Source organism: Zobellella sp. An-6, from assembly GCF_052487945.1.
Map to the genome: position 1 here is coordinate 1,474,481 of NZ_CP199259.1, position 57,526 is coordinate 1,532,006.

The 57,526-nt window shown below is 60.9% G+C and carries 45 protein-coding genes and 13 tRNA genes (2 of these 58 cut by a window edge); 51 read left to right on the plus strand and 7 right to left on the minus strand.

From position 1 onward, the window contains the following. From tolA to nadA, 17 genes are all read left to right on the plus strand, one after another. Positions 1-1,140, plus strand: the 3' portion of a protein-coding gene (tolA, locus tag ACT7DK_RS06850) for a cell envelope integrity protein TolA (protein WP_445397614.1). 30 nt of this gene lie to the left of the window's left edge; the window shows 1,140 of its 1,170 coding nt (coding positions 31-1,170); its start codon lies off the left edge, out of view; the stop codon is at positions 1,138-1,140. A gap of 2 nt (positions 1,141-1,142) precedes the next feature. Further along, complete coding sequence (gene tolB / locus ACT7DK_RS06855; protein WP_445397616.1) at positions 1,143-2,441, plus strand: Tol-Pal system beta propeller repeat protein TolB; 1,299 nt, start codon at positions 1,143-1,145, stop codon at positions 2,439-2,441. 26 nt (positions 2,442-2,467) lie between these two features. Continuing rightward, entirely contained in the window at positions 2,468-2,989 is a 522-nt protein-coding gene (pal, locus tag ACT7DK_RS06860) for a peptidoglycan-associated lipoprotein Pal (protein WP_445397618.1), read from the plus strand. A 16-nt stretch (positions 2,990-3,005) separates the two neighbouring features. Beyond that, a complete protein-coding gene (gene ybgF / locus ACT7DK_RS06865) occupies positions 3,006-3,770 on the plus strand; it encodes a tol-pal system protein YbgF (protein ID WP_445397620.1) in 765 nt (254 codons plus the stop codon). A 143-nt stretch (positions 3,771-3,913) separates the two neighbouring features. Then, positions 3,914-3,989, plus strand: a tRNA-Lys gene (locus ACT7DK_RS06870). A gap of 7 nt (positions 3,990-3,996) precedes the next feature. Next, positions 3,997-4,072, plus strand: a tRNA-Val gene (locus ACT7DK_RS06875). A gap of 38 nt (positions 4,073-4,110) precedes the next feature. Beyond that, positions 4,111-4,186: transfer RNA gene (locus ACT7DK_RS06880), tRNA-Val, on the plus strand. Between the two features lie 8 nt (positions 4,187-4,194). Then, positions 4,195-4,270, plus strand: a tRNA-Lys gene (locus ACT7DK_RS06885). Between the two features lie 7 nt (positions 4,271-4,277). After that, positions 4,278-4,353: transfer RNA gene (locus ACT7DK_RS06890), tRNA-Val, on the plus strand. Positions 4,354-4,391: 38 nt separating this feature from the next. Further along, positions 4,392-4,467, plus strand: a tRNA-Val gene (locus ACT7DK_RS06895). An 8-nt stretch (positions 4,468-4,475) separates the two neighbouring features. After that, positions 4,476-4,551 (plus strand) — tRNA-Lys (locus ACT7DK_RS06900). A 7-nt stretch (positions 4,552-4,558) separates the two neighbouring features. Continuing rightward, positions 4,559-4,634: transfer RNA gene (locus tag ACT7DK_RS06905), tRNA-Val, on the plus strand. 38 nt (positions 4,635-4,672) lie between these two features. After that, positions 4,673-4,748, plus strand: a tRNA-Val gene (locus ACT7DK_RS06910). Positions 4,749-4,756: 8 nt separating this feature from the next. Continuing rightward, positions 4,757-4,832 (plus strand) — tRNA-Lys (locus tag ACT7DK_RS06915). A 7-nt stretch (positions 4,833-4,839) separates the two neighbouring features. Beyond that, positions 4,840-4,915, plus strand: a tRNA-Val gene (locus ACT7DK_RS06920). 21 nt (positions 4,916-4,936) lie between these two features. Further along, a tRNA-Lys gene (locus ACT7DK_RS06925) sits at positions 4,937-5,012 on the plus strand. A gap of 120 nt (positions 5,013-5,132) precedes the next feature. After that, on the plus strand, positions 5,133-6,194 hold the full coding sequence (nadA, locus tag ACT7DK_RS06930; RefSeq protein WP_445397622.1) for a quinolinate synthase NadA: 1,062 nt from the start codon (positions 5,133-5,135) through the stop codon (positions 6,192-6,194). A gap of 277 nt (positions 6,195-6,471) precedes the next feature. Here nadA and rdgC read toward each other — a convergent pair whose 3' ends face one another. Next, positions 6,472-7,383: a recombination-associated protein RdgC gene (gene rdgC / locus ACT7DK_RS06935; protein ID WP_445397624.1), complete on the minus strand. Its 912-nt coding sequence runs from the start codon at positions 7,381-7,383 to the stop codon at positions 6,472-6,474. Between the two features lie 173 nt (positions 7,384-7,556). Between rdgC and ACT7DK_RS06940 the strand changes: the two genes are divergently transcribed. From ACT7DK_RS06940 to ACT7DK_RS06980, 9 genes are all read left to right on the plus strand, one after another. After that, positions 7,557-7,988, plus strand: coding sequence for an N-acetyltransferase (locus ACT7DK_RS06940; protein WP_445397626.1), 432 nt, complete (start codon positions 7,557-7,559; stop codon positions 7,986-7,988). A gap of 98 nt (positions 7,989-8,086) precedes the next feature. Continuing rightward, complete coding sequence (gene phoB / locus ACT7DK_RS06945; RefSeq protein ID WP_445397628.1) at positions 8,087-8,776, plus strand: phosphate regulon transcriptional regulator PhoB; 690 nt, start codon at positions 8,087-8,089, stop codon at positions 8,774-8,776. A 7-nt stretch (positions 8,777-8,783) separates the two neighbouring features. Further along, a complete protein-coding gene (gene phoR / locus ACT7DK_RS06950; RefSeq protein ID WP_445397630.1) occupies positions 8,784-10,100 on the plus strand; it encodes a phosphate regulon sensor histidine kinase PhoR in 1,317 nt (438 codons plus the stop codon). Between the two features lie 217 nt (positions 10,101-10,317). After that, complete coding sequence (locus ACT7DK_RS06955; protein ID WP_445397632.1) at positions 10,318-11,289, plus strand: PstS family phosphate ABC transporter substrate-binding protein; 972 nt, start codon at positions 10,318-10,320, stop codon at positions 11,287-11,289. A 122-nt stretch (positions 11,290-11,411) separates the two neighbouring features. Further along, positions 11,412-12,434: an ACR3 family arsenite efflux transporter gene (arsB, locus tag ACT7DK_RS06960; RefSeq protein WP_445397634.1), complete on the plus strand. Its 1,023-nt coding sequence runs from the start codon at positions 11,412-11,414 to the stop codon at positions 12,432-12,434. Between the two features lie 29 nt (positions 12,435-12,463). Next, on the plus strand, positions 12,464-12,964 hold the full coding sequence (locus tag ACT7DK_RS06965; RefSeq protein ID WP_445397637.1) for a phosphatase domain-containing putative toxin: 501 nt from the start codon (positions 12,464-12,466) through the stop codon (positions 12,962-12,964). Positions 12,965-13,257: 293 nt separating this feature from the next. After that, positions 13,258-14,271 carry an ArsJ-associated glyceraldehyde-3-phosphate dehydrogenase gene (locus ACT7DK_RS06970; protein WP_445397639.1) on the plus strand — a complete coding sequence of 338 codons (1,014 nt, stop codon included), beginning with the start codon at positions 13,258-13,260 and terminating at the stop codon, positions 14,269-14,271. Positions 14,272-14,274: 3 nt separating this feature from the next. Continuing rightward, positions 14,275-15,504 (plus strand): organoarsenical effux MFS transporter ArsJ, encoded by a 1,230-nt coding sequence (gene arsJ, locus ACT7DK_RS06975; protein ID WP_445402294.1) that lies wholly within the window; start codon positions 14,275-14,277, stop codon positions 15,502-15,504. A gap of 104 nt (positions 15,505-15,608) precedes the next feature. Then, positions 15,609-16,070: a GNAT family N-acetyltransferase gene (locus ACT7DK_RS06980; protein WP_445397641.1), complete on the plus strand. Its 462-nt coding sequence runs from the start codon at positions 15,609-15,611 to the stop codon at positions 16,068-16,070. Positions 16,071-16,150: 80 nt separating this feature from the next. On the opposite strand, the gene ACT7DK_RS06985 is transcribed toward ACT7DK_RS06980, so the two are convergent. Further along, a tRNA-Pro gene (locus tag ACT7DK_RS06985) sits at positions 16,151-16,227 on the minus strand. Between the two features lie 192 nt (positions 16,228-16,419). On the opposite strand from ACT7DK_RS06985, the gene tadA reads away from it, so the two are divergent. Further along, positions 16,420-16,911 (plus strand): tRNA adenosine(34) deaminase TadA, encoded by a 492-nt coding sequence (gene tadA, locus ACT7DK_RS06990; RefSeq protein WP_445397643.1) that lies wholly within the window; start codon positions 16,420-16,422, stop codon positions 16,909-16,911. Between the two features lies 1 nt (position 16,912). On the opposite strand, the gene ppx is transcribed toward tadA, so the two are convergent. The 3 genes from ppx to ACT7DK_RS07005 form a co-directional block, all read right to left on the minus strand. Continuing rightward, on the minus strand, positions 16,913-18,400 hold the full coding sequence (gene ppx, locus ACT7DK_RS06995) for an exopolyphosphatase (protein ID WP_445397645.1): 1,488 nt from the start codon (positions 18,398-18,400) through the stop codon (positions 16,913-16,915). Between the two features lie 6 nt (positions 18,401-18,406). Continuing rightward, entirely contained in the window at positions 18,407-20,461 is a 2,055-nt protein-coding gene (gene ppk1 / locus ACT7DK_RS07000) for a polyphosphate kinase 1 (RefSeq protein ID WP_445397647.1), read from the minus strand. 76 nt (positions 20,462-20,537) lie between these two features. Beyond that, positions 20,538-21,038, minus strand: a complete 501-nt coding sequence (locus ACT7DK_RS07005; protein ID WP_445397649.1) for a glycine cleavage system protein R — start codon at positions 21,036-21,038, stop codon at positions 20,538-20,540. Positions 21,039-21,190: 152 nt separating this feature from the next. On the opposite strand from ACT7DK_RS07005, the gene ACT7DK_RS07010 reads away from it, so the two are divergent. From ACT7DK_RS07010 to phoU, 4 genes are read left to right on the plus strand one after another with little or no spacing between them, the layout of a single operon-like run. Beyond that, complete coding sequence (locus tag ACT7DK_RS07010) at positions 21,191-23,410, plus strand: ABC transporter permease subunit (protein WP_445397651.1); 2,220 nt, start codon at positions 21,191-21,193, stop codon at positions 23,408-23,410. 15 nt (positions 23,411-23,425) lie between these two features. After that, entirely contained in the window at positions 23,426-25,075 is a 1,650-nt protein-coding gene (gene pstA / locus ACT7DK_RS07015; protein WP_445397653.1) for a phosphate ABC transporter permease PstA, read from the plus strand. 30 nt (positions 25,076-25,105) lie between these two features. After that, complete coding sequence (gene pstB / locus ACT7DK_RS07020) at positions 25,106-25,924, plus strand: phosphate ABC transporter ATP-binding protein PstB (protein WP_445397655.1); 819 nt, start codon at positions 25,106-25,108, stop codon at positions 25,922-25,924. Between the two features lie 12 nt (positions 25,925-25,936). Continuing rightward, positions 25,937-26,644 (plus strand): phosphate signaling complex protein PhoU, encoded by a 708-nt coding sequence (gene phoU / locus ACT7DK_RS07025; protein WP_445397657.1) that lies wholly within the window; start codon positions 25,937-25,939, stop codon positions 26,642-26,644. 34 nt (positions 26,645-26,678) lie between these two features. On the opposite strand, the gene ACT7DK_RS07030 is transcribed toward phoU, so the two are convergent. Then, complete coding sequence (locus ACT7DK_RS07030; protein ID WP_445397659.1) at positions 26,679-27,542, minus strand: MurR/RpiR family transcriptional regulator; 864 nt, start codon at positions 27,540-27,542, stop codon at positions 26,679-26,681. Between the two features lie 734 nt (positions 27,543-28,276). Here ACT7DK_RS07030 and ACT7DK_RS07035 point away from each other — a divergent pair. The 5 genes from ACT7DK_RS07035 to ACT7DK_RS07055 all read left to right on the plus strand — a co-directional run bounded on the left by ACT7DK_RS07035 (position 28,277) and on the right by ACT7DK_RS07055 (position 35,831). Further along, positions 28,277-29,413, plus strand: a complete 1,137-nt coding sequence (locus tag ACT7DK_RS07035) for a Gfo/Idh/MocA family protein (protein ID WP_445397661.1) — start codon at positions 28,277-28,279, stop codon at positions 29,411-29,413. Positions 29,414-29,449: 36 nt separating this feature from the next. Continuing rightward, positions 29,450-31,363: a bifunctional 5-dehydro-2-deoxygluconokinase/5-dehydro-2-deoxyphosphogluconate aldolase gene (locus ACT7DK_RS07040; protein WP_445397663.1), complete on the plus strand. Its 1,914-nt coding sequence runs from the start codon at positions 29,450-29,452 to the stop codon at positions 31,361-31,363. Between the two features lie 2 nt (positions 31,364-31,365). Continuing rightward, positions 31,366-33,219, plus strand: a complete 1,854-nt coding sequence (iolD, locus tag ACT7DK_RS07045) for a 3D-(3,5/4)-trihydroxycyclohexane-1,2-dione acylhydrolase (decyclizing) (RefSeq protein ID WP_445397665.1) — start codon at positions 31,366-31,368, stop codon at positions 33,217-33,219. Between the two features lie 204 nt (positions 33,220-33,423). Continuing rightward, the gene (gene iolE / locus ACT7DK_RS07050; RefSeq protein WP_445397667.1) at positions 33,424-34,314 is read left to right on the plus strand and encodes a myo-inosose-2 dehydratase; all 891 of its coding nucleotides are present in this window, start codon (positions 33,424-33,426) and stop codon (positions 34,312-34,314) included. A 14-nt stretch (positions 34,315-34,328) separates the two neighbouring features. After that, entirely contained in the window at positions 34,329-35,831 is a 1,503-nt protein-coding gene (locus tag ACT7DK_RS07055; RefSeq protein WP_445397669.1) for a CoA-acylating methylmalonate-semialdehyde dehydrogenase, read from the plus strand. Positions 35,832-35,875: 44 nt separating this feature from the next. Here the strand turns inward: ACT7DK_RS07055 and ACT7DK_RS07060 are convergent, their stop codons facing one another. After that, a complete protein-coding gene (locus ACT7DK_RS07060) occupies positions 35,876-38,179 on the minus strand; it encodes a putative bifunctional diguanylate cyclase/phosphodiesterase (RefSeq protein WP_445397671.1) in 2,304 nt (767 codons plus the stop codon). A 330-nt stretch (positions 38,180-38,509) separates the two neighbouring features. Between ACT7DK_RS07060 and ACT7DK_RS07065 the strand changes: the two genes are divergently transcribed. The 15 genes from ACT7DK_RS07065 to ACT7DK_RS07135 form a co-directional block, all read left to right on the plus strand. Then, a complete protein-coding gene (locus ACT7DK_RS07065) occupies positions 38,510-40,681 on the plus strand; it encodes a malate synthase G (RefSeq protein WP_445397673.1) in 2,172 nt (723 codons plus the stop codon). 187 nt (positions 40,682-40,868) lie between these two features. After that, positions 40,869-42,248, plus strand: coding sequence for an MFS transporter (locus ACT7DK_RS07070; protein WP_445397675.1), 1,380 nt, complete (start codon positions 40,869-40,871; stop codon positions 42,246-42,248). A gap of 68 nt (positions 42,249-42,316) precedes the next feature. Next, on the plus strand, positions 42,317-42,475 hold the full coding sequence (locus ACT7DK_RS07075) for a hypothetical protein (protein ID WP_445397677.1): 159 nt from the start codon (positions 42,317-42,319) through the stop codon (positions 42,473-42,475). Positions 42,476-42,711: 236 nt separating this feature from the next. Further along, the gene (gene epd, locus ACT7DK_RS07080) at positions 42,712-43,743 is read left to right on the plus strand and encodes an erythrose-4-phosphate dehydrogenase (protein ID WP_445397679.1); all 1,032 of its coding nucleotides are present in this window, start codon (positions 42,712-42,714) and stop codon (positions 43,741-43,743) included. A 21-nt stretch (positions 43,744-43,764) separates the two neighbouring features. After that, positions 43,765-44,928: a phosphoglycerate kinase gene (gene pgk, locus ACT7DK_RS07085; protein ID WP_445397681.1), complete on the plus strand. Its 1,164-nt coding sequence runs from the start codon at positions 43,765-43,767 to the stop codon at positions 44,926-44,928. Positions 44,929-44,995: 67 nt separating this feature from the next. Further along, complete coding sequence (gene fbaA / locus ACT7DK_RS07090; RefSeq protein ID WP_445397683.1) at positions 44,996-46,075, plus strand: class II fructose-bisphosphate aldolase; 1,080 nt, start codon at positions 44,996-44,998, stop codon at positions 46,073-46,075. 386 nt (positions 46,076-46,461) lie between these two features. Beyond that, on the plus strand, positions 46,462-48,603 hold the full coding sequence (locus ACT7DK_RS07095; protein WP_445397685.1) for a type I secretion system permease/ATPase: 2,142 nt from the start codon (positions 46,462-46,464) through the stop codon (positions 48,601-48,603). Next, positions 48,596-49,981 (plus strand): HlyD family type I secretion periplasmic adaptor subunit, encoded by a 1,386-nt coding sequence (locus ACT7DK_RS07100; RefSeq protein ID WP_445397687.1) that lies wholly within the window; start codon positions 48,596-48,598, stop codon positions 49,979-49,981. The genes ACT7DK_RS07095 and ACT7DK_RS07100 overlap by 8 nt, the downstream gene beginning before the upstream one ends. A gap of 19 nt (positions 49,982-50,000) precedes the next feature. Further along, complete coding sequence (locus ACT7DK_RS07105; protein WP_445397689.1) at positions 50,001-51,314, plus strand: TolC family outer membrane protein; 1,314 nt, start codon at positions 50,001-50,003, stop codon at positions 51,312-51,314. A gap of 13 nt (positions 51,315-51,327) precedes the next feature. After that, positions 51,328-51,924, plus strand: coding sequence for an OmpA family protein (locus ACT7DK_RS07110; protein ID WP_445397691.1), 597 nt, complete (start codon positions 51,328-51,330; stop codon positions 51,922-51,924). Between the two features lie 15 nt (positions 51,925-51,939). Further along, entirely contained in the window at positions 51,940-52,626 is a 687-nt protein-coding gene (locus ACT7DK_RS07115) for a transglutaminase-like cysteine peptidase (protein WP_445397693.1), read from the plus strand. A gap of 2 nt (positions 52,627-52,628) precedes the next feature. Then, positions 52,629-54,539: a LapD/MoxY N-terminal periplasmic domain-containing protein gene (locus ACT7DK_RS07120; RefSeq protein WP_445397695.1), complete on the plus strand. Its 1,911-nt coding sequence runs from the start codon at positions 52,629-52,631 to the stop codon at positions 54,537-54,539. Positions 54,540-55,045: 506 nt separating this feature from the next. Continuing rightward, on the plus strand, positions 55,046-56,344 hold the full coding sequence (locus ACT7DK_RS07125; RefSeq protein ID WP_445397697.1) for a retention module-containing protein: 1,299 nt from the start codon (positions 55,046-55,048) through the stop codon (positions 56,342-56,344). Between the two features lie 45 nt (positions 56,345-56,389). Continuing rightward, on the plus strand, positions 56,390-56,890 hold the full coding sequence (locus ACT7DK_RS07130) for a hypothetical protein (protein ID WP_445397699.1): 501 nt from the start codon (positions 56,390-56,392) through the stop codon (positions 56,888-56,890). A gap of 56 nt (positions 56,891-56,946) precedes the next feature. Continuing rightward, positions 56,947-57,526, plus strand: partial view of an SIMPL domain-containing protein gene (locus ACT7DK_RS07135; protein WP_445397701.1) — the 5' portion only. It continues 131 nt past the right edge of the window; 580 of the gene's 711 nt are visible here — the first part of the coding sequence; its start codon is at positions 56,947-56,949; the stop codon falls past the right edge of the window.

Here is a 57,526-nt window from a genome sequence, read left to right on the forward strand (position 1 = left end):
TTACTGATCTCGTTGGCACTGCATCTGACGATAGGGATCTTTTTCCTGGTGGGCGTCAATTTCAATGCGCCCAAGCGGCCGACCCAGGCGGTATCCATTATCGAGGCCACCATGATCGATGATGGCATGGTGGCGGCCCAGGCCGAGCGGCTGGCCGACATGCAGGCCCAACAGCAGCAGGCCCAGGCGGCCGAGCAGGCCCGGCAGGAAGCCGAGCTGCAGGCGGCCGAAGAGGCCGAGCGTCGGGCCGAGCAACAGAAGGCGGCAGAAGAGGCCGCACGCCAGGCCGAGCAGCAGAAGGCGGTGGCCGAGCAGCAGGCCCGGGCCGAGCGTGAGCGCCAGCAGGTGGTAGAGCAGCAGCGCAAGGCGGAAGAGGCCCGTAAGGCCGAGGAAGCGAAACAGCAGGCGGCTGAGCAGGCGCGCAAGGCGGAAGAGGCCCGCAAGGCCGAGGAAGCGAAACAGAGGGCGGCCGCCGAGCAGGCGCGCAAGGCGGAAGAGGCCCGCAAGGCCGAGGAAGCCAAAAAGCAGGCCGCCGCCGAGCAGGCGCGCAAGGCGGAAGAGGCCCGCAAGGCCGAGGAAGCCAAAAAGCAGGCGGCCGCCGAGCAGGCGCGCAAGGCGGAAGAGGCCCGCAAGGCCGAGGAAGCCAAAAAGCAGGCGGCCGCCGAGCAGGCGCGCAAGGCGGAAGAGGCCCGCAAGGCCGAGGAAGCCAAAAAGCAGGCCGCCGCCGAGCAGGCCCGCAAGGCCGAGGAGGCCAAAAAGCAGGCCGAGGCCGCTCTGAAGCGTGAGCAGGAGCAGGCGCTGAAGGATCTGGAAGCCCTGATGGGGTCGAGCCCGACCGGCTCATCTTCTTCCTCAGCGGCTGCGGCGGGCGAAGTGGATCGCTATACCGGCATGATCATCGCCGCCATCCAGCGCAACTGGCTGGTGGGCCCGACCATGGTCGGCAAGCAGTGCCGGATCAATATCCGGGTGGCGACCGACGGCCTGATCCTGCAGATAGGCCAGGGCCAGGGAGACGGGGAAGTGTGCCGCTCGGCCGAGTTGGCGATCCGCAAGACCGGCACCCTGCCGATGCCGAAGGATCCGGAAGTGAACCGGCAATTGCAAAACCTGAATTTAACGCTGATACCGAGGCTCTAGTGATGACAAAAAGATGGTTGTGGTTATGGCTGCCGCTGCTGCTGCTCGCAGGCCGGGCTCAGGCGGCGCTGGATATCATTATTACCGGCGGCATCGACAGCGCCCGTCCGGTGGCGGTGGTGCCCTTCCAGTGGACCGGGGGAGGGGCCATGCCCCAGGATCTGGCGGAAGTGATCGCCGGCGACCTGCGCAACAGCGGTATGTTCCGTCCGCTGGAGCGTGGCAGTCTGCCGCAGCAGGTGGCCCAGGCCAGCCAGCTCAATCCCACCCTCTGGGGTTCCCGCCAGGTCGAGGCGGTGGTGGTGGGCACCATAGAGCCGGCCGGCGGTGATCAGTACCGTATCAGTTTCGAACTGGCCGACGTGCTGGGCAGCAACGGTGCCCAACTGCTCGAAAGTCGCAGCGCCACCGTGCCGGCAGCCCAGCTGCGTCAGTACGCCCACCGTATCGCCGACATCGTGTTCGAGAAGCTGACCGGCATCAAGGGCGCCTTCCTGACCCGTATCGCCTACGTCAATGTCCAGCACGGCGCCGAGTATCCCTACCAGTTGATGATCGCCGACTACGACGGCTTCAACGAGCAGGTGCTGCTGCGTTCCCGCGAGCCGCTGATGTCTCCGGCCTGGTCGCCTGACGGCCGCCGGCTGGCCTATGTGTCTTTCGAAAACAAGAAGGCTGAGGTGGTGGTGCAGGACATCTACAGCCAGCAGCGCCAGGTGGTCAGCACCCAGCCCGGTATCAACGGTGCGCCCCAGTGGTCGCCGGACGGCAGTCGGCTGGCGTTGGTGCTGTCCCGGGACGGTCAGCCCGAAATTTACGTGCTCAACCTGGCCAGCCGCCAGTTGACCCGGGTGACCAATAACCGCACAATCGACACCGAGCCGACCTGGTCGACTGACGGCAATGCCATCTATTTCGCTTCCGAGCGGGGTGGCCGACCGCAGATCTACCGGGTCGACCTGGGTTCGGGTGACACCCGTCGTGTCACCTTCCAGGGGGATATGAATCTAGGACCCAGCGTGACCAGAGACGGCAAGAGCCTGGTGCTGGTCAGTCGCTCACAGGGACAGTACCGAATTGCCCGTCAGGAGCTGGATAGCGGTCATATGCAGGTGTTAACTGAAACCCAGCTGGATGAATCGCCAAGCCCGGCGCCGAACGGCACAATGATCATCTATAGTACCACCTATCAGGGCCGCCAGGTGCTGTCCCTGGTGTCTATGGATGGTCGCTTCAAGGCCAGGCTGCCCGCACGAAGCGGTGATGTTCGTGCACCGGCATGGTCACCGTTCCTTAACTAATCGATTGCAATTTCTAAGGAAAAATAATGCAAATGAAAAAACTGCTTCAGAGTCTGGCTGTAGCGCTGCCCATGTTGACCCTGGCCGCATGTAGCTCCACCAGTGATTCCGATGCGATGACCGGTACCGCGGGCAGCGGCTATCAGGATGGCGCGCAGACCGGCGGTGCGGGCGGTGCCCTGTCTGCCGAAGAGCAGATGCGCCAGCAGTACGAAGCCCTGCGTCGCGAGAACGTGATCTACTTCGAGTTCGACCGTGACGAAGTAACCGGCCACTACGCCCAGGTACTGGAAGCCCACGCCAGTTTCCTGCGCTCCAACCCCTCCGTCAGTGTGCTGGTGGAAGGCCACGCGGACGAGCGCGGTACTCCCGAGTACAACATCGCCCTGGGCGAGCGTCGTGCCAAGGCCGTGACCAGCTACCTGCAGAGCCTGGGTGTGAATGGCGCCCAACTGGCCATCGTCAGCTACGGTGAAGAGAAGCCGGTAGACACTTCTCGTTCCGAAGACAGTTTTGCCAAGAACCGTCGCGCGGTTCTGGTTTACTAAGGTTTAAGTCGACCCTATGAAGATTAACTTAGCGGCCATTTCGATGGCCGCTGTTTTATCCACCTCCAGCTGGGCCCAGGCGCCGGTGACGAGTGTGGGTGGCAGCGGCTCCGTCAATGATCGCCTGGCTGAGCTGGAGCGCGCCTTCAACGCCCGCAGCCAGGCCCAAATAGACCAACAGCGCCAGCTGAACGCATTGCAGCAGGAAGTCAGCGAATTGCGCGGCCTGCTGGAAGAGCAGAGCTACCGGCTGGAGCAGGTGATCGAGCGTCAGCGAACCATACTGGCGGCCCAGCAGGAGGCGGCTCAACAACCAGCAGCCCCGGCGGCACCTCAGCCCGGCAGTGCCCAGAATGGCGGTCAGGCGCAGGACGACGCCAGTGCTCCCGCCGCGGCGCCGGCCGGCAATGATGAGCAGACGGCCTACGACAACGCGGTGAACCTGGTGCTGCAGGACAAGGATTACGATGCCGCCATTCCCGCCTTCGCCCGTTTCATCACCCAGTATCCCCAGTCCACCTATGTGCCCAATGCCCACTACTGGCTGGGACAGTTGCTGTTCACCCAGAAACGATTCGACCAGGCCAAGGCCCAGTTTGCACGGGTAGTGGAAGCCTATCCCAATTCCAACAAGCGGGCCGACTCCATCCTCAAGCTGGGGTTGATCGCCAAGGAGCAGGGGGATGCCGGCCTGGCCCGCCAGTATTACGAACAGGTACTGCGGGAGTACGGCAACAGCGGCGCGGCGCGCCTGGCCCAGGAAAACCTGAACAGCCTTTAATTCGGGCGGAATGGCGAATTTTTGAGAGAGTCGCCTGTTCCTTAAGCAAACGGTTGGAAATGGTGATTTTCCTGTTGCGTCACCAAATTAAATCCGTAATATAGGCCGCCGTTGGCAGGGCTGCTCCGGTAGCCCAGGTCAGAGGGTCGTTAGCTCAGTTGGTAGAGCAGTTGACTTTTAATCAATTGGTCGCAGGTTCGAATCCTGCACGACCCACCAGATTCCCGGACGCTTAGCTCAGCCGGGAGAGCACCTCCCTTACAAGGAGGGGGTCACTGGTTCGATCCCAGTAGCGTCCACCAGTTTTCGCACTTTTTAGCAAAAGTGCATCCGGTTTCGTGGGTGGTTAGCTCAGCCGGGAGAGCACCTCCCTTACAAGGAGGGGGTCACTGGTTCGATCCCAGTACCACCCACCACGAACATCGGGTCGTTAGCTCAGTTGGTAGAGCAGTTGACTTTTAATCAATTGGTCGCAGGTTCGAATCCTGCACGACCCACCAAATTCCCGGACGCTTAGCTCAGCCGGGAGAGCACCTCCCTTACAAGGAGGGGGTCACTGGTTCGATCCCAGTAGCGTCCACCAGTTTTCGTACTTTTTAGCAAAAGTGCATCCGGTTTCGTGGGTGGTTAGCTCAGCCGGGAGAGCACCTCCCTTACAAGGAGGGGGTCACTGGTTCGATCCCAGTACCACCCACCACGAACATCGGGTCGTTAGCTCAGTTGGTAGAGCAGTTGACTTTTAATCAATTGGTCGCAGGTTCGAATCCTGCACGACCCACCAAATTCCCGGACGCTTAGCTCAGCCGGGAGAGCACCTCCCTTACAAGGAGGGGGTCACTGGTTCGATCCCAGTAGCGTCCACCAGTTTTCGTACTTTTTAGCAAAAGTGCATCCGGTTTCGTGGGTGGTTAGCTCAGCCGGGAGAGCACCTCCCTTACAAGGAGGGGGTCACTGGTTCGATCCCAGTACCACCCACCACGAACATCGGGTCGTTAGCTCAGTTGGTAGAGCAGTTGACTTTTAATCAATTGGTCGCAGGTTCGAATCCTGCACGACCCACCAGATTCCCGGACGCTTAGCTCAGCCGGGAGAGCACCTCCCTTACAAGGAGGGGGTCACTGGTTCGATCCCAGTAGCGTCCACCATCTTCAAAATCCGTCTTATACGGGTCGTTAGCTCAGTTGGTAGAGCAGTTGACTTTTAATCAATTGGTCGCAGGTTCGAATCCTGCACGACCCACCACCTTCCTTCCTTACTCTTTTTCTATGTCGCTTTTATTACCGGGTGTTTGGGTTAAGACCCAAGCGGCGTTATAATGCCTGGCTACTGTAGCTATCTGGATGGAGCAATTGGGATCAGGTCATGACTGAAGCTGTCGATATTATCGAGTTTGACTACCCCTTTCCCGCCAAGCCGGCCCCGCTGAGCGCGGACCAGCGACAGGCGCTGAAAGACGAAATCAAGGCACTGCTGTGCGCCAAAAACGCCGTGCTGGTGGCCCACTACTACACCGATCCCGAGATCCAGGCCCTGGCCGAGGAGACCGGCGGCTGCGTATCCGACTCCCTGGAAATGGCCCGTTTCGGCAAGCACCACCAGGCCGACACCCTGATCGTGGCCGGGGTGCGCTTCATGGGGGAGACCGCCAAGATCCTGAGCCCGGAAAAAACCGTGCTGATGCCCACCCTGGAAGCGGAGTGCTCCCTCGATCTCGGTTGCCCTGAAGACGAATTCACCGCCTTCTGCGACGCCCATCCGGATCACACCGTGGTGGTGTACGCCAATACCTCGGCGGCGGTCAAGGCCCGGGCCGACTGGGTGGTCACCTCCAGCATCGCGCTCGAGATAGTGGAGCACCTCGACAGCGAAGGTCACAAGATCATCTGGGCCCCGGACCGTCACCTGGGCGCCTATATCGAGAAGCAGACCGGTGCAGCCATGCTGCGCTGGCAGGGCGCCTGCATTGTGCACGACGAGTTCCGCGCCAAGGCACTGCAGGAGCTGAAGGCGCAGAATCCGGACGCGGCGGTGCTGGTGCACCCGGAATCCCCCCAGTCGGTGGTGGAGCTGGCGGACGCGGTGGGTTCCACCAGCCAGTTGATCAAGGCGGCCCAGACCCTGCCCCACAAGAAGCTGATCGTGGCCACCGACAAGGGCATTTTCTACAAGATGCAGCAGGCCTGCCCCGACAAGGAAATGGTGGAAGCCCCCACCGGCGGCAACGGCGCCACCTGCCGCAGCTGCGCCCACTGTCCCTGGATGGCGATGAACGGCCTGGTGGCCATTCGTGACGCCCTGCGCGACGGCGGCAAGACCCACGAAATCCAGGTGGACGAAGCCACCCGGGTCAAGGCCATGATACCGCTGGAGCGGATGCTGGACTTCGCCGAGCAGCTCAAGCTGAAGGTGAAAGGCAACGCCTGATTTTAGCTGGAAGCTGGAGGCCGGAGGCTGGAAGACAGTAGCTTGAAGCTTGAAGCTTGAAGCTTGAAGCTGGAAGCGGCCCGAGAAATTTTTTAGCGGTTTCGCTTCTTTTCCTGCTAAGCGTTGGAAACAAAAAGAGGTGTGAAGAGTAAGGTCGCCCTTATGCTTCACACCTCTTTCGTTTATGCGTCTGTACACACATTCAAGCGCGTGACGCCAAAGCCGCAAAGCACTCGGGCTGCTTCAAGCTTCCGGCTTATGGCCTCCAGCTTCGAGTTTACGCCCGGTTTTCTTCCCCGCCCATGGCCGCTATCAGCTCCGGAATAAAGCGGGACAGTTCGCCACTGACCAGGGCGAAGTCGGCGTCGAAGCGGGCGGCGGCGTCTTCGCTCACCACGTCATCGTTTTGCTCGCGCAACTCTTCCGAGAACTTGAGCCGTTTGACGCTCATGTCGTCCGCCAGCACGAAGCTCAGGCTGTCGCTCCAGTTCAGGGCCAGCTTGGTCACCAGCTTGTCCGCGTCCAGGTGGGCCTTCATCTCCTCGCTCAGCAGGTCCTGTTGCTTGGCGCGGATGATGCCGCCGTGCTCCAGGGCGGATCTCAGCTCGGCTTCGTCCTCCAGGGCGAAGCCGGCGGGGGCGGTGCCTTCCTTCAGCCAGTCGGTCAGGGTCAGTTCGGGCGGAGTGGTCATGGCCAGCGGCACCACCGGCAGGCTGCCTATGCTCTTGCGCAGTAGCGCCAGCAGATCCTCGGCACGCTTGGCGGAGCTGGCGTCCACGGCGATAAAGCCGGCCTCGGGGTTGATCCAGGCATAGGTCTGCTGGAAGCGGCTGAAGGCGCGGGGCAAGAGGTTCACGATCACTTCCTCCTTGATTGCTTCCTTTTCCTTTTTCTTCAGCGCCCGGCCCTGCTCGGCCTCCAAGGCTTCCACCTTTTCCGCCACCATGTCGTTGACCACGGCCCCGGGCAGCATTTTTTCTTCCTTCTTGGCACAGATCAGGATCTGGCCGTCGGCGCCGTGGGTGAGGGCCTGGCCCTGCTTGCCCAGGGGGGAGATCCAGCCGAACTTGGCCTGCTCCTGGCTGCCGCAGGGGCTGAAGGGGAAGGCGTCCAGCTGTTTTTCCAGTTCTTCAAGGGTCAGTTCGAAAGGGCGGGTAAAACGGTAAATCTGCAGGTTCTTAAACCACATAGCGTCCTCGGTAACGAGCCGGAAAATCCGCATTGTACTGCAAAGCGGCTTTGTGATCAGGCTGTCATTCCCGCATGACAAAGGCTGATCCGGGTCACAGACAATAATAAAAGCCCGGCCAAAGCGGTAATGGACTCATACACTTAAATCAAACCAAAGCCGGGGAGATAAAAATGATACGACAGGCCAGGCCCGATGACACCGACGCCATACTGGAAGTGTGGCTGCTGGCGTCATTGCAGGCCCATGATTTTGTGCCGGCGGCCTTCTGGTGGCAACAACAGGAGCAGATGCGTGCCCGCTACCTGCCCTCGGCGGAAATCTGGGTGTGCGAACGGGCAGGGGAGATCCAGGGCTTTGTGGCCCTGGTGGATGACTACCTGGCGGCCCTCTTCGTACGCCCCGACTGCCAGCAGAACGGCATCGGCAAGGCCCTGCTGGCGGTGGCCAAGCGGCAGCGGCGGCGGCTATCGCTCAGGGTGTTCAGCGAAAACGACATAGCGGTGCACTTCTACCGCCAGCACGGCTTCGCCATTACCGACGAAGGTATCGATCCGGCGACCGGCCAGCCCGAACTCTGCATGGGCTACCAGGGCCAGTTGTAACCGCTTCGTCGCGATGGTGTCATAATTTCATAAAACTGTCACACTTGCTCTCAATAATGACGTTTATGCACAGAAGACCTGAGAAGGGCAGTTGAAGAATGACACGGAAAATACTGGTAGTTGAAGACGAAGCCGCGATCCGCGAGATGCTGTGCTTTGTACTGGAGCAGAAGGGCTTTGCCACCCAGGAGGCGGAGGATTACGACCAGGCCCTTTTGATGATCAAGGAGCCCTATCCCGAGCTCATCCTGCTCGACTGGATGCTTCCGGGCGGCAGCGGCATCCAGCTGATCAAGCATCTCAAGCAGGATGAGCTGACCCGACAGATCCCGGTGATCATGCTCACCGCCCGGGCCGAGGAAGAAGACAAGATCAAGGGCCTGGACGTGGGGGCCGACGACTACATCACCAAGCCCTTCTCCCCCAAGGAGCTGACTTCCCGCCTCAAGGCGGTGCTGCGCCGGGTGGCCCCCACCTCGGTAGAGGAGGTGATCGAGGTGCAGGGGCTTAAGCTGGATCCGGTCAGCCACCGGGTCAGCGCCAACAACCTGCAGCTGGACATGGGGCCGACCGAATTCAAGCTGTTGCACTTCTTCATGACCCACCCCGAGCGGGTATACAGCCGCGAGCAGTTGCTCAATAATGTATGGGGCACCAACGTCTATGTGGAAGACAGGACGGTGGACGTGCATATCCGGCGGCTGCGCAAGGCGGTGTCGGAGTCGGGTCACGATAAGCTGATCCAGACGGTGCGCGGTGCCGGCTATCGTTTTTCAACACGCCTATGAGGCTCGCATGCAGCAACATGAGTCCGGCCGTGGCCAGTGGGGCCGGTTGTTCCTCTACTATCTGTTCTTTTTCCTGTTCGGTTTGATGCTGGATGATATCGCGTTGGCGTTACTGGCCGGGACCGTGCTGCACCTGTTGTGGCACTACCGCTTCCAGCACAAGCTGGCGGTGTGGCTGTGGCGGGATCGCAGCCTGATCCCGCCGGAAGGAAAAGGCAGCTGGGAAGTCATCTTCAACGGCATCTACCGGCTGCAGCAGCGTCAGCGCGCACGCCGGCGGGAGCTGGCCAACCTGGTGCGCCGTTTTCGGGAGGGGGCCGAGGCCCTGCCCGACGCCGCCGTGGTGATCCGGCGGGACGGCAGCATCATCTGGTGCAACAAGCTGGCCCAGCAACTGCTGGGCTTTCGCTGGCCCGATGATGCCGGCCAGCATATCGGCAACCTTGTTCGCGCACCTGCGTTCATTGCCTATATGAAGCGGGCCGATTTCCGCGAACCGCTGGAGCTGCCGTCACCACTCAACGAAGACAAGCTGCTCGAGTGCCGCATCATGCCCTATACCGAGGATCAGGCCATGCTGGTGGTGCGGGACGTGACCCGCTTGAAGAGCCTGGAGCAGATGCGCAAGTCCTTCGTGGCCAACGTGTCCCACGAACTGCGCACCCCGTTGACGGTGCTCAAGGGTTACCTGGAGATGATAGAGGAGCCGCCGTCCGACGCCATGTGGCGCAAGACCCAGAAGGTGATGCTGGAGCAGACCCTGCGTATGGACGCCCTGGTGAACCAGCTGATGACCCTGACCCGCATCGAGGCCTCGCCCAATATCGATACCAGCAAGATAGTGGACATTCCGGCCATGCTGTCGATGCTGGAGCAGGAGGCCTTGACCCTGAGCGGCGACAAGGCCCAGCGCTTCAGCTTTATTGTGGATCCGGGGCTCAAGGTCCGTGGGGATCAGGAACAACTGCGCAGCGCCATTTCCAACCTGGTATACAACGCCATCCGTCATTCCCCGGCGGGCACCGAGATACGGGTGGAATGGGGGCGGATGGGCCACCAGGGGCGCTTTGCGGTGACCGACAACGGCGAGGGCATTGCGTCCGAGCACATCGCCCGCCTCACCGAACGCTTCTACCGGGTGGACAAAGCCCGCAGCCGCCAGACCGGGGGATCCGGCCTGGGGCTGGCCATCGTCAAGCACGCCCTGAGCCACCACGATACCCACCTCGAGATCCAGAGCCAAATCGGGGAGGGCAGTTGTTTCAGCTTTATCCTGCCCGAGCGGCTGCTGGTGCAGGACGCCCCCAACCGGGAAATCGCCTGACAGGCCCGGGTTTTTTTCGTTCCCATGCCGCCGTGTGGGAGCGAAGCTCCCGCTTCCCGCTTCCCGCTTCCCGCTTCCCGCTTCCCGCTTCCCGCTTCCCGCTTCCTGCTTTCTGTCTGCTTGTCATAAAAGCGTCACTTTCGGTTCATATAGTTGTCATCACCGGCGACAATACTGGCCGCGTCTTGAAAGACCGAACTCAGATTGGAGATTAAGGATGAAATTGAACAAACTGGTAACAGCTCTTGGATTGACCGCGACCCTGGCTTCCACCGCCGCCCTGGCCGCCGTGGACAGCTCCCTGCCCGAGTATGAAAAAGTCAGCGGCATCTCCGGTAACCTGTCTTCCGTGGGTTCGGACACCCTGGCCAACATGGCCACCCTGTGGGCTGAAGAGTTCAAACGCAACTACCCCAACGTCAACGTGCAGATCCAGGCCGCCGGCTCTTCCACCGCTCCCGCCGCCCTGACCGAGGGCACCGCCCAGTTCGGCCCCATGAGCCGTGCCATGAAGAGCAACGAAATCGAAGCCTTCGAAAAGCGCTATGGCTACAAGCCGACCCCGGTTCGCGTCGCTATCGATGCCCTGGCGGTGTTCGTGCATAAAGACAACCCGATCGAAGGCCTGAGCATCGACCAGGTTGACGCCATCTTCTCCAGCACCCTGAGCTGCGGCATGGCCGAGCAGATCACCAAGTGGGGCCAGGTCGGCCTGAACGGCGACTGGACCAGCCGTGACGTGCAGCTGTACGGCCGCAACTCCGTATCCGGCACCTACGGTTACTTCAAGGACGAAGCCCTGTGCAAGGGTGACTTCAAGAACAACGTGAACGAACAGCCCGGCTCCGCCTCCGTGGTGCAGTCCGTTTCTTCATCCCTGAACGCCATCGGCTACTCCGGTCTGGGCTACAGCACCTCCAGCGTGCGCGCCGTACCCCTGGCGGAAGCCGGCTCCACCGACTACATCGAAGCCAACGCCGACAACGCCATCAGCGGCGAGTACCCGCTGTCCCGCTTCCTGTACGTCTACGTGAACAAGCACCCGAACGAGCCGCTGGGTCCGATGGAAGCCGAGTTCGTCAAGCTGATGCTGTCCAAGCAAGGTCAGGAAATCGTGGACAAGGACGGTTACGTACCGGTACCCGCCGCCGTTATCGAAGCCGACCTGAAAAAGCTGGGCCTGATGTAAGCAGCCATTGCCGTCATCACAGCTGAACCCCGGGGAAACCCGGGGTTTTTTTATGGTTTACATATTTGATTTTTCATATATTCTTTTTCCCGTATGTTTTCGGTCTCCATCGAGGTGAAGGAATGGGAGTATTCGAGCGTTACCTGTCGCTGTGGGTCGGCCTGGGCATCCTGGCCGGCGTGACCCTGGGCAGCCTGCTGCCCGAGGGCTTCGCCCTGGTGGCGGGACTGGAATTCGCCCACGTCAACCTGGTGGTGGCCCTGTGCATCTGGGTGATGATCTACCCCATGATGGTGCAGATCGACTTTTCCGCCATCAAGGACGTGGGCAAGAAGCCCCGGGGCCTGCTGCTGACCCTGGCGGTCAATTGGCTGATCAAGCCCTTCACCATGGCGGCCCTGGGCTGGCTGTTTTTCCGGGTGCTGTTCGCCGACTGGGTCGACCCCCAGTCCGCCGGGGAATATATCGCCGGCATGATTTTGCTGGGGGTGGCACCCTGCACCGCCATGGTGTTCGTGTGGAGCCAGATGACCCGCGGCGATCCCAACTATACCCTGGTGCAGGTGTCGGTGAACGATCTCATCATGGTATTCGCCTTCGCCCCCATCGCCGCCTTCCTGCTGGGGGTGAGCGATATCGTCGTGCCCTGGGACACCCTGCTGTGGTCGGTGCTGCTCTATGTGGTGCTGCCGCTCGCGGCCGGCGTTTATACCCGCTGGCGGCTGGAGCGGCGGGGCGATGGCCGCCGGCTGCAACCCTTTATCCAGCACATCAAGCCGCTGTCGGTGGCGGGCCTGCTGGCGACAGTGGTACTGCTGTTCGGTTTCCAGGCGCACACCCTGCTGGCCCAGCCCCAGACCATGGTGCTGATCGCCATCCCGCTGCTGATCCAGACCTACGGTATCTTCGCCATCGCCTACGGCGCCGCCAGGGTGATGAAGCTGCCCCATAATATCGCCGCCCCGGCCTGCATGATAGGAACCTCCAACTTCTTCGAGCTGGCGGTGGCGGTGGCCATCTCCCTGTTTGGGCTGCACTCGGGGGCGGCGCTCGCCACCGTGGTGGGGGTACTGGTGGAAGTGCCGGTGATGTTGTCGCTGGTGGCCATCGCCAACCGCACCCGGCACTGGTTTGCCTATAACTGATGTAATCAACGGAAAATCAAGGAAAGACGATGTCGCAACACCCTTTTGACTACCTGTCCCTCGGCGAAGGCCGGGGCCGGCTGATCCTCACCCCCTGCCCGGGCACCAAGGAAGCGGCGTTGGACGCCTCGCTCGAGCAACTGCGCGCCGCCGGCGCCGCCGCCGTGCTGACCCTGATGCCCCAAGCGGAGATGGAAAAAAACCGGGTCTCCACCATGCCGGCCCTGTGCGAGGCACTGGAGCTGGCCTGGTTCCACCTGTCGGTGGAGGACGACGACGCCCCCGGGGCCGCCTTCGAGCAGGCCTGGCTTGAGGCGCGCGACAAGGTGTTGGCGCTGCTGGCCCAGGGCCGGGATGTCGCCATCCACTGCAAGGGCGGCTCGGGCCGCACCGGCCTGATGGCGGCCATCATTTTGCTGGCCCTGGAGGTGCCGCTGACCGAGGCGGTGCAACGGGTGCAGGCGCTGCGGCCCAAGGCCCTGTGTCTGCCGGCCCACCAGAGCTATATAGAAGCGCTGGCGGCCCGGTAAGGCGTAAGGGGCGGATTTATTCGACCGGATTTGACGTAGGGGTTGGAAAAGTAGGCTAAAGGGCCAACTCCACCTGCTGACAAAGCTTCAGAACTCTGTGGTCACTCCCGCGAAGGCGGGAGTCCAGTGCACCCTGTCATGGATCTCCGCCTTCGCGGAGATGACAACGATTAAGCCGCGGTAATGCAGTAATAAAGGGCAATATCTGGAGAAATAACAGCTAATGGACTTAGTCAGCAAACCGACAGCCCGCGGGCTGGTACAAAATATATTGAAAGAGGGAGACAGACCCAATGACCATCAAGGTAGGAATTAACGGCTTCGGCCGCATGGGACGGTTGGCGCTGCGTGCGGCCTGGGCATGGGACGACGTGGAGTTTGTGCAGATCAACGATCCGGCCGGCGACGCGGCCACCCTGGCGCACCTTGTCACCTTCGACTCGGTGCACGGTCGCTGGACCCGGGAGGCACGGGCCGAAGGGGACCTGATGATCATCGGCAACCGGCGTATCGTCTGCACCCGCAACAAGGCCATAGCCGATACCGACTGGTCCGGCTGCGATGTGGTGATCGAGGCCTCCGGCAAGATGAAGAGCAAGGCCCTGCTGCAGGCCTATCTGGATCAGGGGGTGAAGCGGGTGGTGGTGACGGCGCCGGTGAAGGAGGAGGGCGTGCTCAACGTGGTGATGGGGGTGAACGATCATCTCTACGATCCGGCACTGCACCCCATCGTCACCGCCGCCTCCTGCACCACCAACTGCCTGGCGCCGGTGGTCAAGGTGATCCATGGTCAGTTGGGCATCAAACACGGCGCCATGACCACCATCCACGACATCACCAACACCCAGACCATACTGGACGCGCCCCACAAGGATCTGCGCCGGGCCCGGGCCTGTGGCCAGAGCCTGATTCCCACCACCACCGGTTCGGCCACTGCCATCACCCACATCTTCCCCGAGCTCAAGGGCAAGCTTAACGGCCATGCGGTGCGGGTGCCCCTGGCCAATGCCTCGCTCACCGACTGCGTGTTCGAGGTGGAGCAGGCCACCACCGAGGCGGAGGTGAACGCCCTGCTCAAGGCGGCGGCCGAAGGCGAACTGGCGGGCATCCTCGGTTACGAGGAGCGGCCCCTGGTGTCGGTGGACTACAAGACAGATCCGCGCTCCAGCATCATCGACGCCCTGTCGACCATGGTGGTCAACGGCACCCAGGTCAAGATCTACGCCTGGTACGACAACGAATGGGGCTACGCCAACCGTACCGCCGAGTTGATGCGCAAGGTGGGCCGGCTGGACCGGGCGGGATAACGCCTGATGCTGGCCTCATTGTCTCCCGAGATCCGCCAGTACCTGCTGGTCACCGGCAACTACTGGGCCTTTACCCTCACCGACGGCGCCCTGCGCATGCTGGTGGTGCTGCACTTCCACGGCCTGGGCTACAGCCCGCTGGAGATCGCCCTGCTGTTTCTGTTCTACGAGATCTTCGGGGTGATCACCAACCTGGTGGGCGGTTGGCTGGGGGCCAGCCTTGGCCTCAACAGGACCATGAACGTCGGCCTGGCGCTGCAGGTGGTGGCGCTGTCCATGCTGCTGGTGCCGGTGGCCTGGTTGACGGTACCCTGGGTGATGACGGCCCAGGCGCTGTCGGGCATCGCCAAGGATCTCAACAAGATGAGCGCCAAGAGCGCGATCAAGCTGCTGGTGCCCAGGGAGGCCCAGGGCACCCTCTACCAGTGGGTGGCCATCCTCACCGGCTCCAAGAATGCGCTCAAGGGCGCGGGTTTCTTCCTCGGCGGTGTGCTGCTGGCGGTGTTCGGTTTCGCCGGGGCCGTCGGCGCCATGGCCACGGGGCTGGCCCTGGTCTGGTTGTTCAGCGTCGTGATGCTGAAACAGGATCTGGGTCGGGCCAAGAACAAGCCCAAGTTCACCGACCTTTTTTCCAAGAGCCGGGCCATCAACATACTGTCGGCGGCGCGTCTGTTCCTGTTCGGCGCCCGGGATGTCTGGTTCGTGGTGGCCTTGCCGGTGTTTCTGGCCAGTTCGCTTGGCTGGGACCACTGGTGGGTCGGCGGTTTCCTGGCGCTCTGGGTCATCGGCTACGGCGTGGTGCAATCGTTCGCGCCCTATTTTACCGGCAAGCGCTCGGGCAGGGTGCCCGACGGCCGGGCCGCCTTCGGCTGGGCCCTGGTGCTGACCCTGACCCCGGCGCTGATCGCCCTGGGGCTGGGAGCCGGGTTTCATCCGCAATGGACCCTGCTCGGCGGCCTCTTGCTGTTCGGGGCGCTGTTCGCCATCAACTCCTCGCTGCACAGTTACCTGATCGTCAGCTATGCGGGCGAGGACGGGGTTTCCCTCGACGTGGGCTTCTACTATATGGCCAACGCCATGGGGCGGCTCGTCGGCACCCTGCTGTCGGGCTGGGTCTATCAGCAGTCGGGATTGCAGGCATGCCTGTGGATTTCCGCCGGTTTCCTGCTGCTGGCCGCGTTGCTGTCTCTCAAACTGCCCCGGCACCGGGTAATGGAGCCAAATAGCGGCTGAAATCGGTTTTTTGTGCGATAAAGATGACAAAGCGGCGACAAAGCCGCTTTTTTATTGCGGGCAACTGTGGCTAGATATAGGGCAGTGCATGGGCAGGAGTCATTATGGAAATCAGGAAGATCCGCAGCGGTGAAACCGGCAGTATCTGGCGTTTGTTCCACGATACCGTGCATCGCATCAACCAGGCCGACTACAGCAAGAGCGAGCTGGCGGTGTGGGCTCCTGATGAATATGACGAGCCGCGCTGGGTCAGCCGCTTTATCCGTACCCGGCCCCTGGTGGCGATGGACGGCAAGTCCCTGCTGGGCTTTGCCGAGCTGAGCGATGACGGCCGCATCGATCTCTTCTATGTGCATCATGCCCACCAGGGCGAGGGCATAGGCCGGGCGCTGATGCAGCGGCTCAAGGCGGAAGCCGCCTCCCGCGGCCTGTCCCGGCTCTACTGCGAGGCCAGCATTACCGCCCGGCCGTTCTTCGAGGCCATGGGCTTCGTTGCCCTGGAGCAGCGCCAGCTTGAACGCCGGGGCCAGCCGGTGTCGGTGATACTGATGGAATACCGGGCCTGAAGAGAGGAAGAGGTTTGCGTTGCCGGCCGGCTCGCAGGCAACAAAAAACCCACCGTCAGGTGGGTTTTTTGAGGGTATTTTGGTCGGCGTGAGAGGATTTGAACCTCCGACCCCTGACACCCCATGACAGTGCGCTACCAGGCTGCGCTACACGCCGAAGTGGGGCTAACTATATAGAGGCCCCGGTCCTGCTGCAAGCCCCTTTTTTATGATTTAGGCGCGTTTGGCGCTTTCTTGGGCATTGTTGCGTTTTTTTCATCGTTTTCCTCGCCGGGCCTGCCCGGCGGGCGCAGCCCCGGCTTGCAGCCGGGCCGGCTTTTGCCATAATACGCGGCCTAGGGAGGCGGTGATGAACGAACGAGACGAATACTGGATGACCCAGGCCATGGCGCTGGCGGCGCGGGCGGAGGAGGAAGGCGAGGTACCCGTCGGGGCCCTGGTGGTGCTAAATGACGAATGTGTCGGGGTGGGCTGGAACCGTTCCATCGGCAGCCACGACGCCACCGCCCATGCGGAGATCATGGCGCTGCGCCAGGCCGGCCGGGCCATCGGCAACTACCGGCTGCTGGATTGCACCCTCTACGTGACCCTGGAGCCGTGCATGATGTGCGCCGGCGCCATGGTGCACAGCCGCATCCGGCGGCTGGTGTACGGTGCCTTTGATGCCAAGACCGGGGCGGTGGATTCGGTACTGCAACTGCTGGCCACCCCCGGCCTCAACCATCAGGTGCTGTGGCAGCCAGGGGTGCTGGCCGAGGCCTGTTCCACCCAGCTCAGCCGTTTCTTCCAGCGCCGCCGGGCGGAGAAAAAGGCCGCCAGGAAACAGGCGGCCGAGCGATAGCTTATACCCTCAGCAGTTCCAGCTTCCAGTCCACCTTGGCCTGATAGGCCTGCTCCCGCTCGAGGGTGGTGAGCAGCAGGTGGTTTCTGTCGCACCAGTCGGCGGGCAGGCTCAGGCGCAACTCATCATTGGCCCCGAGGCCGAGCTCGAGGGTGGGCAACACACCATCCTGGCGACGGCGGTTGAGGGCCACCGCCAGCCGCAGCAGCCGCACCAGGCGCCACAGCTGCTGCTCCGGCAGGTAGTTGAGCGGCTCCAGTTCGGACAGCTTGAGTGCCTTGCGGTGAAAGCGCACCAGGGCGGACAGGGCTTTCTGCTCTTCCTGGGTAAAGCCGGGCAGGTCGGCGTTGCTGAGGATATAGGCGGAATGGCGGTGGATGCCGGTAAAGTTGATGTGCAACCCCACCTCGTGCAGCAGGGCGGCGCCCCCCAGCAGGTCGACGAAGCCGTTGTCGAGGCCCCAGGCATCGCGGACCTGGGCGAACAGCGCGAGTGCGGTCTGCCTGACCCGCTCGGCCTGGCGGGTGTCGATGGCGTATTCCCGGCTCAGGGCCTGGACGGTGTTGACCTGGGTGTCGTGATGGGTGGCCCGGCCGAAAAAGGCATAGAGCAGGCCTTCGCGCAGGGCACCGTCGGAAAAGCCCATCGTTTCCAGGTTGAGGCTGCGGAAGAGGCCGAGCAGTATGGACAGGCCGGCGGCGATCAGCGGTTTGCGATCCTCGCTCAGGCCGGCGATGTCCGCCTTGTCGATATGGCCGGCCTTGATCAGCTGGCTCTTGATATGGATCAGGCCGGGCAGATCGATCACCGGCCTTTGGGTGATGCTCGAGCACATTTCGAGCAGCGTCTTGATGGTGCCGGAGCTGCCCAGTACCTGGTCCCAGCCCAGGCTCAGGTAGCGACCCATGACCGGCGCCAGCTGGTACTCGGCCGCTTCGATGGCCTGCTCGAAGCTCTCCTCGGTCAGGCGGCCGTCGGCGAAGTACTTGCGGGTGAAGCTCACGCACCCCATGCTGCGGCTGGACACCTGCTTGCAGTCGAAGTCCCGGCCGATGATAAGTTCGGTGCTGCCGCCGCCGATGTCGATCACCAGCACCTGGCCCTGGGTATTCTGGGTGTGGGCCACGCCCTGGTAGATCAGGCGCGCTTCTTCGTTGCCGCTGACGATGTCGATGGGAAAGCCCAGCACCTGCTGGGCCTGACGCACGAACTCCTTGGCATTGCTGGCTTCGCGCAGGGTGAAGGTACCCGCCACCCGCACCTGGGTGGCGTGAAAGCCACGCAACCGCTCCCCGAACAGCCTGAGGCAGGCCAGGCCGCGTTCCATGGCCTCCTGGTTGAGCAGGTTTGCATCGTCCAGGCCGTCGGCCAATCGAACCCGTTCTTTCAGACGGTCCACGATGCGCAGGCTATCGCCGTGGTAGCGGGCGATCACCATATGGAAGCTGTTTGAGCCGAGATCGATGGTGGCGACGTACTGATCGGTCATGCGCGGTTATCCCTCCAAATCCTTGAGATAGTCATAAATAACGGTCTGGGAGCGGATTTTACGCCGGTTGCCGCGCTCGACATAATGATTCGTTTGCTCGAAGTCCAAAATTCTGGCCTTGGTGGTGTCGTTGAGCTGGATCTCGAGGATATCGATGATCCGCCGGCGCAGCGCCGGGTCCAGGATGGGCGTGGCCACTTCCACCCGAAAGTCGAGGTTGCGGGTCATCCAGTCGGCGGAGGAAATATAGACCTTCGGCTGGCCGTTGTTGTGGAACACCATCACCCGTGGATGCTCCAGGTAGCGATCCACTATGCTGATGGCACGGATATTGTCGCTTACCTCCGGTATCCCGGGCACCAGTGAACACATGCCGCGCACGATAAGATCGATTTTCACCCCGGCCTGGCTGGCGCCGTAGAGCCGGTTGATCAGGCCCTTGTCCACCAGGTTGTTGAGTTTCAGGGTGATGCGGGCGGGCAACCCCTGGCGGGCGTTGGCGATCTCGGTGTCGATCAGGCTGTAAATCCCGCGCCGGGAGTTGATGGGCGATACCAGCAGGTGGTTGAACTTGGCCCGGCGATAGGGCTGGCGGATAAAGTCGAACACCGCCGCCACCTCGTTCGTGATCTCCGGATTGGCGGTGAGCAGCGAGAAATCGGTGTAGATATTGGCGGTTTTTTCGTTAAAGTTGCCGGTGCCCACGTGGGCATACTGCACCAGCCGCTCCCCCTCGCGACGGGTGACCAGGCACAGCTTGGAATGCACCTTGAGGCTGGGCACCCCGAATTCCACCGTAATGCCGGCCTCGGTCAGGATCTTGGCCCACTCGATGTTGGCCGCCTCGTCGAAACGGGCGCGCAGCTCGATCACCACCGTCACCTTCTTGCCGTTGTTGGCCGCGTCCATCAGCGAATACATGATGCGCGACAGGGAGGCCACCCGGTAGACGTTCATCTTGATGCTGAGTACCGCCGGGTCGAAGGAGGCCTGGCGCACGAATTCGGTGACGTGGCTGAAGCTGTGGTAGGGGAAATACAGCAGTATGTCGCGCCGGCGGATGGCGTCGAAGGAGGAGGGACTGTCCTGAAACTCCCGGCACTTGAGCGCAGGCTGTGGCTTGTTCACCAGGTGCTTGCGGCCGACGTTGGGAAAGCCGATGAAATCCTTGAAGTTGTGGTAACGTCCACCGGACATCACCGCGTCATGGCCCTGGATCCTGAGCTTGCGTACCAGGGTCTGCACCATCTCCGGCGGCATTTCCCGGTCGTGCACGAAGCGCACCGGCAGGGCGGTGAGCCGCTGCTTGAGGCCGTCGCTCATCTTCTCGAGCAGGCTCTGGTCGAGCTGGTCGGACAGATCGTATTCCGCGTCCCGGGTCATCTTGAAGGAGTAGGCGTGGATGTCGTCGTATTCGAAGAAGCCGGCAAAGAGATCGTTCAGACACAGCCGGATCACGTTGTCCATGATGAGGATGCTCTTCTTGCGCCGGCTCTTGCCCGGGGGCAGTACCACGAAACGGGGCAGCACGTCGGTAGGGATCTCCACCAGGGCGTAGTGGCGTTCCTCGCCCTTGATCATGCCCACGCACAGGTAGGTGTATTCGTCCTTGAGAAAGCGCACCGGATCGATTTCGGCGCGCAATATGATGGGGGACAGGTAGGCCCGCACCTCGTTTTCGAAGTAGCGCTTGACCCAGGTTTCCTGCTCCGGGGAGAGCTGGTTCTCGTTGAGCAGGAAGATGTTCTGCCGGGCCAGGGTGACGATCAGCTCCTTATAGACCTCGTCGAAGGTGTTGGCGAGTCCGACCACCTTTTGCTGGATATTCCTGAGCAGGGAAGCGGCGCCGTTGGTCTTGCCCTGATCCGCGTCTATCATCACCTGGCGCTTGACGTCGGACACCCGGACCCGGAAGAATTCGTCCTGGTTGTTGGAAAAAATCCCCAGGAAGCGTACCCGCTCGATCAGCGGGACGCTCTTGTCCATGGCCTCCTGCAACACCCGCTCGTTAAACGACAGCCAGCTCAGCTCTTTTTCCTGGTACCACTTATCCGTGCTCATTATTGTTCCTGTCAAACGGGATGTGTCGGTTTCAGGCACTTTTTATGACAGAGTTTTATGACAGTTTTGTGACGACTCAAGTGGGTTCTATGTCCACCACCAGGTCGTCGCTCAGGGCTTCCAGCCGGGCCTGCAGATCGCCCAGGGTCTGGCCGTGGGGCAGGATCAGGGTGCTTTTCGCCTCGAACAGCATGATGCCGGTGACCGGGGCCGGGTGGCTGTCGGTCTTCAGGGTTTTGACGCTGATATTGAGCTGGTTCAGCACATCGGTGACCTCGTCGATGATGCCGAGGCGGTCGTTGGCGGTCACGGTCAGGGTCAGGTGCTGGCCCTGGGGGGGGACCGCCTTGCCTTCTACCAGCTGTACCTGGAAGTCGGGCAGCCGGGTCAGTGCCTGGCACAGGGCTTCGCTGTGCTCTTCCGGTACCCGGATTTCGACGATGCCGGCAAAGTAGCCGGCCAGTTCGCTCATGGCGCTGCCTTGCCAGCTGCCGTGGTGTTGCTTGATGAGGGCGGCCAGTTGTTTGACCAGGCCGGTCTTGTCGGGGCCTATCAGGGTAGCGACCAGGGTCTTCATCCGTTCTCTCCTTGAAAAATGGGATACCGCCTGTTCAAGATACACCTTTCCGATAATTTTTACAGGCATCCGTCGGTGGGGTCCCGGGTGTAACAAAACTGTCATCTGTCCGCCATACAATGGGTGCAACTGGAAATCTACCGAGGTGACTGATGTCAACCGAAACCCAAACCATAGCGCTGTCGGGCAGCAAGGGACGCTGGCTCAAGGACCGACTGGCACAGATAGGGGTAACCACCGGCGGGATACTGGTGCTGGTTGCCCTCTTGTTGATCTTCTTTTACCTGTTGTACGTGGTGAAGCCGATTTTCGACGGCGCCCGCGTCGAGCCCGGCCAGCAGCTGACCCTGGCGGGCGGCGGCGAGACGGTGCTGCTGGGCGTGGAAGAGCAGAACGAGCTGGTGTATCGCTTCAACGACGACGGCGAGGTCAATTTCTACTCCCTGCCGCTGCAGGGCAAGCACCTGCAGAATATCCGCGTTCCCGGCGAGATCACCAGCGTGGCCCGCAGCCAGTCCGGCAACATGGTGGCCTATGGTCAGGACGACGGCCGTTTCCGGGTGGTGGCGCCCAAGTTCAACGTCAGTTATCCGGACAATATCCGGACCATCATCCCCGAAGTCGTCTATCCCTTCGGCGAGGAGCCCCTGGTGCTGGATGAGCAGGGCCGCGGCCTGAGCCGGCTGGCGTTCGCCCGGAGCGGCGATGACCTGCTGGCGGCGGCGATCACCGCCGATGGCAGCGGCATCCTGACCCGCTTCGCCGGCAAGGAAAACTTCCTCACCGGCGAGATCGAGCTGGCGCCCGAGCGGGTGGCCATCCCCGGCCTGCCCGAGCAGGTAGACCAGCTGCTGCTGACCCCCAACCTGCGTTTCCTGTTTGTGCGCAGCGGCAATGCCGTCTCTATCTATGATGTGCGCAACATCGGCAAGGTGCGGCTGCGCAATGTACTCGACATGAACGCCGTGGGCGGCAACATCACCACCATGACCCTGCTGTCCGGCGGCAACTCGCTGCTGGTCGCCAACGACAATGGCAAGGTGTCCCAGTGGTTCGAGGTGACCAGGGACGGCAAGCGTGAGTTCACCTTCATCCGCGAGTTCCAGGCCGAAGGCCGCATCAGCCGGATAGCACCGGAACTGAACCGCAAGGGCTTCGCCACCATCGCCGACAACGGCAGCCTGGACATTTTCCACACCACCGGCGGCTCACGACTGTTCTCCGGCAGGCTGGCCGGCGAGTCCGTGTCCGCCCTGGCCATGTCGCCGCGCAACAACCTGCTGTTGGTGCTGGAGGGTGACCGGCTGTCCAGCTTCCATGTGGAAAACGAGCACCCGGAGGTGACCTGGCGTGCCATGTGGACCAAGGTCTGGTACGAAGGCTATCCCGAACCCCAGTACGTGTGGCAATCCACCTCCGGCAGCAGCGACTTCGAGGCCAAGCTGAGCCTGGTGCCCATCTCCTTCGGTACCATCAAGGCGGCCTTCTACGCGCTGCTGTTCGCGGTGCCCATCGCCATCGCCGGCGCCGTCTATACCGCCTATTTCATGTCGCCGGGGCTGCGTAAAATCGTCAAGCCGACGGTGGAGATCATGGAGGCGCTGCCCACCGTCATCCTCGGCTTCCTGGCCGGGCTCTGGCTGGCGCCGCTGGTCGAGACCCACCTGCCGGGCATCGTCATCCTGCTGGTGTTGCTGCCGCTGTCGATCCTGCTGATGGCCTTCGTCTGGCACCACCTGCCCAAGCACATCAAGAACGCGGTGCCGGAGGGCTGGCAGAGCGTGCTGCTGCTACCGCTGGTGGTGCTGGTGGGCTGGGCCTCCTTCGCCTTCAGCCCGGCGGTGGAGAGCCTGTTCTTCGGCGGCAACGCCCGCGGCTTCCTCACCAACGAGTTGGGCATCGGCTTCGACCAGCGCAACTCCCTGGTGGTGGGCATCGCCATGGGCTTCGCGGTGATCCCGACCATCTTCTCCATCGCCGAAGACGCCGTGTTCTCGGTGCCCAAGCACCTGACCAACGGCTCCCTGGCCCTGGGCGCCACCCCCTGGCAGACCCTGACCCGGGTGGTGATGCTGACCGCCAGCCCCGGTATTTTCTCGGCGGTGATGATGGGCCTGGGCCGGGCCGTGGGCGAGACCATGATAGTGCTGATGGCCACCGGCAACACCCCGGTGATGGATTTCAGCATCTTCAACGGCATGCGCACCCTGGCCGCCAACATCGCGGTGGAAATGCCGGAAGCCGAGGTGAACAGCTCCCACTACCGGGTACTGTTCCTGGCGGCCTTCGTGCTCTTTGTATTCACCTTCCTGTTCAACACGGTCGCGGAGTTCGTTCGCCAGCGACTGCGTGACAAATACAGCTCAATGTAAGGGGCGAGACGACTCATGACTAAATGGTTCAAATCGGGGGCGCCCTGGATCTGGTTGACCGGCGGCGCCGTCAGCCTCAGCCTGGTGGCGGTACTCGGCCTGCTGCTGCTGATCGGCTGGCGCGGCCTCACCTATTTCTGGCCCCATACCATCTACGAATGGCAACTGAGCTCGCCCGAGGGCGAGCGCTACACCGTGATCGGCGAGATCCACGACCGGGAGACCGTGCCCGTGGCCCAGCTGCGCGGTGCAGGCCTTACTCTTGAAGGGGTGACGTCGGACACCCTGACCCGCTACCTGGTGAAAACCGGCAACCGGGAGTTCGTGCCGCTCGATTTCCGCTGGCTGCTGGAAACCGACATCCTGTCCCGGGAAACCCCGGCCACGCTGGCGGTGATCGAACGTTCCAACCACGGCAACTTCTACGGCTACGTGGAGCGGGTGCTGGAAGGCGACCGGGCCCTGGGCGGCGACGTGCGCGAGCAGCTGCGAAGCCGCATCGAGCGGGTGCTCGAGCTCAATGACCGGATGAAGAGCCTGCAGCGGGGCGACATCGGCAAGATCAACTTCCAGCTGGAAAAGCTGCGCCTGCAACAACGCAAGCTGGAGCTGGAAGGCAAGGCCACCGAGGAGGCCATCGCCGACATCCGGGCCCGGGAGCAGCAGCTGCGCGCCGACTACCAGGTGCTGGAGCGGGAGCTGTTCGCCATGCGTGACGAGGCCCGCCGCGACAATGTGGTGATCCGCGACATGCGCGGCCAGGAAGTGACCCTGTCGCTCGGCGAGATCCTGGACGTGGCCTGGCCCAACGACATGGGGCTGGCCGCCAAGACCGCTCACTGGTTCAAGCAGGTCGGCAAGTTCATCAGCGGCGAGCCGCGGGAGGCCAACACCGAGGGCGGCGTCTTCCCGGCGATTTTCGGCACCGTGTTCATGGTGATACTGATGGCCATCATCGTCACGCCGCTGGGCGTGGTGGCGGCCATCTACCTGCACGAATACGCGGGCAAGAACAGCCTGACCAAGATCATCCGCATCGCGGTGATCAATCTGGCGGGGGTACCCTCCATCGTGTACGGGGTGTTCGGCCTGGGCTTTTTCGTGTACATGCTGGGGGGCTCCATCGACCGGCTGTTCTACCCGGAGTCGCTGCCCACGCCCACCTTCGGCTCGCCCGGGGTGCTGTGGTCGGCCCTGACCCTGGCAATACTGACCCTGCCGGTGGTGATCGTCTCCACCGAGGAAGGCCTGGCGCGCATTCCCAGCGCGGTGCGCCAGGGCTCGCTGGCGCTCGGCGCCACCAAGGCGGAGACCTTGTGGCGCATCGTCATCCCCATGGCCAGCCCGGCGATCATGACCGGCCTGATCCTGGCCATCGCCCGGGCCGCCGGTGAAGTGGCGCCGCTGATGCTGGTGGGGGTGGTGAAACTGGCGCCCAGCCTGCCGGTGGACGGCAACTTCCCCTACCTGCACGTGGAGCGCAAGTTCATGCACCTGGGCTTCCATATTTATGACGTGGGCTTCCAGAGCCCGAACGTGGAGGCGGCGCGGCCCCTGGTGTATGCGACCTCCTTCCTGCTGGTGACCGTGATCGTGGGGCTCAACCTGACCGCCATCGGTATCCGTAACCACCTGCGTGAAAAATTCCGCTCGCTTGACCAGTGATCAAGACAGCCATAGCTTTGAGGTAACAAGATGATTAACGTAACTCCGACCATGACGCAGGACGCCGTGCTTGACCTGAACCACCTGAGCGAAGAGCAGATCGCGCTGGAAGTGCGGGATCTGAGCCTGTTTTACGGCGAGAAACAGGCGCTGTTCAATGTCGACATGAAGATCGCCAAGGGCCAGGTCACCGCCTTCATCGGCCCCTCCGGCTGCGGCAAGTCCACCCTGCTGCGCTGCATCAACCGGATGAACGATCTGGTGGACAGCTGCCGCATCGAAGGGGAAATCCTGCTGCACCACCAGAACATCTACGGCAAGGGGGTGGACGTGGCCGCCCTGCGCCGGCGGGTGGGCATGGTGTTCCAGCGCCCCAACCCCTTTCCCAAGTCGATCTACGAGAACGTGGTGTACGGCCTGCGCCTGCAGGGCATCAACGACCGTCGCCGGCTGGACGAGGCGGTGGAGCGTTCCCTGCGCGGCGCCGCCCTGTGGGACGAGGTCAAGGACCGGCTGCACGACAACGCCTTCGGCCTGTCCGGCGGCCAGCAGCAGCGGCTGGTGATCGCCCGGGCCATCGCCATCGAGCCGGAAGTGTTGCTGCTGGACGAGCCGACGTCCGCCCTCGACCCTATCTCTACCCTGGTGATCGAGGAGCTGATCAACACCCTCAAGAACCAGTACACCGTGGTGATCGTGACCCACAACATGCAGCAGGCGGCGCGGGTGTCGGATCATACCGCCTTCATGTACATGGGGGAATTGATCGAATACACCGATACCAATACCCTGTTCACCACGCCCAGCAAGAAGAAGACCGAAGACTACATTACCGGACGCTACGGTTAAGGACCCCGAACCATGGACAAGATCAATCTCAAGAAGCACATCTCCGGCCAGTTCAACGTGGAGCTGGAAGGGGTACTGAACCAGGTGCTGGTGATGGGCGGCCTGGTGGAGCAGCAACTGGCCGATGCCATCACCGCCATCCACGAGCAGGACATGGACATGGCCCGGCAAATCGTGGCCAACGACCACAAGGTCAACGCGCTGGAAGTTCAGATTGACGAAGAGTGCACCCGCATCATCGCCAAGCGCCAGCCGGCGGCCTCGGACCTGCGCCTGGTACTGGCGATCATCAAGACCATCACCGATCTGGAGCGCATCGGCGACGTGGCCAAGCGCATCGGCATGATGCTGCTGGACAACGCCAACAAGAAGCAGCCGCCGCTGGTGTCGATGGAGAACATGGGCCGGCGCACCGTCAAGATGCTGCACGAGGCGCTGGATGCCTTTGCCCGCATGGACGTGGAGGCGGCCATCGAAGTGCACAAGGAAGACGACAAGGTGGACCGGGAATACGAGTCCATCATCCGCGAGCTGATGACCTTCATGATGGAAGATCCGCGCACCATCCCCCACGTGCTCAACGTGCTCTGGTGCGCCCGCTCGCTCGAGCGGGTGGGGGACAGGGTGCAGCACATCTGCGAATACATCATCTACTTCGTCAAGGGCAAGGACGTGCGCCATATCAGCGACGAAGATATCCACAATATGCTGGACAGATAACGTCAACAAGGCCGCGCATGCGGCCTTTTCTTACTCAGAAACGCGCGTTAGCGCGTTTTTTTTTACCGCCCTGATCGTTGTCGTCGTGGAAGGCGAGGGACACCGCCAGGCTCTGCACCAGGCAAAGGCTGGCGGACTGGGAGCGGAAGGCGTCCACCTGGGCTTCCTTGATCACGAAGCAAATATCGCTGAAGGAAGCCAGGGGGCTGACCTGGCTGTCGGTAATGGCGATCTGCTTGGCACCCACGCTGGCGGCGGTTTCGGTCAGTACCAGGGTTTCCTGGGCGTAGGGGGAGAAGCTGATGGCCACCACCACGTCCTTGGGACCGACCAGCTCCAGTTGCTCCTTGAACATGCCGCCCAGGCCGTCGATCAGGAAGGCGCGGCGGTTGAGGTGGCGCAGGGCATAGGTGAGGTAGGTGGCCACGCTGAAGGAGCGGCGCAGGCCGATGACGTAGATGTTCTCCGCCTCGGCCAGGGCCTGTACCGCGCGGTTCAGATCCTCCGCCGAGGTCTGCGCCGCCAGCTGCTGCAGGGCTTGGGCGTTGGCCCGGGCGAACTCGTTGAGGATTTCCTCGGGCCGCTCGGGGGCGGCCTGGTCCTCCAGCTCCCGGAACAGCCGCACCCGGTCGGTGTAGTTGGCGGTTTCCTCCACCAGGTGGCGGCGGAACACCTGCTTCATGTCGTTGAAGCCACTGTAGCCGAAGGCGTTGGCGAAACGGATCAGGGTGGAGGGGGGCACGTCGGCCCGTTCGGCAATGATGGCCACGGTGTCGAAGGCGACGCTGTTGGTGTTGTCGAGCACATAGGCGGCAACCTGCTGCAGCCGCTTGCTGAGCTCGCCGTAACGGCTGCGGATCAGATCCTGTAACTCGGAATAGGTGTTGGGTGCTGACATCATGGCTCTCTAAAGCTTGCTGTTCGTCCGGCCCGCTGCCGACGATCCTGTACCCAGTGTAAATGAAATATTGCGCCGAAATAAACATTCCACCTCGTGATTAATCGATTCAGTGAGCAAAAAGATTCCCGGCAGCCTCCCATCCCTTCGCGTACCCGGTCACCAGGTTCCATCATAAAAGTAGCGGGAAATCAGTCTCTTTTTCTTGCTTGCAGTTCCGTATGGAACCTTGTGACAGGGGCTAACCTCGTTGGACGCGACCAGCCGTTTTCTTCCATTTTTATGATGGAACGAGCATTCCCCCTGTGCCGGTCGGCACAGGCAATCTCTGTTGCTTCTTCCACGCTCTGTTAGGGACTGATAATCGTATCAACAGGCGACACTTGTGCTCAGCGGGAAGACAAAGGGTGCGGTTTCGCCGCCCCTCTGCGCCAGGGAGGGCGCGGCGGAGCCCCCAGGGGCGAACCTTTCGGCCTGACCGAACATCCAGTGAATGTTCGCAGCAGGCCGACATGGCGGGTATCAGGTCCCACGGCATGCCGGCGGAGCAGTGCGCTTTGGCCGAGTACTGCAGATCATAAACCGGTGCTAAGAAGTGCGTGCTGCATCACATTTACATACAAATATTTCATGGTTGGTTGATAATGAAATAATTGTTTCGTATAAATAAGCAAATGAAATGTGACGGCCGGCCTGAGAGGGTCCGGCCTGGCGCGAGAGATCGAGGTGAAAGCATGAAGCAAGTACGGGTGGGACTGATCGGGACCGGTTATATCGGGCGCTGCCACGCCATCGCCTACGCCCAGGCGCCGGTGGTGTTCCCGCTCAAGGGACAACTGGTACGGGAGATGCTGGCCGAGGTGACCCCTGAGCTGGCGGCCCGCCAGGCCGAGAGCCTGGGCTTCAACCGTTCTACCGGTGACTGGCGCGAGCTGGTGGCCGACCCGGTCATCGACGTGGTCGACATCTGCGCCCCCAACTTCCTGCACAAGGAAATGGCCCTGGCCGCCATCGCCCACGGCAAGCACGTCTATTCCGAAAAGCCGCTGGCGCTGTCCACCCGCGACGCCGCCGAAATGGTGGACGCGGCCCGCCGGGCCGGGGTCAAGACCCTGGTGGGCTTCAACTACATGAAAAACCCCGCCACCCGGCTGGCGCGCCAGATCATCGAGCGGGGGGAGATCGGCGAGGTGGTGCACTTCTATGGCACCCATAATGAGGATTACATGGCCAACCCGGCCACCCCGCTGGACTGGCACTGCCGCAAGGACAGCGCCGGCCTGGGGGCCCTGGGGGATCTCGGCGCCCATATCATCAACATGGCCCACTACCTGGTGGGCTCCCGGGTAGCCAGCGTGAGCGGCGACATGCAGACCGTCATCGGCGAGCGCCCGGACCCGCGCGAGCCGTCCCGGCTGCTGCCGGTGGAAAACGAGGACCAGGCCCACGCCCTGCTGCGTTTCGAATCCGGCGTCATGGGCCAGATCGAGACCTCGCGCATCGCCTGCGGCCGCAAGATGGGCCTCGGCTACGTGATCACCGGCACCAGGGGCAGCATCAGCTATACCCAGGAACGGATGGCCGAACTCAAGCTCTACCGGCACGACGACGACCAGGGCCGGCAGGGCTTCAAGACCCTGCTGGTGGGTCCGGAGCACCCGGACTATGCCGCCTTCTGCATCAGCGCCGGCCATGGCTTCGGCTTCAACGATCAGAAAACCGTGGAAATCCGCGATCTGGTGGACGGCATCGCCGCCGGCAGCCCCCTGTGGCCCGACTTCGAGGAAGGCTGGATGGTCTCCCGGGTACTGGACGCCATCGCCCTTTCGGCCGAACGCCGCCAGTGGATCCATGTGGAAGAAATTCAGTAAAAAGGACTAGAGGGATCCGTCCCGGAGGAGAGAAGAATGTCAGCACGAAAGCACCTGGATGTGATTTGCCTTGGGCGGGTGGCCGTCGACCTGTACGGCCAGCAGATCGGCGCTCGCCTGGAAGACATGGGCAGCTTCGCCAAATACCTGGGAGGCTCCAGCGGTAACCTGGCCTACGGCACCGCCCGCCAGGGCCTGAAGTCCGCCATGCTGTCCCGGGTGGGCGACGACCACATGGGCCGTTTCCTGCGCGAGGAGCTGGCCCGGCTGGGGGTGGATGTGAGCCACCTCAAGACCGACAAGGACAGGCTCACCGGCCTGGTGGTACTCGGTATCAAGGACGAGGATACCTTTCCGCTGATCTTCTTCCGGGAAAACTGTGCCGACATGGGCATCCGGGCGGAAGACATCGACGAGGAGTTCATCGCCTCGGCCAGGTGCCTGGCCATCACAGGTACCCACCTGTCGCATCCGGACACCCGGGCCGCCGTGATCAAGGCGCTGGAGATCGCCCGCCGGCACGGGGTGAAAACCGCGCTGGACATCGACTACCGCCCGGTGCTCTGGGGCCTGACCGGCCGGGGGGACGGCGAGACCCGCTTTATCCCGTCCGCCGCCGTCACCGAGCAGCTGCAGCAGACGCTGGCTCTGTTCGACGTCATCGTCGGCACCGAGGAGGAGTTCCATATCGCCGGCGGCAGCACCGACACCGTCGCCGCCCTGCGGGCGGTGCGCGCGGTGAGCGGCGCCGCCCTGGTGTGCAAGCGCGGCCCGCTCGGCTGCTCGGTGTTCGAGGGCGCCATTCCCGCCACCCTGGACCAGGGGCTGACCGTGTACGGGGTCAGGGTGGAGGTGCTCAACGTGCTGGGGGCGGGGGACGCTTTCATGTCCGGCCTGCTGCGCGGCTACCTCAACGGCGAGGGCTGGGAGCAGGCCTGCCGTTACGCCAACGCCTGCGGCGCCCTGGTGGTGTCCCGCCACGGTTGCGCCCCGGCCATGCCGAGCAAGGAAGAGCTGGACGACTACCTGTCCCGCGCCGAGTCGGTGCCGCGCCCGGATCTGGACGAGCGCCTCAACCACCTGCACCGGGTGACCACCCGGGATCGGGAGTGGGACGATCTGTGCATCCTGGCCTTCGATCACCGTCGCCAGTTCGTGGACATGGCCATCGAGGCGGGGGCGGATATCGGCGAGATCCCCCGGCTGAAAAAACTGATCCTGAAGGCCGGCCGCCAGGTGGCGGAGGAGGCCGGGCTCAAGGGCCGTGCCGGCATACTGGCGGACACCACCTTCGGCCAGCCGGTGCTGAACGAGATCACCGGCCAGGGCTGGTGGATAGGCCGCCCCCTGGAGCTGCCGAGCTCGCGCCCGCTGCGCCTGGAGCACGGCAACATCGGCAGCCAGCTGATCGACTGGCCGCTGGAGCACATCGTCAAGTGCCTGGTGTTCTACCATCCGGAAGACCAGGTGGAGCTGCGCCTGGAGCAGGAGCGGCTGATCACCGAGGTGTACCAGGCCTGCTGCAAGAGCGGCCACGAGCTGCTGCTGGAAGTGATACTGCCGGCGGACATGCCCAAGACCGACGAGCTCTACGTGCGCGCCATCAAGCGCTTCTACAACCTGGGGGTCAAGCCCGACTGGTGGAAGCTGCCGCCGCTGTCCAGCACCGGCTGGGACGAGGTCACCGCCGTGGTCACCGAGCGCGACCCGCACTGCCATGGGGTAGTGATCCTGGGCCTGGACGCGCCGGAGGCCGAGCTGCAGGCCGGCTTCAACGCCGCCGCCGGCAAGGCGCTGGTCAAGGGCTTCGCCATCGGCCGCACCATCTTCGGCGCGCCCAGCCGCGACTGGCTGGCCGGCCGGCTCGACGATCAGGGTCTGATTGAAGCCATCAAACGCAATTACCATCATCTGATCGCCCTCTGGCGTCAGCGTCATCAAGGAGAATGAAGATGTCCCACACCCTTCGTCTGACCATGGCCCAGGCCCTGGTGAAGTTTATGACGGCGCAGAAAGTGGAGATCGACGGGGCCATCCTGCCCCTGTTCGAGGGGGTCTTCGCCATCTTCGGTCATGGCAACGTGGCCGGGGTGGGCGAGGCGCTGTACCAGGCGCGCGATGTACTGCCCACCTACCGGGCCCACAACGAGCAGGGCATGGCCCACGCCGCCATCGCCTTTGCCAAGACCCACAACCGCCGGCGGATGATGGCCTGTACCGCCTCCGCCGGCCCGGGCTCCACCAACATGGTGACCGCCGCCGCCGTGGCCCACGTCAACCGCCTGCCGGTGCTGTTCCTGCCGGGGGACACCTTCGCCACCCGCCAGCCGGATCCGGTGCTGCAGCAGGTGGAGGTGTTCAGCGACCACACCATCACCTCCAACGACTGCTTCAAGCCGGTGAGCCGCTTCTTCGACCGCATCACCCGCCCCGAGCAGCTGCTGACCTCGCTGCCCCAGGCGATGCGGGTGCTGACCGATCCGGTGGAGTGTGGCCCGGTGACCCTGGCGCTGCCCCAGGACGTGCAGACCATGGCCTACGACTACCCGGCGCACCTGTTCGAGGAAAAGGTGCACCGGCTGCGCCGCCAGGCCCCGGACGAGGTGGAGCTGGCTGAGGCGATCGAACTCATCAAGGCCGCCAAAAAGCCGCTGGTGATCGCCGGGGGCGGGGTGCACTACTCGGGCGCGCTCCAGGAGTTGGAGCAACTGGTGAGCCAATACCATCTGCCGGTGGGCGAGACCCAGGCCGGCAAGGGCGCACTGCCCTGGGATCACGCCCAGAACATGGGCTCCATCGGCGTCACCGGCGCGGCCTCGACCAATGCCCTGTCCGCCGACTGCGACCTGATCCTGGCGGTGGGTACCCGGCTGGGCGACTTTGCCACCGGCTCCCGCGCCATGTACCACCCGGAGGCGCGCATCATCGCCATCAACGTCGGCTCCTTCGATGCCTACAAGCACAAGGCGCAGCCCCTGGTGGGCGATGCCAAACTGACCCTGCCCAGGCTGATTGCCGGGCTCGAGGGCTGGCGGCCCGAGGGCAGTTGGGTGGAAAAGGCCGCCGAGCTGCGCGCCCGCTGGCTGCATGCCCAGGACGTGGCCACCACGGATCGCGGCACCGAGCTTCCCACCGACGCGGAAGTGGTGGGCGCGGTCAACCGTGCCGCCGGGGAGCAGGACATCGTGGTGTGCGCCGCCGGCGGCCTGCCCGGCGAGCTGCAGAAACTGTGGCGCACCCGTTACCACAAGGGCTACCACATGGAGTACGGCTACTCCTGCATGGGCTACGAGATCGCCGGTGGCCTGGGGGTGAAGATGGCCAGGCCCGACTCCGAGGTGTTCGTGATGGTGGGGGACGGCTCCTACCTGATGCTGAACTCGGAGATCGCCACCTCGGTGATGCTGGGCCGGAAGATGATAGTGGTGGTGCTCGACAACCGCGGCTACGGCTGCATCCACCGGCTGCAGCAGTTCTGCGGCGGCCCCGGCTTCAACAACATGCTGGACGACTGCCTGACGGTGGCAGGCGGCGCGCCCAAGACCGACTTTGCCGCCCACGCCATCGCCCTGGGTGCCAGGGGCGAGAAGGTGGGCAACATCAAGGAGCTGGAAGCGGCGCTGGCGCGGGCCAAGGCCTCGGACATCACCTATGTGGTGACCCTGGACACCGATGCCCTGGTGGTGACCGAAGAGGGCGGCTCCTGGTGGGACGTGGCGGTGCCGGAAGTGTCGCCCCGCAGCCAGGTGCAGGAAGCCCGTGCCCGCTACGAGGCCCATAAGGCCCGCCAGCTGCAGAATTTGTAAGCCATATTCCGGCAGGGCCTGAAACAGGCGTCTGCCACTTGATTGGAAAGCGGGATTGACCGGCCCCACGCCGACACGCCGTAAACCCATCCCTGGGGGCTCCGCCGCGCCGTCCCTGGCGCGGAGGGTCGGCTTAGTGGCCAATCAATCCTGCCGCCCGGCAGCCGAATCGTCTGCCTGGAGTGCAACATTTTGGAGAACACCATGAGCGTAAAACTGGGCATCAACCCCCTGACCTGGACCAACGACGATCTGCCGAGCCTGGGCGGCGACACCCCGCTCGCCACCTGCCTGACCGAAGGCAAGCAGGCCGGCTTCGCCGGCTTCGAGCTGGGCCATAAATTTCCCCGGGATCCCGAGCTGCTCAAGCCCATCCTGCAGCGCCACGAGCTGGAGCTGGTCTCCGGCTGGTATTCCGGCTACCTGCTGGAGCGCTCGGTGGCAGAGGAAATCGAGGCGGTGCAGGACCACCTCCGGCTGCTCAAGGCCATGGGCTGCAAGGTAATGGTGTTCTGCGAAGTCACCGGCTGCATCCACGGCGACCAGGGCAAGCCGGTGAGCGAGCGCCCGCACTTCCCCGCCGAGCGCTGGGAAGAATACGGCGCCAGGCTCACCGAGTTTGCCCGCTACACCCTGTCCCAGGGGGTACAGGTGGCCTACCACCACCATATGGGCACCGTGATCGAAACCGAGGCCGAGGTGGACGCCCTGATGCAGCACACCGGCCCCGAGGTGGGACTGCTGCTCGACACCGGCCATATGACCTACGCCGGTGGCGATCCGGTGGAAGTGGCCCAACGTTGGGCCAGGCGCATCAACCATGTGCACTGCAAGGACATCCGCGCCAACGTCCTGAAGGAGGCGCGCAACCGCAACTCCAGCTTCCTCAATGCCGTGCTGGACGGCGCCTTCACCGTGCCCGGTGACGGTTGCGTCGACTATCCGGCGGTGTTCGAGGTGCTGAAAGACAACGGCTACCAGGGCTGGCTGGTGGTGGAGGCCGAGCAGGATCCGTCCGTCGCCCACCCCCTGACCTACGCCACCCTGGGCCATAACAACTTACATGCGTTCGCCCGCAACGCCGGCTTGCTGTAACGGAGGAAACCAACATGGAACAAGTACTGAACTTTATTGACGGCCAGATCACCGAAAGCCACAGCGGTCGTGCCGCGCCCGTTTACAATCCGGCTACCGGCGAGCAGAGCCGGGAAGTGGTGCTGAGCTCGGCCGATGAGGTGCGTTCCGCCATTGCCGCCGCCCAGAAGGCCTTCCCGCGCTGGGCCGGCACCAGCCCGCTGCGCCGCGCCCGCATCCTGTTCAGGTTCAAGACATTGCTTGAGGAGAACATGGACGAGCTGGCGCGCCTGATCTCCAACGAGCACGGCAAGGTCTATTCCGACGCCGTGGGCGAGCTGACCCGTGGCCTGGAAGTGGTGGAGTTCGCCTGCGGCATTCCCCACCTGCTCAAGGGCGAGCACTCGCTCAACGTGGGCACCGGGGTCGACAGCCACTCGCTGATGCAGCCGCTCGGGGTCTGTGCCGGTATCTCCCCGTTCAACTTCCCGGCCATGGTGCCCATGTGGATGTTCCCGGTGTCCATCGCCTGCGGTAACACCTTCGTGATGAAGCCCTCCGAGAAGGATCCTTCCGCCAGCGTGCGCCTGGCCCAGCTGCTGAAGGAAGCGGGCCTGCCCGACGGCGTGTTCAACGTGGTGCACGGCGACAAGGACGCGGTGGACGTGCTGCTGACCGACCACCGCATCCAGGCGGTGAGCTTCGTCGGCTCCACCCCCATCGCCGAATACATCTACAGCACCGCAAGTAGCCATGGCAAGCGCTGCCAGGCCCTGGGCGGCGCCAAGAATCACGCGGTGATCATGCCCGACGCCGATCTGGATCTGGCCGCCAATGCCCTGATGGGCGCGGCCTTCGGCGCCGCCGGCGAGCGCTGCATGGCGATATCCGTGGCGGTGGCGGTGGGCGACGAGGTGGCCGATCGCCTGATCGCCAAACTCAAGCCCCAGGTGGAAGCCCTGCGCGTCGGCCCCGGCATTGTCGAGGGCCAGGAAAACGACATGGGCCCGCTGGTGTCGGCGGTGCATCGCGACAAGGTGGTGGGTTACATCAACCAGGGTGAAGCCGAAGGTGCCGAGCTGGTAGTGGACGGCCGCGGCCTCAAGGTGGCGGGCCATGAAGCCGGCTACTTCGTCGGTGGCACCCTGTTCGATCGGGTGACTCCGGAGATGACCATCTACAAGGAAGAAATCTTCGGCCCGGTGCTGGCGGTGGTGCGGGTACCCGATTACGCCTCGGCCCTGGAGCTGGTGAACAGCCACGAATACGGCAACGGCACCGCCATCTTCACCCGGGACGGCCACGCCGGCCGCCAGTTCAGCCAGGACGTGCTGGCGGGCATGGTGGGCGTCAACGTGCCGATCCCGGTGCCGATGGCGTTCCACTCCTTCGGCGGCTGGAAGCGTTCCATCTTCGGTCCGCTCAACGTGCACGGCCCCGATGGCGTGCGTTTCTACACACGGATGAAGACGGTGACCAGCCGCTGGCCCTCCGAGCCCCAGCAGGGCGCCGAGTTCTCCATGCCGACCATGAAGTAAGCGCCACACCGCCAACCGAAGCCCGCCCAGTGCGGGCTTCTTTGTTATTGCCGTTCCGCCAGCCAGGTGGTCAGCTGCGCCAGGGGCATGGGCCTGGCGTACCAGTAGCCCTGGATCTGGTCGCAGTTGAGCTGGCGCAGCAGGGCGGCCTGCTCGGGCGTTTCCACGCCCTCCGCCACCACCGTCATCGACAGGCCGTGGGCCATGCGGATGATGGCGTCCACTATGCTGCGATCGTCCGCGTCCCGCTCCATCTCGGTGATGAAGCTGCGGTCTATCTTGAGGGTGTCCACCGGGAAGCGCTTGAGGTAGCTCAGGCTAGAGTAACCGGTGCCGAAGTCGTCGATGGCGATGGACAGCTGCGCCTGACGCAACCGGCCCAGGATGCCGGCGGCGCGGGTCGGCTCCTGCATCAGCGAGCTTTCGGTCAGCTCCAGGGCCAGGCGCTGGGGTGGCAGGCGGTGCTGGCGCAGCCGGGCCAGCACCTGCTCGGCGAAGTCGTCCTGGGTGAGCTGGCGGGCGGCGATGTTGACCGCCACCGGCTGGTCGACCCCGAGCCCGGCCAGTTGCCGCAAGTCGGTGCAGGCCTGCTCGATCAGCCAGTAGCCCACCGGTATGATCATGCCGGTATCTTCCAGTATGGGGATGAACACCGTCGGCGATACCGGCCCCGTGCCGTGCAGCTGCCAGCGCAACAGGGCCTCGAAGCCGACCAGCCGGCCCGTGGCGATGCTCATCTTGGGCTGGTAATGCAGCTCGAACTCCTTGTTCTCCCAAGCCAGCCGCAGGGCGTTTTCCAGGGTGACCTTGCCGATGGGGAAGGTGCTCCGGGGTGGATGCTGGTAGAAGCAGGTACTGTTGCGTCCCTGCCGCTTGGCCTGGGCCAGGGCGTGATCGCCGTGGCGCAGCAGGGTGTCCGGATCCCGGCCGTCTTCCGGGAAGCAGGCGATACCGAGGCTGGCGGTAATGAACAGGGTGTGGTGGCTGAGCTCGAAGGGCTGGGCCAGGTCGCGGCTGAGCTGGGAAGCCCTGTCCCTGATGTCGGCGTCCTGATCCCGGTGGGGGAGCAACAGGGCGAACTCGTCGCCCGACAGCCGGGCCAGCAGCCCCTGCCCGTCACGCAGCGCGTCCAGCCGCAGGGCCACGCCGCGGAGCAGCTCATCGCCGGTGTCGTGGCCCAGGTTGTCGTTGATCTGCTTGAAGCGATCCAGCCCCAACAGCAGCAGATAGAAGGGACCTTCCCCGGCACAGGCCGAGGCCAGGTAGTTGTGGCAGTTGGTGCGGTTGGCCAGGCCGGTGAGGCGGTCGAAGTTGGCCAGCTCGAACAACCGTCGCTGCTGCTGTTTTTCATGGGTGATGTCGCTGAGCACCCCCACCACCCGCACCAGGGTGCCCCGTTCGAACACCGGGTAGGCACGGTGCAGCAGCCAGCGCAGTTCGCCCGCCTTGGTGAACCAGCGGTATTCCAGCTCGGTGGCGGTGGTCGGCGGCTCGGCCAGGGCATGCTCCACTTCGGGCAAGTCTTCGGGGTGAATCCGGCTCAGCGGCAGGCCAGCGTCCTGCTTGAGCTGGTGCAGATTGATTTCCAGCATGCGTTCGAAGGCCGGGCTGATGTATTGGTGCGAGCCCAGCTCCAGGTCGAACACCCAGAATCCCTCGGGTACCTTGCCGACCAGCTCGGTAAAGCGGGCCTCGCTCTGGGCCAGGGCCCGCTCGGCCAGAATTTTGTCGGTCATGTCCCGGGCCAGCACCAGTTCGGCCAGGGTTTCCTGATAGCGCATGGTATGGACGGTCAGCTCCATGATCATCGGCGTGCCCTGGCGGTGATGGTGGTGCTGCAGCCCGTTCCGGAAGTGCAGCGCCATGCCCCGACTCAGGCGGTGCGGCGTAAGGCCGAGAAATTCGTGCAGGCTGTAGCCATAGTGCAGGCAAGCGGCCTGGTTGGCCTCCAGTATCCTGCCGGCACCGGGATCATAGACCCACATGGCGGTGGGGTTGTCGGTAAAGGCGCTGCGAAAGGCCAGTTCGGAGTCATGCAGGTGCAGCTGTGCCCGCCAGGCCTGGTGGACCAGGTAGCGAGTCAGGCCGAACAGGGCCAGGCCGGTCACCAGCACGAAGCCGATGCCCTTGAAGCTGTGCAGCCAGGTTAACTGGGGGCCATAGATGCCGATCAGTTTGCTGGCGAGCGCATCGGAGCCGATGATCCAGGCGAAGGAGATACACAAGTAGGAAAACAGCAGCCGGGCCGGCATCTTCCAGAAGGAAGGGGGAAAGTGATGCCGGCCGGCATGGGCATCCAGACGCGGGAGCAGGGGAGGACGAGCGGACGAAGCGGCCGGTTTTTCCATCAGGGTATCCATATTGTCGTGGTGGGAATGGGACGCCGGCGGATCCCTGCCTAACCTGCGGCTATCCGGAATTGTAGGCGATGGGAGTCATCGTTGTTGAGCGCTTTCTCACCCGCCTGTTGGCCTGCCGGCCTGCAGTCAGCCCCTTGAAATGCCGTCCATATCACAAAATTAGTGATTGTTTATGCACAATTTGTAAATATTGTGTGACCAAATATTGCAATTCTGCTTTGCCAGCTCCTCCCTTCACAGGGTAAACTGGGACGCCCGAGCAATCAGGGTCAATAATCGGTCTATACATAACTACTACGTACAATAGAAGAAGCAACTATGACGGAACGTATTCACCTCGGCACTTTACAAGTCGCTACCGTTCTTCATGATCTGGTAGTCAATGAAATCATCCCCGGAACCGGCGTCGAGCCCGCCACCTTCTGGGCCGGCATGGAGCAGATCGTCAAGGATCTGGCGCCCAGGAACCGCGCCCTGCTGGAAAAGCGGGAGCAACTGCAACGCCAGATCGACGAATGGCACCGCGCCCGCGCCGGCCAGGCCCATGACGCCGTTGCCTACAAGCAGTTTCTGATCGACATCGGTTACCTGCTGCCGGCGGTCGACGATTTCACTATCACCACCTCCAACGTGGATGCCGAACTGGCCACCCTGGCCGGTCCCCAGCTGGTGGTGCCGGTCAACAATGCCCGCTACGCCCTGAACGCCGCCAACGCCCGTTGGGGCAGCCTGTATGACGCCCTCTATGGCAGCGACGCCATCCCCGAAACCGACGGCGCCGAAAAGGGCAAGGGCTTCAACCCGCATCGCGCGGCCAGGGTCGTGGCCTGGGGCCGCAACTTGCTGGATCAGGCCGCCCCCCTGGCCGCCGGCAGCCACGCCGATGCCACCGCCTACCGGGTGGTCGACGGCAAGCTGCAGGTCAGCCTGGAAAACGGCGACACCACCACCCTGGCCCAGGCGGACAAGTTCGCCGGCTACAACGGCGATACCGCCCAACCCACCGCCGTGCTGCTTTGCAATAACGGCCTGCACATCGAACTGCAGTTCGATCGCACCAGCCCGGTCGGCAAGGACGACAAGGCCGGTATCAAGGATCTGCTGCTGGAGTCCGCCCTGTCCACCATCATGGACTGCGAAGACTCTGTCGCCGCAGTGGATGCCGAGGACAAGGTCGGCGTATATCGCAACTGGCTGGGCCTGATGCAGGGCACCCTGACCGAGGAAGTGCAGAAGGGCGACCAGGTGATCATCCGCAACCTGAACCCGGACCGGGACTACCTGGATCCCAAGGGCTCGCCCTTCAGCCTGCACGGCCGCAGCCTGCTGTTCGTGCGCAACGTCGGCCACCTGATGACCAACGAGGCGGTGCTGGATCAGCACGGCAACGAGGTGCCCGAAGGCATTATCGACGGCCTGGTGACCTGCCTCATCGCCCTGCACGATCTCAAGGGCAACGGCAAGTTCAAAAACTCCCGCACCGGCAGCGTCTATATCGTCAAGCCCAAGATGCACGGCCCGGAAGAAGTGGCCTTCGCCTGCGAGCTGTTCGGCCGCATCGAACAGGTGCTGGGCCTGGCCAAAAATACCCTGAAAGTCGGCATCATGGACGAGGAGCGCCGGACCAGCGCCAACCTCAAGGCCTGCATCTACGAGGCCCGCGAGCGGGTGGTGTTCATCAACACCGGCTTCCTCGACCGCACCGGCGATGAGATCCACACCAGCATGGAAGCCGGCCCCGTGGTGCGCAAGGGCGCCATGAAGCAGCAGGCTTGGATCCAGGCCTACGAGAACAACAACGTGGACGTCGGCCTGGCCGCCGGCCTGCAGGGCAGGGCCCAGATCGGCAAGGGCATGTGGGCCATTCCCGACAACATGGCCGACATGTTGAAGGAGAAGATCGTGCATCCCCAGGCCGGTGCCAACACCGCCTGGGTGCCGTCACCCACCGCCGCCACCCTGCACGCCACTCATTACCATCAGGTGAGCGTGAAGGCGCGCCAGGACGAGCTGAAGAGCCGCGCCCCGGCCAGTCTGGACGACCTGCTGACCATCCCGCTGCTGACCGACCCGTCCAGCCTGAGCGCGACGGATATCCAGCAAGAGCTGGACAACAACGCCCAGGGCATCCTCGGCTACGTGGTGCGTTGGGTCGACCAGGGCGTGGGCTGCTCCAAGGTGCCGGATATCAACGACGTGGGCCTGATGGAAGACCGTGCCACCCTGCGCATCTCCGCCCAGCACATCGCCAACTGGCTGCGTCACGGCATCTGCAACAAGGAGCAGGTGATGGAAACCATGCAGCGCATGGCCGCCATCGTCGACCAGCAGAACGCCGGCGATCCGCTGTACCGTGACATGGCGCCGGGTTTCGACGGCATCGCCTTCCAGGCCGCCTGTGCCCTGGTGTTCGAGGGCTGTACCCAGCCCAGCGGCTACACCGAGCCGTTGCTGCATGCCTACCGGCGCAAGCTGAAAGCCCAGGGATAAGCATCCCGATGGTCAACGATCCCCGGCTGGTCCGGGGATTTTTTTATCCATGACTTTTTTTCATGGCCCCATGCCGAATAATCGTGACGGTGCCGGGAGAAAAGACGTTGCGGACACTGCCAAGTTCCGGCCTTTGCTGTACCCTATGCGGTAATTCCGTTCAGCCATACCGACAGCGGGCCGCCCCATGATAAAACGCCTGGTCATCTCCCTTTCTTCCTTGATTTTCAGTGTCTTCCTGTTGATGGGAGGCAATACCTTCGTGATGACCCTGCTCGGGGTGAATCTGGGGCTCAAGGGCATAGAGCCGACCCTGATCGGCAGCATCATGGTGTGCTATTCGGTGGGCTTCGTGCTGGGCTCCCTCTATGGTCCGCGGGTGATAAAAAGGGTGGGGCATATTCGTGCCTTCGCGGTATTCAGCGCCTTCCTGGCCAGCTCCACCCTGATCTTCCCGCTCGCCGACAGCATAGTGCTGTGGGCACTGCTGCGGGCGCTGAGCGGCGTGGCGGTGGCCGGCAGCTTCGTGGTGATCGAAAGCTGGTTCAGCGCCGTGGCCACCAATGACAACAGGGCCACCCTGTTCTTCGCCTACCAGATCTGTGCCTACCTGGCGGCCACCGCCGGCCAGTTGCTGATCGGCCTGACCGATCCGGCGGCCTTCGTGCCCTTCACCCTGGGCGCCATCGTGCTGACCGCGGCCCTGGTACCGCTGTCGCTAACCCGGATGGAGGCGCCGACCATAGAGCACAGCGAGCGCCTGAGCGTCAAGGCCATCTTCCGGGACGCCCCCGTGGGCCTGCTGGCGGCCCTGTGCAGTGGCGTGCTGATCAGCAGTTTCTATTCCATGGCGCCGGTCTACGCCATCCAGGTGGGCTTGCCGGTGGCGCAGCTGTCCTACTTCATGGCGGCCTCCATCTTCACCTTTATCCTGTTCGCCTGGCCCCTCGGTCGCCTCTGCGATCGTCTGGATCGGGGCAAGATCATGATCTGGATAAACGGGGTCATCGTACTGAGTGCCCTTGGCGTCGTGTTTACCGGCCATTACCACCTCGGGCTGTTGATCGGTTTCTCCTCCCTCTATATGGGGATGGTGGCTGCCATTTATCCGGTGGCGGTGGCCATCACCAACGACCGCATGGCGGCCCAACACATCGTTGCGGCCAGCACGACGCTGTTGCTGAGTTACGGCCTCGGCAGCTCGCTCGGTCCCCTGTTCAGCTCCAGCATGATGACCTGGCTCGGCGCCCAAGGGCTCTACTACGGCTGTGCCGGCGTGGCCTTGCTGCTGGGGGGATATGCCTGGATCTGGCGCCTGCGCAGCAAGGCGGTGCCGGTGGCAGAGCAGGCCCACTATATTCCGACCCCGGTGGAAACCGCCGGGGTCATCACCGAACTCGACCCCCGTAACGAAGAGTTCGTGGATGTGCCCATGGAAGAGGTGTTCCCGGATCTGGAGCAGGAGGAAATCGCCCAGGCCCAGGCCAGCCAGCTGGATCTGGAGTTGCCCGAGCCGGCCACCGTCGAAACGGAGCAGGAAGAGCCGTCCCTGGTGGTGTCGCGCTGATTGTCATCAAAGCGTCAATTGCCCGGGTTAGGCTGGGGCCTGTTTCCTGCAAAGCCGAGGCTAGGCCCATGCGTTATTCGGATCTCTGGTCGGGGGTGGGCACCGTGTCCGAGCCCGATTACATCGACGACTGTTACCCGCTCGAACTGGTGCTGTGGTTGCAGCACCAGCAGCCGCAAGGCGCCCCGGCCGAGCGCCGGGCGCAGCCGGAAGCCGTGCCCGGCTGACCGACAGCCGACCCCGCCAAGCTCGGCGCCATCCAGCCACGGCCTCTCGGCAACGGGCCCGGCGTTCGACCGGCCGCCATCAAACCCGACGACAGCCATTTCACTTCTTCGTCTGGCGGAGCGGAGCACGGCGGCCATTCCCCTGGCTGCCAATCCCCGTTAGACTTGGGGCCTGTATTTCGTGCCGGTGACCCAAGGCGCCGGTGCCGCCACCAAGCCCTGCTGGAAAAAGTGTAATGATTCGACTAGCCATCAACGGCTACGGCCGTATTGGGCGCAGTGTCTTACGGGCTTTCTACGAACGTGACCTGCACCGCCATATGAAGATAGTGGCCATCAACGAACTGGCCGATCCCGAGGCCATGGCCCACCTGACCCGCTATGATTCCAGCCACGGCCGCTTCCGGCACGAGGTGACCCTGTTGCCGGGTGCCTTCGAGATTGAGGACGACCCCATTGCCCTGTTTCACGAGCCGGATCCGGCCAGATTGCCTTGGGCCGAGCTCGGCGTGGATCTGGTGCTGGAATGCACCGGTGTGTTGTCCAGCCGGGCGGACGCCGATCTGCACCTGGCGGCGGGGGCGAAAAAAGTGTTGTTTTCCCACCCGGCCGACAATGATGTGGATGCCACCATCGTTTATGGTGTAAACCACCAACAACTGACCGGCGCCGAAACCATCGTCTCCAACGCCTCCTGTACCACCAACTGCGTGGTGCCCGTAATTGAGACATTGCACAGAGTTTTTAATATAAAATGTGGTAATATTACTACCATTCACTCAGCCATGAATGACCAACAGGTGATCGATGCCTATCATTCGGATCTGCGCCGGACCCGGGCTGCCAGCCAGTCCATCATCCCGGTTGACACCAAACTGGCCAAGGGAGTAGAGCGCATCTTGCCCCATTTCGCCGGCAAATTTGAGGCCATTTCCGTGCGGGTGCCGACCATCAATGTCACCGCCATGGATTTGAGCGTGATCGTCGAGAGCAAGGCTACCGTCGAGGCCGTCAACCAGGTGCTGCGCCAGGCCGCCGAAGGTCCGCTCCGGGGTATCCTCGGCTATACCGAGGCGCCGCTGGTGTCGGTCGATTTCAATCATGATCCCCATTCTTCCATCATCGATGGCACCCAGACCCGGGTGAGCGACGCCAATCTGATCAAGATGCTGATGTGGTGCGATAATGAATGGGGTTTTGCCAATCGGATGCTCGATACCAGCCTGGCCTGGCTGGCGGCCGCTGAGACCGTTTCTAAAAAACACTAGTACTTTAATAGAGGACACTTTATGTCTGTCATCAAAATGAATGAACTCGATCTGTCCGGCAAGCGGGTACTGATCCGCGCCGATCTGAACGTACCGGTAAAAGATGGCAAGGTTACCTCCGATGCCCGCATCCTGGCCTCGTTGCCCACCATCGAAGCGGCCTTGGCCCAGGGCGCCAAGGTGATGGTCACCTCCCACCTGGGTCGTCCCACCGAGGGCGAGTATGCCGACGAGTTCTCCCTGCAGCCGGTGGTCGATTACCTGGCCGCCAAACTGAGTGCGCCGGTGCGCCTGGCCAAGGACTACCTGAACGGGGTGGATGTGGCCGCCGGTGAGCTGGTGGTGTTGGAGAACGTACGCTTCAACAAGGGCGAGAAGAAAGATGACGAGACCTTGTCCAAACAGTACGCCGCCCTGTGCGACGTCTTCGTAATGGATGCCTTCGGCACCGCCCACCGGGCCCAGGCCTCCACCCACGGTGTGGCCAAATTCGCCCCCGTGGCCTGTGCCGGCCCGCTGCTGTCCGCCGAATTGGAGGCACTGGGCAAGGCCCTGGACAACCCGGCCCGGCCCATGGTGGCGGTGGTGGGGGGCTCCAAGGTCTCCACCAAGCTGACCGTGCTCGAGTCCCTGTCCAAGATAGCCGACCAGCTGGTGGTGGGCGGCGGCATCTCCAACACCTTCGTGGCCGCCGCCGGGCACAACGTGGGCAAGTCCCTGTACGAGCCGGACCTGATCCCCGAAGCCAAGCGCCTGATGGAAAGCTGCGACATCCCGCTGGCCACCGACGTGCGCACCGCGCCCGAGTTCTCCGAAACCGCCCCGGCCACCGTCAAGCTGGTCTCGCAAGTGACCGACAACGAAGAGATCCTGGATCTGGGTGACGAGTCCGCCCAGCGCCTGGCCGACATCCTGAAAAACGCCAAGACCATCATCTGGAACGGCCCGGTGGGTGTGTTCGAGTTCGAGAATTTCCGTCGCGGCACCGAGATCGTGGCCCGGGCCATCGCCGAGAGCGACGCCTTCTCCATCGCCGGTGGCGGCGATACCCTGGCGGCCATCGATCTGTTCGGCATCAAGGAACAGATCTCCTACATCTCCACCGGCGGCGGCGCCTTCCTCGAATTCGTGGAAGGCAAGACCCTGCCGGCGGTGGCCATGCTCGAGCAGAGAGCCAAGGGCTGAGTTAACCTTATCTATTTAAATCGGCCGGGTCATGTCGGCCGACGAGAGCCTCAACAGGAGCAAGAGAATGTCCCAGAAAATTTTTGACGTGGTAAAACCGGGTGTGGTCAGCGGCGACGACATGCAGAAGATCTTCGCCATCGCCAAGGCCAACGAGTTCGCCCTGCCGGCGGTCAACGTGGTGGGCACCGACTCCATCAACGCCGTGCTGGAAGCGGCCGCCAAGGCGAAAGCCCCGGTGGTGGTGCAGTTCTCCAACGGCGGTGCTTCCTTTTTCGCCGGCAAGGGCCTGAAGCTGGAAGGCCAGCAGGCCGCCATCCTCGGCGCCATCTCCGGTGCCAAGCATGTGCACGCCGTGGCCGAGGCCTACGGGGTGCCGGTGATCCTGCACACCGACCACGCCGCCAAGAAGCTGCTGCCCTGGATCGACGGCCTGCTCGACGCCGGTGAGAAGCACTTCGCCGAGACCGGCAAGCCGCTGTTCAGCTCGCACATGATCGACCTGTCCGAAGAGAGCCTGGAAGAGAACATCGAGATCTGCGCCAAGTACCTGGCGCGCATGAGCAAGATCGGCATGACCCTGGAGATCGAGCTGGGCTGCACCGGCGGTGAGGAAGACGGCGTGGACAACACCGGCATGGACAGCTCCATGCTCTACACCCAGCCGGAAGACGTGGCCTATGCCTACGAGAAGCTGAGCGCCATCAGCGACAAGTTCACCATCGCCGCCTCCTTCGGCAACGTGCACGGCGTGTACAAGCCGGGCAACGTCAAGCTGACCCCGAAGATCCTCGACAACTCCCAGAAATACGTGTCCGAGCAATTCGGCCTGCCGGCCAAGTCCCTGAACTTCGTGTTCCACGGCGGCTCCGGCTCTTCCGCCGAGGAAATCAAGGAGTCCATCAGCTACGGTGTGATCAAGATGAACATCGACACCGACACCCAGTGGGCCACCTGGGCGGGCGTGATGAACTACTACAAGGCAAAAGAAGCCTATCTGCAGGGCCAGATCGGCAACCCTGACGGCGAAGACAAGCCCAACAAGAAGTACTACGATCCGCGGGTCTGGCTGCGGGAAGGCCAGGTCAGCATGATCGCCCGCCTGGAGCAGGCATTCAAAGAGTTGAACGCGATTAACGTACTGTAATCACTTACGTTTTTATCACCTATCAATACCGGCCTCGCGCCGGTATTTTTTTGTCCGCCCTTCTCCCGCCTGGGGGATCTGTCGAGCTCACGCACAAAAATGGCATTGGCGAGTTTGGTGTATTCCCAATAACCAACTAAATTTCAAGAAGAAAGTTTATGTGACGCCGGCTATCCGCAACGGCCTGGCATGATGCCTCCATGGTCGTTGTTTCAAGGGGATAAGGGGGAGCGTGAGTAACTTCAGGGATGTGAGATGAGGGTATGGGCACCATGGATTGATGCAGAACGCCTAATTCTTTGCTTCAACAGGGATTTTGCTGTAGGGCTCTGCGCTTCATTGCCATGGTTGGTGGAGTGGTTTTGCAGAAAGTGTAAGGATGCACGATGCAGCACATTGATGCGGAGAATCAGGATCCCCTGCTAGCGAGCCTGGTGTTTCTGACCAAATTCTATGGCTGCCCCCACCAGGGAGAGGCGCTGATTTCGGGGCTTCCCCTGCCGGAGGGCAAACTGACCCCGCTGCTGTTTTCGCGGGCGGCAGAAAGAGCCGAGCTGTCGGTGCATCATGCTGCTCAAGCCATACATGAAATATCGGATCTGCTGCTGCCCTGTATCCTCCTGCTGAAAGAAGGAAGAGCCTGTGTGCTCCTGGAGACGCAGACTGAGCAAGCCCGCTGCAAGGTGATGCTGCCAGGGGAAGGGACACAATGGCTGGCCCTCGACAAGCTGCAATCCGACCATATCGGGCGGGTGTTGTTTACCAAGCCCAAATTTCGCTTCGATGAACGCTCGCCGAAAGTGCTGGCTCGTCATGATGGACACTGGTTCTGGGGAACGCTGTGGCGTTCCGCTTCCATTTACCGGGATGTTCTGATCGGCTCTTTGCTGATCAATCTCTTCGCGGTGGTTACCCCCTTGTTCACCATGAACGTGTACGACAAAATAGTACCAAATCTGGCTTTTGATTCCCTCTGGGTGCTGGCGATTGGCGCCGGCATCGTATTTTTGTTCGACTTCGTCATGCGCATGCTGCGCAGCCACTTTATCGATGTCGCCGGAAAAAAATCCGACGTGCTGCTTTCGGCCCATATTTTTTCCAAGGTCATGGGCATGCGGATGGAAGCCAAGCCGCCTTCCACGGGTGCCTTTGCCAGACACTTGCAGGAATTCGAATCGGTTCGGGATTTCCTGACCTCGGCGACCATAGCCGCGTTGGTGGATATTCCTTTCTCCCTGCTTTTCCTGCTGGTGATCTGGGTATTCGCCGGTCAAATGGTATGGGTACCGGTCTTGGCCATTCTGTCGCTGGCCGCTTTCAGCCTGTTGGTGCAGGGGCCGCTCAGGCGCAGTATCGAGGAAGGGTCCCGACTGGCATCCCAAAAAAACGCCAACCTGGTGGAAGGCATTGCCGGGCTGGAAACCATCAAATTGTTTGGAGCCCAGGGTACCTTTCAGCACAGATGGGAACAGGCGGTCGGCCATATTGCCGGCTGGGGAATGAAAACCCGTCGCTTGACCAATTCGGTTTCTAGCCTGGCCCATGTCACTCAACAGCTGACGACGATAAGCCTTATTATCTTGGGGGTGTATCTTATCGCTGCAGGTGACTTATCCATGGGGGGATTGATCGCGGCCGTTATGTTGAGCAGCCGGGCTATCGCACCCATGGTACAGATGTCGGTGTTGTCGACCCGCTATAACCAAGCCAAATCCGCCATGACCATACTTGAGAAGATAATGGCATCACCCGATGAACAAGAAGCCGGACGGAGATACATCCACCATCCGGTATTCCATGGAGATATCTGGTTCGATCAAGTCTCCTTCAAATATCCCGGTTCTGAGCAAAATGTCATTAACCAATTGTCTTTTCGGATCAGAGCCGGAGAAAAAGTCGCCATTATCGGTAGGATTGGCTCGGGAAAAACGACTCTGGAGCGATTGATCGTGGGCTTATACAAGCCAACGGAGGGAGCCATTCGTATCGATGGGATAGATATCGGTCAGTTGCAACCGGCTGCACTGAGGAGAAACATAGGCTGTGTCCCGCAAGATGTGAATCTGTTCTTTGGCTCGATAAGGGACAATATTGTCATTTCCAATCCACTGAGCGATGAAGAACAGGTTATCACCGCTGCTGAAAGAGCGGGGGTTACCCGCTTCACCCATAGGGATCCTGCGGGCTTGGACCGGCAGGTAGGAGAGGGAGGACGATTACTCTCTGGCGGACAACGTCAGGCGGTGGCTATTGCCCGTGCCTGGTTAAATGATCCCGTCATGCTCATCATGGATGAACCGACATCCAATATGGATATCCGCTCCGAACGACATATCCGTTTACAACTGTCAAAGCTCAGGGCTGAGCAAACATTATTATTGATCACTCATCGTTCTTCCATGTTGGAAGTCGTGGACCGTATCATAGTACTGGAGCAAGGCCGAATAGTAGTGGATGGACCTAAGGAACAGGTGATACAGCAACTGCAGTTTGGAAAAAAATACAAACCGGAGGTTAGCCATGGCTAAAAAAAACTTGCCTCCAGAGCTGCTGGATTATACCAACGACACCGCAGCTGCGCTGTTGATGAGTACGCCAAAAGGAGCCAGAGTGCTACTTTGGTGTATGTTGCTCTTCGTGGTGGTTGCTCTCTTATGGGCCCGGTTTGCCGAGTTGGAAGAGGTTACTTCGGGGAAGGGTACCGTTATTCCGTCTCAACAAATTCAAGTGGTGTCTAACCTGGAAGGGGGGATAGTACGAGAGTTATATATAAGAGAGGGTCAGCAGGTTGAAAAAAATCAATCGTTACTGTTGATTGATGACACTCGGTTTCTTTCCGATCTGCGTGAAAGAGAGCAGGAAATTTCCGCCCTTCATGGGAACGTCCGTAGGCTGGCAGCAGAGGTGGTTTCTATTGTAATTCCCGAAGATGGAAGTTTGCCATGGAGAGAGCAAGTTCAAGTGAATAGGGGACACTTGTCTTTCTCCGATGACTTTATGGGGCAATACCCAGGGCAGGCGGAAATACAACAGTCACTATTTGATGAACGACTGGACTTCATAAAAAACCAATTATCTATCTTGGCTAACCAGATAGAGCAGCGTGAACAGGAAATTGTAGAAACCAATGCCAAGGTAAGAACATTGCAGCGGGGAGTGGCCTTGGCTGCAAGAGAAGTCGACATGAGCCGTCCTCTGGCAAGGGAGGGAATAGTGCCTCAGGTAGAGATACTTCGACTTGAGCGACAGCTTAATCAGATGCAAGGTGAACTCGAATCGGCAAGGCTGATGTTGCCTAAATTAGAAGCATCCTTGCGAGAAAACATTTTCAAGCGTAAAGAAGCGGCGCTCAGCTTTCGGTCCGAGTCCCAGCGGCTACTAAGCGAACATCGTAATAGACTGGCCCAGCTACAGGAAGGCGAGGTGGGGTTGCAGGACAGGGTAAAACGCACCCTGGTCGTATCTCCTGTTAAGGGAACTATTAAGACATTGAAAGTGAATACCGTTGGTGGAGTGGTGCAGCCTGGTATGGGGCTGGTTGAAATAGTGCCACTGGAGGACACACTTCTGGTGGAGGCTCGCATCCTTCCTAAGGATATCGGCTTCCTGCGCCCAGGGCTGGAAGCCCTGGTAAAATTTACTGCCTATGATTTTACTGTTTACGGTGGCTTGGCCGGGGAAGTGGAAAAAATTAGTGCCGACTCTATACAGGATGATGATGGAAATACCTTTTTCTTGGCAACGATTCGTACTCGGAATGGATTTCTCGGTACCGAGCGAGACCCTTTGATGATCATTCCAGGGATGCAGGCTGGTGTTGATATCATAACGGGTAAAAAAACAGTGTTGGATTATTTACTAAAACCTATATTGAGAGCAAAACAGGACGCTTTGCGAGAGCGTTGATTCATAGGGAGTAATAACAATGAAAAAGACGATAATTGCAGTACTAGTCGGCACATCCCTGGTGTTGCCACTACAGGCACAGACCTTGGAGGACGCTGTTACCCAGACCCTGATGACTCACCCTCAGGTCAAGGAAGCCTTCCATTTGTATCAATCCAGGCAATATGAGCAGGATGTCGCCTTCTCTGGTTATCTTCCCAAATTTGATGCCAGTGCCGGTATTGGTTATGAATATACCGATAGTCCGACAACCCGGGATGGAGGACCTAGAGCAGATAAAACGCTCACCCGCAAAGAGGCCGGCTTATCGCTAAGGCAAATGTTGTTCGATGGTTTTAAAACTCCCAGCAATGTCGGCAGGACCGAGGCTGAGGCATCTGCCCAGCGTTTCGCCTTGATCGCCGATGCGGAGAGCATTGCACTGCGGGTAGCTGAGGTTTACTTGGACGTGCTGCGGCATGATGAAATATTGGAACTCTCCCGCCGTAATATGGAAACCCACGAACAGATATTCTCAGATATCAGAAGGCGTACCGACTCAGGTGTCGGCTCTTCCGCTGATTTTTCACAAATTCAGGGACGCGTAGCCCGGGCCTATTCCAATATGACGGCTGCAGAGAACAACCTGCGAGATGCTCAAAGTCGTTTTGTTGCTCTGGTTAACCAGATGCCCGAGGATTTACGTCCTCCCCAGCCCGACGCCAATTTTATGCCACCCACTTTGGATGAGGCCTTGGTCCAAGCACAGGATAACCATCCCAGACTGGTGTCGGCCGCCTACGACGTCGATGCGGCTCGTCACCAGCATGAAGATGCCAAATCCGGCTTTTATCCCAATATCAGTTTAGAGCTGGATAAAAATTGGGATGACGACATAGATGGTGTACGGGGACACCATGATGATTTTACCGCCATGGTACGCATGCGTTACAACCTGTTTAATGGCGGTGCCGATGTTGCCCGTAGCCGTTCAACATCGGCGCTGGAGATGCAGGCCAAGGATATCCATGCGAACGCACAGCGTCAGGTTGATGAAGGGATCCGGCTGGCTTGGGCTGCTTATGAATCCCTTGGTCGGCAGAAGGACTTCCTGCGCCAGCACGTGGAATCCAGCTACAACACCGTCGATGCCTACAAGAAACAGTTTTCCCTCGGTAGCCGCACTCTGCTCGATGTGTTGAATACTGAAAATGAGTTGTTCGAGGCTCGCCGTTCCTATATTCATGCGGACTACGATCAGCTCTTGGCCGAGTATCGCATCATGAATGCGACTGGACAGCTGCTGGACGCGTTAAGGTTTACCCAGCCAGAGCAGTGGCAGGTCAGCAATTGAGAGGAGAAAAAACATGAAAACCTGGACTCTGTTAGCCTTAATCATACCCTTGGCGGCTTGCTCCAACTTTGATCTGACGGCGGAGCCGGAGCGAGAGACCCAGCCTGCATACGATCTTGCTGATCCGGACTGGGATGGCGTCATCACCGCCAGGGACAACTGTGCCGATACTCCGACCAAGGCATCGGTGGATAACGACGGCTGTCATACCGGGGATACTCAGGTACTGAAGCACGATCTGACCGTCCTGTTCGCTCATGACCGCTCGATCATTACCCCTCAATATCGTGATGAAATCGGTCAGATGGCATCATTCATGGATCAAAACCCCAATTTACGCCTGCTGCTGGAAGGCCACGCGAGCCAGGTCGGTCCCCGCGATTATAATGTCGCCTTGTCGAAGCGTAGGGCCGAGGCTGTACGTCAGGCTCTGATAGAGAGTGGGGTCAGTGGAGAGCGGTTGGAAATCATTGGCTATGGTGACACCCGCCCCATATTGATGGGCGATGATGAACAGTCCCATGCCGCCAATAGACGAGTGGTGGGTGCCTTGACCAGTTCCCGGAGTGCAGTCAGGATGCGCTGGGATGTATACAGCGTTGAACGTTAATGTCTTCTCCGGACGATGAGGAAGCTGCTTGCTCTACTCTGTAGGCTGGCATTCTCGGGTGTGGTGCTCGGGCTGCCAGCCCAATCGTTACTGGTAGAGGATGAAAACATGATAACGGCAGTCCGTCAGTTTTATGGTGAGGCCGCGGCCGGACGTACTCAGAACTGGCGTCATCTTATACGAGAAGGGGAAGCCGCTGACTGGAGCGAACGAGAAGTCATTTCGAGAGTTAATACGTTTTTCAACAAGCTTGAGTTCATTGATGACATCCGCTTATGGGGACGAAATGATTATTGGGCGACTCCGCTGGAGTTTTTGGGAGCAGGCGGAGGAGACTGTGAAGACTTTAGTATCGCAAAATACCTTTCCCTTCTTGAGCTTGGCATAGATGATACCAAGCTGCGGTTGGTTTATGTCAAGGCGTTGAAGCTGAATCAGTTTCATATGGTGGTTGCTTATTATCCTGCACCGGCCGCGGTACCAGTTATCCTGGATAACCTGGAAGGTACCATCAGAGTGGCGACAGAACGTACTGATCTCGAGCCTATATATAGTTTTAATGGTCAACATCTTTGGTTGATGCGAGCCCGAGGGCAGGGGGAATTGGCTGGCGAATCGTCACGGCTATCACTCTGGAATGATGTTAGAGGCCGGATCGATATCAAACAATTACAACGGCCTAATATAAACTTGGACGGATAGCCATGACCCTTTACCGCCAACTCCTGATTACCATGTTGTTGCTTTTTGCAATGCTTTTCGTTACGGCTTATTGGGTGCAGTTCAGTTCAACCAGAACCTATCTGGCTGAGCAGCAGCAGACCACGGTAATTAATACTGCGACTTCCCTTGGGTTGGCGCTGACTCCTTATTTGGAAAATGGCGATGCCCTGGGAGCTGAATCTGTAATCAACGCAGTGTTCGACGGTGGTTTTTATCGTTCGATACGGCTCGATTTGTTGGTATCTGAACGGCAGATATTGAAGGAGCATACGGCTCTGCCGCGCCGAGTGCCGTCCTGGTTTGTGAATCTTGGGCTATTCGAGGGAGCAAGGCATGAAGCGGTGCTCACCTCCGGATGGCTACAGTTGGGACACCTGTATGTGGAAGGACACCCAGGACAAGCTTATTATGAGCTATGGCGAGGGATGAGCAGGCTGGCAACCTGGTTCCTGATCTGTTTTCTGGTAGTGTGGGGATTTTTGGTACTAGCTTTGCGCTACCTGCTGAAGCCATTACACGATATAGAAGTTCAAGCGAAAGAGATTGAGCTTCACCATTTTGGAAAATACATTTCACTACCGGCTACAAGGGAGTTAAGGGAAGTGGTAAGCGCCATTAACAATATGTCAGGGAAATTGGAGGAGCAATTCAAGGAGCAGGCAGAAGAGGTCGAGCGTCTGCGCCATAGGGCATTTTTAGATGAAACATCGGGGCTGGGTAATAGATCTTACTTCGTGTCTCAAAGCCAGTCCTGGATAAACGATAACAGGAGTGGTGCTGCCCTGTTGATATCGGTGGACATACTGGAGCGGATTTACCAGAAAGACGGTTTTACGGCGAGGGACCAGATAGTCATATCTATTGCTGAAATCCTGCGTCACATTATCCAGCCGTTGGGTGAACATACGTTGGCAAGGATATCAGCTTATGAATATGCTCTGCTTGTTCCCATTTCCGAGCCGGATTTTTTGTTACAGTTTGGGGATAAAATAAATTCGTCCATAGCTGATGTGATAGGAGGATGGGAGGAAGATAAATATTTATCCTTTGTCGGGATCACCGTTATTCAATCCGGAGATGATATAGCAAAACTGCTGGCCCGGGTGGATAATGCTATTGGGCAAGCAAGAAGGGAGCATACTAAAACGGTGGTGCTGGATCGTGGCCAGAGCGAAGACAGCATGGGACGTCTTGCCTGGAAGAGTTTGGTAGAAAATGCCCTGCTGGAGGATGGATTCGAGTACAGTGCTCAGGCAGTGCAGGATTTCAGCGGTGTCCATTATCACGACGAATTGTTTGTTCTTATTCGCAAGGGCGACAAAGTTTACCATGCGGGTCAATTCTTACCTGCTGTAGAGCAGTTTAAACTGGGAGAGTCGCTTGACCGCCATATCATCAAGAAAGCGCTCGATTTCTTGTCTGCCAGACCCGAGCTTAAGCTTGCGGTCAATCTGACGCAACAAAGTTGTCACCAACAGTCATTCTGGATTTTTTTGAAAGAACTCGTGGAACGTTATCCAGAGCCAGCCCGGCGTCTGGTGCTGGAGATACCGGAGGGCTCCTTTTCCTTTGATAAGGAAGAGCTCATCTTTGCTTTGGGCAAGCTGAAACTGGCTTGGGGCATAGATCATTTTGGTCGTCATTTTGATCTCTTAAACCGTTTGGGTGAACTAAGACCCCATTATGTCAAGTTAGATCATGGTTACACCAGCCAGATAACATCACCCGGATTTGATGATGCTTTTCTGACAGCCATCTGCCGGTTTGCTCGGCATATGGGAGCTGTCACCATAGCGACCAGGGTTCAATCTCAGACACAAGTGGGTATGCTAAGGAAGCTTCATATCGATGCCTACCAGGGATTTATCAGTCCACCTCGTCATCTCGAATAAAGAGGTGATCCTCTGGCGCTGCGTCACCATATACCGGCATACGTCGTGCACTGTATCAGCGAGGCAGGCTCGTCTCTGCTGGCTCCGTCCTCAGGTGTTTTGCTCTCCCTGACGGGAAGGCGCCGCTTATTAACCCGATCGTTGTCTCGATTGCTCTACATCCGGTCGACTGGTTTTAACTAACTGATCCTAACAGTGCTACATCGACCGGGGCCCGCACGCAGACACGCCGTCAGTCGTGATATCCGCAGCTTTGGTCACTGGATACTCGGTCAGGCCGAAACCGCTCGTCACGGTGAGCAAGCCCGCCCCCTGGCGCGGAGGGACTGCTTAGCGAAACCCAGTCGCTGCCGGTCGTGATCTACCATTCGGAACAGTTATTTAATCGTTCTATTTTTTCGTATATACCGGCAAATTTAACTGCTTATTCGCCCATTTTTTCTGTAGGACGTTCACGCCTCCGAGCTCTAGCCTTAAGGTATCACCGGCGAAAAGGGAAGAGAGCCATGAACACCACCAGAATCGATAAGGCCGTTCAAATCATGAACATGGAAGGCCGGGCATACATCATCAACCAAGATGGGACGCTGCAGTCCGTTGCGCCTGGGCAAGTATTGTTGCCGGGGGTTCTCTTGGTAACGGATGATAATACCCAGATTACTTTCGATGATAATTTTCAGATGGCGGAGGAGGAAGAGCTTGCTCTGCTGGAGGATGACGGAACTCAAGACATCGAAGCGATACAAGAAGCGATTTTAGCCGGCCTGGATCCTACGGAGTTATTTGAAGCCCCCGCGGCAGGCCCGGAAACCAATCCGGCCACCGGTAATGAGGGTGATCTCAACAGCGGTAATGGTGGCTTCGTCGTTATTGACCGGGAGGGGGGCTTTACCCAGCCCGAGTCCGGTTTCTTTACCGACTTTAATCCCATTTCCTTCAACAATCTGGGGGAGTCGGATCTGGAGGCGTTGTTGGCAATAGCCGGTGATCTGCCGGATGGTCCCGGCACACCGGGCGGCGGTGATGACGGCGGCGACGGTGGTGATGGCGGCGACGGTGGTGATGGCGGCGACGGTGGCGACGGCGGCGACGGCGGCGACGGTGGTGATGGCGGCGACGGTGGTGATGGCGGCGACGGTGGCGACGGCGGCGATGACGATGACGATGACCACGATTGTCCTGATCCCGAAGATCCAAAAGAACCGGATTGCCCGACAGATCCGAAGGACCCGAAGGACCCGATAGATCCGAAGGACCCGATAGATCCGAAGGACCCGATAGATCCGAAGGACCCGATAGATCCGAAGGACCCGATAGATCCGAAGGACCCGATAGATCCGAAGGACCCGATAGATCCGAAGGACCCGATAGACCCGAAGGACCCGATAGATCCGAAGGACCCGATGGATCCGAAAGACCCGATAGACCCGAAGGACCCGATGGATCCGAAGGACCCGATGGATCCGAAGGACCCGATAGATCCGAAGGATCCGAAGGACCCGATGGATCCGAAAGACCCAATTGACCCGGAAGATCCGACTAAGCCGACAACAAAGGGTGGTGGTAAAGCGGAAAGCAAGGATAGCGACGAGGACGATTTTGAACTTGGTGACCTGGTCACGGAAGAGGAAGACGATCTGTTCGGCGAGCAGGGACATGGCGAGAATAATTCGCCGTCCCATGTGGATGGGCCGTCGTCAGACCATGTCGGAGAGATGGACTTGCTGGCGGGATCGGGGAGCGGGAATGATTTACACCTGCTCCAGCAGATGCTTGATGACCCATCGATCAGTGTAGATAAGTAGCCAGGGGGCGGCCGACGGCCGCCCGGTTTTACTGCGGAGCCGGTGATGGCAAAGATACAAGCAGTCGTGCTCCAGGGCGTCAGCTATTTCTGGAACGGACAGAGCATAGTGGTAGACGACGGCATCAATCTTCCGTGGTCGTTACCAGGTAATGTTCTGGAACAAGTTGAGCTCTTCGATGAGGAAGGAGAGCCGACGGCTGCCTTCTCCATCGATTTTGAACATCAGCAGTGGTCCCTATGGGGCCAGAGTGGGCCTGGCGAAGTGGTTTTGCTGGATGAAACAGGAGAACGCCAGTCGCTCCTGGCCGTGACGGGAGTGGATGACCTCCTGTTGCAGGATGGGGTCCTGCTTGCGCTGCCAGACAGGGACAATGCCAGCGACAGCCCGAGCGAGCTGGTATTGCCGGACCTCGATGATATCCTGGATGAAGTGATGGACCTGGATGAGACTCCATCTGCGACCGTCCCTGACACAGCGGGACTCAGCAGCGAGCTTATCGACGATGTGATCAACTGGCTGGCGGTGTATCATCATCATGATTGAACCGGTCGGGCCCATCCGGGTCAGACATCAGGTCACTTCCATCATGAGGCAACATCATGCGTATTTCCCCCCTCGGCAGCCTGTCGCTGCTGGCCTTGCTGTTCAGTTCCACCACCTTCGCCATCGCCGTGCCCGACGCTCCCCATCTGGTCACTCAGGGTCAATCCGAGATCCGGGTGGAGCCCGATATGGCGACCCTGTCGGTCTCTGTGACCGCGCTCAAGCCAGAGAGCCGAGCAGCCAAGGAAGAGGTCGACACCAAGGTCGCCGCCCTGTTCAGCAGCCTGGCTAGCCTGGGTATCAACAAGGAAGACATCGACAGCGGCAGTGTCATTACCCGTCCCGATTACCGCTATCCGAAAGACGGGGACGGTCCCGAGCTGAAGGGATACCTGGCCGAGCGGCAGATCACGGTACGGCTGTACGATCTGGAACAATTGAGCCCGGCTCTCAACAAGATACTGAAACAGGGCATTCAGAACATTCAGCAGGTCGGTTACGGCCGGCGCGATGCGGACGAAGTGCGCCGGGAGGCTCGTGCCGCGGCGGTGGCCAACGCCCGGGCCCTGGCCGAAGAGCTGGCGGCGGGCTTCGGTCGCAGCCTGGGCGAGGTCTACGCCATCGAATACCAGGCCC

What these genes read in the sequence shown, in the direction of transcription:
- pstB (WP_445397655.1), top strand. Translation starts at nt 25,106, where the DNA reads ATGATTAACGTAACTCCGACCATGACGCAGGACGCCGTGCTTGACCTG.
- ACT7DK_RS07100 (WP_445397687.1), top strand. Translation starts at nt 48,596, where the DNA reads ATGGCTAAAAAAAACTTGCCTCCAGAGCTGCTGGATTATACCAACGAC.
- pstA (WP_445397653.1), top strand. Translation starts at nt 23,426, where the DNA reads ATGACTAAATGGTTCAAATCGGGGGCGCCCTGGATCTGGTTGACCGGC.
- ACT7DK_RS07115 (WP_445397693.1), top strand. Translation starts at nt 51,940, where the DNA reads ATGAGGAAGCTGCTTGCTCTACTCTGTAGGCTGGCATTCTCGGGTGTG.
- ACT7DK_RS07130 (WP_445397699.1), top strand. Translation starts at nt 56,390, where the DNA reads ATGGCAAAGATACAAGCAGTCGTGCTCCAGGGCGTCAGCTATTTCTGG.
- fbaA (WP_445397683.1), top strand. Translation starts at nt 44,996, where the DNA reads ATGTCCCAGAAAATTTTTGACGTGGTAAAACCGGGTGTGGTCAGCGGC.
- rdgC (WP_445397624.1), bottom strand. Translation starts at nt 7,383, where the DNA reads ATGTGGTTTAAGAACCTGCAGATTTACCGTTTTACCCGCCCTTTCGAA.
- tadA (WP_445397643.1), top strand. Translation starts at nt 16,420, where the DNA reads ATGAACGAACGAGACGAATACTGGATGACCCAGGCCATGGCGCTGGCG.
- ACT7DK_RS06980 (WP_445397641.1), top strand. Translation starts at nt 15,609, where the DNA reads ATGGAAATCAGGAAGATCCGCAGCGGTGAAACCGGCAGTATCTGGCGT.
- ACT7DK_RS06970 (WP_445397639.1), top strand. Translation starts at nt 13,258, where the DNA reads ATGACCATCAAGGTAGGAATTAACGGCTTCGGCCGCATGGGACGGTTG.
- ACT7DK_RS07040 (WP_445397663.1), top strand. Translation starts at nt 29,450, where the DNA reads ATGTCAGCACGAAAGCACCTGGATGTGATTTGCCTTGGGCGGGTGGCC.
- ACT7DK_RS06940 (WP_445397626.1), top strand. Translation starts at nt 7,557, where the DNA reads ATGATACGACAGGCCAGGCCCGATGACACCGACGCCATACTGGAAGTG.
- ACT7DK_RS07110 (WP_445397691.1), top strand. Translation starts at nt 51,328, where the DNA reads ATGAAAACCTGGACTCTGTTAGCCTTAATCATACCCTTGGCGGCTTGC.
- ppx (WP_445397645.1), bottom strand. Translation starts at nt 18,400, where the DNA reads ATGACCGATCAGTACGTCGCCACCATCGATCTCGGCTCAAACAGCTTC.
- iolD (WP_445397665.1), top strand. Translation starts at nt 31,366, where the DNA reads ATGTCCCACACCCTTCGTCTGACCATGGCCCAGGCCCTGGTGAAGTTT.
- ACT7DK_RS07010 (WP_445397651.1), top strand. Translation starts at nt 21,191, where the DNA reads ATGTCAACCGAAACCCAAACCATAGCGCTGTCGGGCAGCAAGGGACGC.
- ACT7DK_RS07070 (WP_445397675.1), top strand. Translation starts at nt 40,869, where the DNA reads ATGATAAAACGCCTGGTCATCTCCCTTTCTTCCTTGATTTTCAGTGTC.
- ACT7DK_RS06965 (WP_445397637.1), top strand. Translation starts at nt 12,464, where the DNA reads ATGTCGCAACACCCTTTTGACTACCTGTCCCTCGGCGAAGGCCGGGGC.
- pgk (WP_445397681.1), top strand. Translation starts at nt 43,765, where the DNA reads ATGTCTGTCATCAAAATGAATGAACTCGATCTGTCCGGCAAGCGGGTA.
- ACT7DK_RS07035 (WP_445397661.1), top strand. Translation starts at nt 28,277, where the DNA reads ATGAAGCAAGTACGGGTGGGACTGATCGGGACCGGTTATATCGGGCGC.
- ACT7DK_RS07060 (WP_445397671.1), bottom strand. Translation starts at nt 38,179, where the DNA reads ATGGAAAAACCGGCCGCTTCGTCCGCTCGTCCTCCCCTGCTCCCGCGT.
- ACT7DK_RS07005 (WP_445397649.1), bottom strand. Translation starts at nt 21,038, where the DNA reads ATGAAGACCCTGGTCGCTACCCTGATAGGCCCCGACAAGACCGGCCTG.
- ACT7DK_RS07120 (WP_445397695.1), top strand. Translation starts at nt 52,629, where the DNA reads ATGACCCTTTACCGCCAACTCCTGATTACCATGTTGTTGCTTTTTGCA.
- ppk1 (WP_445397647.1), bottom strand. Translation starts at nt 20,461, where the DNA reads ATGAGCACGGATAAGTGGTACCAGGAAAAAGAGCTGAGCTGGCTGTCG.
- pal (WP_445397618.1), top strand. Translation starts at nt 2,468, where the DNA reads ATGCAAATGAAAAAACTGCTTCAGAGTCTGGCTGTAGCGCTGCCCATG.
- ACT7DK_RS07075 (WP_445397677.1), top strand. Translation starts at nt 42,317, where the DNA reads ATGCGTTATTCGGATCTCTGGTCGGGGGTGGGCACCGTGTCCGAGCCC.
- ACT7DK_RS07125 (WP_445397697.1), top strand. Translation starts at nt 55,046, where the DNA reads ATGAACACCACCAGAATCGATAAGGCCGTTCAAATCATGAACATGGAA.
- ACT7DK_RS07065 (WP_445397673.1), top strand. Translation starts at nt 38,510, where the DNA reads ATGACGGAACGTATTCACCTCGGCACTTTACAAGTCGCTACCGTTCTT.
- iolE (WP_445397667.1), top strand. Translation starts at nt 33,424, where the DNA reads ATGAGCGTAAAACTGGGCATCAACCCCCTGACCTGGACCAACGACGAT.
- phoB (WP_445397628.1), top strand. Translation starts at nt 8,087, where the DNA reads ATGACACGGAAAATACTGGTAGTTGAAGACGAAGCCGCGATCCGCGAG.
- ACT7DK_RS07105 (WP_445397689.1), top strand. Translation starts at nt 50,001, where the DNA reads ATGAAAAAGACGATAATTGCAGTACTAGTCGGCACATCCCTGGTGTTG.
- ACT7DK_RS07030 (WP_445397659.1), bottom strand. Translation starts at nt 27,542, where the DNA reads ATGTCAGCACCCAACACCTATTCCGAGTTACAGGATCTGATCCGCAGC.
- ACT7DK_RS07055 (WP_445397669.1), top strand. Translation starts at nt 34,329, where the DNA reads ATGGAACAAGTACTGAACTTTATTGACGGCCAGATCACCGAAAGCCAC.
- phoU (WP_445397657.1), top strand. Translation starts at nt 25,937, where the DNA reads ATGGACAAGATCAATCTCAAGAAGCACATCTCCGGCCAGTTCAACGTG.
- ACT7DK_RS07095 (WP_445397685.1), top strand. Translation starts at nt 46,462, where the DNA reads ATGCAGCACATTGATGCGGAGAATCAGGATCCCCTGCTAGCGAGCCTG.
- epd (WP_445397679.1), top strand. Translation starts at nt 42,712, where the DNA reads ATGATTCGACTAGCCATCAACGGCTACGGCCGTATTGGGCGCAGTGTC.
- arsB (WP_445397634.1), top strand. Translation starts at nt 11,412, where the DNA reads ATGGGAGTATTCGAGCGTTACCTGTCGCTGTGGGTCGGCCTGGGCATC.
- tolB (WP_445397616.1), top strand. Translation starts at nt 1,143, where the DNA reads ATGACAAAAAGATGGTTGTGGTTATGGCTGCCGCTGCTGCTGCTCGCA.
- nadA (WP_445397622.1), top strand. Translation starts at nt 5,133, where the DNA reads ATGACTGAAGCTGTCGATATTATCGAGTTTGACTACCCCTTTCCCGCC.
- ACT7DK_RS06955 (WP_445397632.1), top strand. Translation starts at nt 10,318, where the DNA reads ATGAAATTGAACAAACTGGTAACAGCTCTTGGATTGACCGCGACCCTG.
- ybgF (WP_445397620.1), top strand. Translation starts at nt 3,006, where the DNA reads ATGAAGATTAACTTAGCGGCCATTTCGATGGCCGCTGTTTTATCCACC.
- phoR (WP_445397630.1), top strand. Translation starts at nt 8,784, where the DNA reads ATGCAGCAACATGAGTCCGGCCGTGGCCAGTGGGGCCGGTTGTTCCTC.